The organism is Intrasporangium mesophilum, assembly GCF_054783095.1.
In genome coordinates this window covers 115,344-158,821 of the sequence record NZ_BAAGRF010000014.1, presented here as the reverse complement: position 1 = coordinate 158,821, position 43,478 = coordinate 115,344, and the positions used below count along the sequence as shown (strand labels likewise).

Genomic DNA, 43,478 nt, shown 5'->3' with positions numbered 1-43,478 from the left:
GCGGCAGCGGCGGCAGCGGCGGCAGCGGCGGCAGCGGCGGCAGCGGCGGCACGGAGGTGTTCATGCTCCGACGGGTCGCCGGCATGGCGTTCGCGCCCAGCACCATGGTGTTCCCGGGCGGAGGCGTCGACGCTCGCGACGGCGACGTCGACCTGCCGTGGGCGGGCCCGTCGCCGTCGGAGTGGGCCGAGCGCCTGGGCTGCAGCGCGGCCGAGGCGCAGATGTACGTCGCCGCCGCCGTCAGAGAGGTCTTCGAGGAGTGCGGCGTGCTCCTGGCCGGTCCGTCGGCGAACGGGCCGCTGGCGGCGGTCGACGACGAGCGCTGGCGCCAGGTTCGCGCCGACCTCGTCTCACGGGCCGCGTCGCTCGGGCAGGTGCTCGCCGACAACGGGCTCGTCCTGCGCTCGGATCTCATCGCCGCCAAGGCGCACTGGCTGACGCCCGTCTTCGAGCCCCGGCGGTTCGACACGTGGTTCTTCGCAGCGCTCATGCCGTCGCACCAGCTCGCCGACGGGGACACCTCGGAGGCGGACGAGGCGGGCTGGGTCGTCCCCGACGAGCTGCTCCGCGGGTATGCCGCCGGGTCGGCTCTCATGCTCCCGCCGACGGTCGTGTGCGTGGAGCAGATCGCAGCCGCGGGCAGCGCCGCGGACTTCGTCCTGCACACCGAGCACCTGCCGCTCATCATGCCGGAGGTCGTCGAGCGCTCTGCCGGCCCGGCGATGGTGGTCGAGCAGCTCGTCGAGCCCACTGAGCGACAGCCGTGAAGGGCGCTGCGGCGGACCCGGCCTGGGCCGGCGGGCTGGTCAGCGAGCGAGCCACCTGCGTGCTCTGCCACAACCCGTCGCCGATGACCCTCGACGGGACGAACACCTGGGTCCTGGCCGAGCCAGGCTCGTCGGAGGTGGTAGTCGTCGACCCGGGCCCGCTCGACGAGCGGCACCTCCAGACGGTGCTTCACCACGTCGCCGAGACCGGGGGGCGCGTCGCGCTCACGCTGCTGACCCACGGTCACGACGACCACGCCGAGAGCGCCGACCGCTTCCACCAGCTCACGGGAGCGCCGGTGCGAGCCTTCGGACGCGGCCACGACGACATCCGCGCCGGAGAGACGATCACCGTGGGCGGGCTCGAGATCCTCGCGGTCGAGACTCCCGGCCACACCAGCGACTCGTTCTGCTTCGTGCTGCCTGCCGACAACACCCTGCTCACCGGCGACACCATCCTCGGTCGCGGCACCACGGTCGTGGCGTGGCCCGACGGCAACCTCGAGGCCTACCTCGGTTCGCTCGACCGGATCGAGGACCTCACCCGCGCCGGAACGGTCGCCAGCCTGCTGCCCGGGCACGGGCCGTTCGTCGAGGACGCGGCAGCGACGGTCACGTTCTACCTCAAGCACCGTGCCGAACGGCTCGACCACGTGCGTCAGGCGGTCGCCGAGGGTGCGCAGACGGCATACGAGGTCGTCGAGCGCGTCTACTTCGACGTGCCGCGAAGCGTGTGGCCGGCTGCCGAGCTCTCGGTGCAGGCCCAGCTCGAGTACCTCCGGGAGGTCAGCGGGCGCGGCGCTTGAGCCGCTCGACGTCGAGCAGCAGCACCGCCCGCGCCTCGAGTCGCAGCCAGCCGCGCGTCGCGAAGTCGGCCAGCGCCTTGTTGACCGTCTCGCGGGAGGCGCCGACGAGCTGCGCGAGCTCCTCCTGGGTGAGGTCGTGGGAGACCATGATGCCGCCCTCGACCGGCCGGCCGAACCGCTCGGACAGGTCGAGCAGCGCCTTGGCGACGCGGCCCGGCACGTCAGTGAACACGAGGTCGGCGAGGTGGGCGTTGGTGCGGCGCAGGCGCTGCGCGAGCGCGGCGAGCAGTGCCTTGGACACCTCCGGGCGCCCGGTGAGCAGCCCGGTGAGCGAGTCGTTGCCGAGCCCGAGCAGCTGTGTCTCGGCGACTGCGGTCGCGGTCATCGTGCGCGGGCCGGGGTCGAACAGGCTCAGCTCGCCGAACATCTCGCCCGGCCCGAGGATCGCCACGAGGTTCTCCCGGCCGTCGGCGCTCGTGCGGCCGAGCTTGATCTTGCCCTCGGCGATGACATAGAGCGTGTCGCCGCGGTCGCCCTCGTGGAAGAGCACGTCGCCGCGCTCCATGCGGCTCGGGGACATCTCCGACTGCAGCGCAGCGGCCGCTTCGTCGTCGAGAGCCTTGAACAGGGGCGCGCGCCTCACCACGTCGAGATCCACGGGGTCAGTGTGCCACGTGCGGTATGCCGCCGCCCGCGCTCCGCGACGACGTCCCGGGTGCTTGTCCGTCGGGCGCCGGCGCGTGACGGCCAGGGACCGAGACCGCGCCGGAGCGGGCGTGGCCGGTGTCGTTGCCACCCAGCCCGGCGGCATACAGTGTCGTCTGTGTCTGCCCGTGCCCTCGTGACCGCCGACGAGACGCCGGTCGCGCGCGTCCGTCGAGCTCGGAAGATGTACCGCGCGCTGCACGACCGCTACCCGTACGCCCACTGCGAGCTCGACTTCACCACTCCGCTGGAGCTGCTCGTCGCGACGATCCTGTCGGCGCAGACGACCGACGTCGGGGTCAACAAGGTGACCCCGATCGTCTTCGCGAAGTACCGCACGGCGGCCGACTACGCAGGCGCCGACCGCGTCGAGCTCGAGACGATCATCCAGCCGACCGGCTTCTACCGGAACAAGGCCGACGCGCTGATCAAGCTCGGCGCCGCGCTGGTGGAGAACTTCGACGGCGAGGTGCCGGGGCGGCTCAAGGACCTGGTGACCCTGCCCGGCGTCGGCCGCAAGACGGCCAACGTCGTGCTCGGCAACGCCTTCAACGTTCCCGGCATCACCGTCGACACACACTTCGGGCGGCTCGCCGGCCGGTTCGGCTGGACCGAGGAGACCGACGCGGTCAAGGTCGAGCACGCGGTCGGGGCGCTGTTCATGCGCCGCGACTGGACGATGCTCAGCCACGTCGTGATCTTCCACGGCCGCCGCACCTGCCACGCCAAGCGGCCCGCCTGCGGCGCCTGCCCGGTCGCGCGGTGGTGTCCCTCCTACGGGATCGGTGAGACCGACCCGGACAAGGCGGCCAAGCTGCTCAAGTTCGAGCTGGCCCCGAAGTGACATGTTCGGCTGTCGCCGAGGTGACCTGTTCACCTCCTCGCCGAGGTGACCTGTTCGGCTGTCGCCGAGGTGACCTGTTCTGCTGCCGTCAAGGTGAGCAGGGTGGACCGGTGAGCTGGGTGGGACAGTGACGTCGACGCTCAGCGCGATCACGTATGCCGGCAGGTCGGGCACCATCGAGCCGTCCCCGATGCTCGGGGGCGGCGAGGCCGGCGTGGCTGGCGGGGCCGGCGTGGCCGCGCCGCGGCCCGAATGGGTCGATGACCTCGCGGTGAAGCTGGAAGATGCTGCGCCAGAATGGTTCTCGCACTTCGTGCCGCCCGAGGAAGGGGGGCGCGAGTCGGCCGTCCTCATCCTCTTCGGCCCGCCGCCGGCCGGTGCATCCTCCGCCGACGAGCACCTCGTTCTCATCGAGCGGTCACACACGATGCGCACCCAGCCGGCCCAGATCGCGTTCCCGGGCGGCTCGCGCGACCCGGGCGACGCCGACCTCGTCGAGACCGCGCTGCGCGAGGCCGCGGAGGAGACCGGGCTCGACCCGAGCGGTGTCGAGGTCGTCACGCAGCTGCCGACCCTCTACCTCGCGCCCGCTCAGTTCGTCGTCGCCCCGGTGCTCGGCTGGTGGGCGCACCCGTCGCCGCTGTCGGTGCGGGACCCGGCCGAGGTGCACGACGTGCTCGCTGTCCCGGTGTCGCACCTGGTCGACCCGGCCACGCGCTTCTCGGTGACGCATCCGTCGGGCTTCGTCGGCCCCGGCTTCGACCTCGACGAGCTGCTGCTCTGGGGGTTCACGGCAGGGCTGGTCAGCGCGGTGCTCGAGATCGCGGGGCTGAGCCGGCCGTGGGACGCCGGCGTGCACCGCCCGCTGCCGGAGCGCTACCTCGGAGGGCCGCGACGATGACCGGGAGCGTGGTGCTCGACATCGCCCTGATCGTGCTGCTCGTCGCGTACGGCTACTCCGGCTACCGGCAGGGCCTCATCCAGAGCGTCTTCTCGCTCGTGGGCTTCTTCGGGTTCGCGCTCATCGCGATCTGGCTGCTCCCGTCGGGGCTGTCGCACTGGGATGCCGTCGCCCAGGACTCGCGGAGCCGGGTGCTTGCGCTCATCATCGGCGTCGTGGCGTTCGGCTGGCTGGGACAGTGGCTCGGCAGCATGGTCGGCGCCTCGATCCGCAAGCGGATCGGGAGCAGCTCGTTCCGCCGGGTCGACCAGGTGCTCGGCGCAATCGTCGTCACGCTTGCCGCGAGTCTCATCGTCTGGTTCATCGGCGGCACGCTCCGCAGCGCCGGCAACCCGTCGCTGGCCAAGGCGATGTCCGAGTCTCGGGTCCTGCGCGTCGTCAACGCCGTCGTGCCCGAGGAGACGGGCCAGCTCTTCGCGAGCTTCCGCGGCTTCCTGTCCAGCCAAGGGTTCCCGCAGGTCTTCGGCGGCCTGTCTCCCGAGCCGATCACCCCGGTGCAGGACCCCGACCCCGGCGTCGCCCGGCTGCCCGCGGTCCGTGCGGCAGGCCGCTCGGTCGTCAAGGTGACCACCCAGGCCGCGCAGTGCCAGCGTGGCCAGGAGGGCACGGGCTGGGTGGTCTCACCGGGCAAGATCGTCACCAACGCGCATGTCGTCGCCGGGGCGGACGAGGTGCAGGTCGAGGGTGGCGACCAGGCGCTGCGGGGGCGCGTGGTCATCTTCGACCCGCAGCGCGACCTGGCCGTGGTCAGCGTGCCGGGCCTCGCTCTTCCGCCGCTGCAGCTCGGTGGCGAGCTGAAGCGCGGCGACTCGGCGGCGGTGCCCGGCTTCCCGCTGGACGGTCCCTACCGTGTGTCATCCGCACGGGTCCGGGCCATGCTCGACGCTCGTGGTCTGGACATCTACGGCCAGAACCGCGTCGTGCGCGAGATCTACTCGCTCGCCACGATGGTGCAGCCCGGCAACTCCGGAGGCCCGCTGCTCGACACCAACGGTCGCGTCTCGGGGGTCGTGTTCGCGAAGTCGCTGGAGGACGACTCGACCGGATATGCCCTGACCCTGAACGAGGCGAAACCCGTTCTGGACAAGGCCGCCTCGGCCACCAACGAGGTGAGTACCGGAGCCTGCGTCGCCGGCTGACCCTGGGGGCTGCTCACCGTTCGAGGTATTCCGGTCGAGGTGATAGGTCGCCCAATAGCCCGACTCTGCACCTCGACCCGATTACCTCGAATCGCGGGCGCTGGTCGGGCATCGCGAGGAGCGCGCCAATCCGGTTCGAGGCAGCGGGCATGGTGACAGAGTTGGACCATGCAGGTGTCGTTCGTCAGCGCCGACGGGATCACCGACCATCAGCCGTCCGAGCTCGAGGGGCTGCTCGGTCGGTCCGACGGGTTCGTCTGGGTCGACATCCCCGACTACGACGACCAGGCGGACGGGCTGCTCGCGGGCCCGCTCAAGGCGCACGCCCTGGTCCGACAGGCCTGCGCCGAACGCAACTTCGTGCCGACGATCCACGCCTACGAGCAGCACCTGTTCGTCATCCTCCACGCACCGCTCACCGGGGAGGGCGGTCACGTGCACGTCCTCGAGCTCGACGAGCTGATCGGGGACACGTACCTCGTCACCGTTCACGGCCCCCGCAACCCGGTGCTCACCCAGGAGGCTGCGACCGAGGAGACCAGAGCGATCCGCGCGCGCCTCGAGGCCGGTCGGCTCCGGCCCGAGAGTGCACACGAGCTCGCCTATGCCATCGGCTCGGCCATCGCGCGCCGCCAGAGCGCAGCGGTGCGCCAGGTCGCGGGCCAGCTGCCCGAGCTCGAGAATGCCGTCATGGCCGCCGACTTCCGGCGCCCGGAGGAGCTTCTCGAGCGTCTCTTCCTGCTGCGGCACGAGCTGAGCACCGCACGCACCATGGCCTCACAGGCGTACGACATCCAGGCGCGGATCCACTCGCTGGAGCGCTTCGTCCCCGCCGAGGCGCGACGTCACGCGCGGGACCTAGCGGAGCAGTTCGAGCGGGTGCGCAGCCTCGGCGACGGTGAGATGGGGTTCCTCGTCGGCGTCATCGACCTCTATCAGACCCGGGTCACGACGAAGATGACCGTGGCGATGGAGCGTCTGGCCGTGATCGCGGCGATCACCCTTCCGATCACCGCCATCGCGTCCATCTACGGCATGAACCTCATCGGCAATGACGGCACCGACATCGAGCACCTCGTCATCGTGCTCGCCGTCATGCTCGGCATCAGCTTGTGGCTCTTGCGATGGGCCCGCCGCCAGGGCTGGTGGTGACCGTGCACATCGACTCTCCCGGGCTGCGCACCGATCTCGACCTCCTGCTGCTCCAGGGGTCATCGGTCGTCGACGCGGGCGACCATCTCGTCGTGCGCACCGAGTCCAACCCGACCTTCTGGTGGGGGAACTTCCTACTCGTCTCGGGTGAGGCTCGTGCATCCGAGATCGACCACTGGACAAGCCGGTTCGAGCACGAGTTTCCGACCAGCGCGCATCGCGCGATCGGCTTCACCAGAGCCGGCGGCGACCTGGGCGCCTGGCGAGCGGCCGGCTGGGACGCCGAGGTCGACGTCGACCTCGCCACGCAGGCACTGCCCGTGTCCGGGGACGCCCGCGACGGCATACTGCTGGAGGGCACTGGCTCTGACAGCGGCCTCACGCTGCGGGCCCTGGAGACGCCCGAGGACTGGGAGCAGTCGGCGGTCGTCGGGGGCGGCGACACGCCCGCCGACCGGCGGGACGACCAGCTCGTGTTCGAGCGGCGGCGCGCTGCGGCGCAGCGCGCCCTCGTCGAGTCGGGACGGGCGCGGTGGTTCGGCGCGTTCGACGGCGAGCGGCTCGTCGGCAACCTCGGGATCGTCCGGCTCGCTGACCTCGCGCGCTACCAGGACGTCGTGACGCTCGCCGAGTACCGCCGGCGCGGCATCGCCGGTGCCCTCGTGCGCGCGGCGGGCGAGTGGGCATATGAAGACCCGCACGTGCGGCGGCTGGTCATCGTCGCGGAGGACGGTGGGCCGGCGATCGGCCTCTACGAGCGGGCTGGCTTCAGCGAGGTCGCTCGCCACACAGCGGTGTCCCGCACACCCCTGCCCGCCGGGTGACGCCGAGGTCAGGCCGGGGCGGCGACCCAGTAGGTGCGCTGGTTCGTGAAGGCGAGCAGGCCCGAGTCGGCGAGCTCGCGCCCGTAGCCACTGCGCCGCGTGCCGCCGAACGGCAGCCGCGGGTCCGACGCGACGACCGCGTTGACGAACGCCGCGCCGGTGGTGACCTGCCGCGCCACCCTGACCGCGCCCTCCGTCGAACGGCTCCAGACGGACAGGCCCAGGCCGTATGCCGTGTGGCCGGCCAGTGCGACCGCGTGCGCTTCGTCGCGGGCGACGGCCACGGCCGCGACGGGGCCGAAGGTCTCCTCGTCGAAGACCGGCATTCCGGGCCGCGTGTCGACGAGAACGGTCGGCTCGTAGAACCAGCCGTCCGCGTCGATCCTGCGGCCGCCCAGCGCGACCGTGGCACCGAGAGCGACCGATGCGTCCACCTGTCGCTGGAGGACGTCGCGCAGGTCGGCGCGCGCCATCGGCCCGATATCGGAGGTCGGGTCGGTCGGGTCGCCGACGCGCAGGTCACGGACGCCGGCGACGAATCGCTCGACGAACGCCTCGGCGACGGGCTCCTCGACGACGAACCGCTTGGCGCAGACGCAGCTCTGGCCGGCGTTGGTGAACCGGGCCCGGACCGCGGCGGCGGCGGCGGCCTCGACGTCGGCATCTGCGAGGACCACGAAAGCATCCGAGCCGCCGAGCTCGAGCACCGACGGCTTGGCCGCGCGGCCGGCGGCGGCACCGACGTGCTCGCCCGCCCTGTTGCTGCCGGTGAGGGTGACGCCCGCGACGCGGTCGTCGTCGACGAGACTCCCGACGACGTGGGGGACATCGGGCTCGGCGATGACGAGCGCGGTGACGAGATGCGCAGGCAGGCCTGCCTCCTCGAACAGCCCCGCGACGGCGAGCGCGGAACCGGTCACGTTGGGAGAGTGTTTGAGCAGCACGCCGTTTCCGGCCGCGACCGCGGGGATGGCGAAACGCATGACCTGCCAGATCGGGAAGTTCCACGGCATGACGGCGAGCACCAGCCCGATCGGCTCGTGCGCGACCCAGGCGGTGACGTCGGGGGAGTCGAGGTCGACCGGCCGGTCGGCCAGGACGCGGGCGCCGTGAGCGGCATAGTGGTCGGCGGTGAGTGCCGACTTGGAAACCTCGCCGCGAGCCTCGGCGAGGGGCTTGCCCATCTCGCTGGTGACGAGCGCGGCGAGGGTGTCCGTCCGGTCTCTCAGCACCGCTGCCAGCCGCGCGACGCCGGTGAGCCGCTCGGCCAGTGGCGTCGAGCCCCACGCACGGGACGCAGCTGCGCCTGCCGCGACGGCGGCCTCGATGTCTTCGGTTCCCATCGACGGAAACCGTTGCAGCACAGTGCCGTTCGCCGGGTTGACGGTCTGGATGTTCGCTGGCCCGGCTGAGATGCTGGTGACAGTCATGGGGTGCTCAGTCCTCCGCGGTCGTGCTCGGAAAGGTGCTCGAACGTCTCGCCTGTCGCCGTGATCGTCCGGGTGACGTCGCGGCCGCCGTAGACCCAGTAGATCCGCATCGTGCCGGCGCCGCGGTTGTAGAAACGGTGCGGCACCCCCGCGGGCACCCAAGTTGCTTCTCCCGCAACGAGATCGAACGACGCATCCCCGATCTCCGCGACGGCCTCGCCTTCGAGGACGAGCACCGACTCCTCGACGTTGTGGCTGTGCAGCGGCAGGCCCGTGCCTTCGGCGAACTGGGTCTGCCCGGTCGTCACCCTGTTGGTCTCGCAGTTCCACTTGCCGACATAGGGGATCGTGACGACGCCATTGCCGCGGTCGAAGGGCCTGACGGTCGACGGGCGAATGACCAGGATGCGTGCGCTCGGCTGGTCAGGCATGGTGGTCCTCTCGGGACAGGGCGGTTGTGGGCGCGCGAGTCGGCAGGGCGGCGACGACCGCGTCGGCGACCTGCGCGGTCGTGAGGGTGCCGCCGAGATCGGGGGTGCGAGTCGAGGGCTCTGCGATCACCGCACTCACCGCGTCGTCAACGGCCTGCGCCGCGGCGACGAGCTCCGCGCGTCCGGCTCGCCTGCCATGCCAGTCGAGCAGCATCGCGGCTGACCGGATGAGCGACACAGGGTTGGCGATGCCGCGGCCGGCGATATCGGGCGCAGAGCCGTGCTGGGCCTGGGCGACGCACACGCCCTCGCCGACGTTGATCGCTCCGCCGAGCCCCAGGCTGCCCGACAGCTCGGACGCCTCGTCGCTGAGGATGTCGCCGAACATGTTCGTCGTCACGATGACGTCGAAACCACTGGGGTCTCGGATGAGCCGGGCGGCCGCGGCGTCGACGATGAGCTCTCGCAGCTCCACGTCGGCATAGCCCTCGGCGACGCGGCGCACCTCCCGCAGGAAGAGCCCGTCCGACAGCTTGAGGACGTTGGCCTTGTGCACCGCGGTGACCACACCGCGACGCGTCCGGGCGAGCTCGAACGCGGCGCGTGCCACTGTGGCCGAGGCATGCGCGGTGATCTTGCGGATGGAGAACGCGGAGTCGGCGTCCGGCATGAACTCGCCGGGGCCGGCATACATGTTGCGGTCGGAGTAGAAGCCCTCGGTGTTCTCGCGGACGATGACGAGGTCCATCGGCGCTCGCAGCACGCTCAGATCCGGGACCGACCTGCACGGACGGATGTTGGCGTGAAGGGCGAACCGGGTCCGCAGCTCGGCCGACGGATTGAGGCCGCCCTCGGCGCGTGGTGGGTAGTCGTAGTGCGAGACCGGGCCGAGGATCGTCCCGTCGACCTCGGTGACGCGCTCGACGACCGCGTCGGGGAGGGTCGTGCCCTCTGCGGCCAGCGACGCGAGCCCGATCGGCGCCGACTCGACCATGAGCCCGAGCTCATGCAGCTCGTCGGCCGCTTCCAGGACACGCAGCGTGGCCGCCGTGATCTCCGAGCCGATGCCGTCGCCCGGCAGTACGAGGATCCTCATGCCGCTCCTACCTCCTTGTGCCGGACCCGCACAGCGGCAAGGGTGTTCAGCTGCGTTCCGGGCACGACGCAGCGGTCGGCGGCGCGTCGCCAGTCGGCGAAGTGCTGAGCCGCTCGGTGTGCTGCCACCGCGTCCTCGTCGACGTACCGCTCGTAGAAGACGAAGTGATGCGGGTCGGCCAGGTCTTGGGTCACCTCGAACCCGAGGCAGCCCGGCTCGTCGTTGAACGAGCGCTCGGCGTTCGTGCCGATGGCGTCGACGAACTCGTCGAGGCGCTCGGGGATGACGTCGAGCGAGACGATGAGGGCGATCACGGTGCGGTCTCCTTCGGGTCGTGGGTCGGTGAGTCGGTCTGTGGAAGGGGTATGCCGTGGGGCTGGGCCAGCTCGCGCAACGCCGCCCACGTGGCCGGCGCGAGCCGTATGCCGTCGCGTTCGTTCGCGACCCGGGCGCGGTCCTCGAGCTCGCCGGGGACGAGGATGTGGTCGGCCCACGCCGCGAGCTCGCCGGAGTGGGTCTGGTCGACGAGCTGCTCCATGCGACAGGCGAACTCGTCGGCATCGCCTGCTGCTGCGATGTCGATCACGATCAGCAGGTGCCCGGCACCGCTGCGTCGGGTCGGGTCGTAGGGGCCCGCGACCGAGTCCCCGAATGCACTGCCGGTGAGCACCCCTGCGAGGACGTCCATCATGAACGAGATGACGTAGCCCTTGGCGCCGGCCATGGGCAGGATCAGCCCGTCGATGGCCGCGGCAGGGTCGGTCGTCGGGGTGCCGTCGGCGGCGGCTGCCCATCCTTCGGGGATCTGCTCACCCCGCTCGGCGGCGAGGTAGACCTTGCCCCGGGCGACGGCAGTGTTGGCAAGGTCCATGACGACGACCCCGTGCCGGCCGGCGGGTGCTGCGATCGACCACGGGTTGGTGCCGACCGACTTGCGGCGCCCGCCCCAGGGAGCCATGGCCGGGCTGGCATTGGTCACGAGGAGGGCCACGCATCCGGCCTCGGCGACGGCGCGGGTGTAGTAGGCGGCGGTGCCGAAGTGGCCCGAGTTGCGGACCGCTATGCCGGCGATGCCGTGGGCTCGCGCGCGCTGGACACCGAGGTCGGCGGCGCGCCGGGCAACGACCTGGCCGATTCCGTCGTGCCCGTCGAGGACGACGACCGCGCCACGGTCGACGACCGGCTCCACGTCGGTGACCGCGGCCATGGCACCGGAAGCCAGCCGAGCGGCATACCACGGCAGCCGCAGCACACCGTGAGACGCATGGCCCCACAGCTCGGCGGTCACGAGCGAGTCGGCCACCAGGGCAGCGTCGGCCTCGGGCACGCCGCGGACGGTGAGCAGGTCGGTCACGAAGGCGGTGAGCGCCGAGGGCATGACCACGACCGGCTCGGCTGCCGGCGCGCCACCCGGGCCTCGGGCAGAGCTGGCAGTCCCTGCGATGGCGGAAGCGTGCGCGACGTGGGTCACCGTTGCTCCTTTGCGAATCGGGTTCGTGCAAGAATTGAGGCATGCAAGCATACTTGTATACATGTGCGCAACGAAGGGCCACGACGTGGACCGGATGAAGCGCGCCTCGGGGGGCCAGCTCGTCTACGCCGAGCTCCGGCGCCGCATCCTCGACCTCGAGCTCGCCCCCGGCCAGCGGCTCTACGAGCCCGAGCTGGCGACGGCGCTGCAGGTCAGCCGAACTCCGCTGCGTGAGGCGCTGCGCCTGCTCCTCGCCGAGGACCTCATCGACCAGCTGCCGACCGGGGGCATGGTGGTGCGGCCGCTCAGCGCTGCCGACATCGAGGAGCTCTACGGTGTTCGAGCCGTCCTCGAGGGGCTCATGTCGGCCGAGGCCGCCCGGCGGCTCACTGACGACGACGCGGCGAGCCTGACGAACCTGGTCGAGCGCAACGCCCGCCTCGTGGGGCACGCTGACGACGCGATGCGCGCCGGTCACGACTTTCACCTCGGCATCGCACAGGTCGCCGGACACGGATGGGCTCGCCGGCTCCACGAGCAGGTCGACGGCCACATGTCCCGTTACCGGCCCTTCACCAACGAGAGCCAGGAGCGGCGGACCGCTGCGCTCGAGGAGCACCGCGGCATACTCGAGGCCATCGTCGGGCGCGACCCGAAGGAGGCGCGGCGCAGGGCCGAGGCGCACGTCCTCACCGCGCGTGGCGTCGCCCTCGACGCCATCGCCGACCGTCTCGCCGCCCATCCCTGAGCGCGGGACCGCCCCCCTTTTGTCGAGTGGGCGCCCCGTCACAGGGGCCCCACCCGTCACGTGACCGGTGGGACGGGGCGCCCACTCGACTGAGGCCGATGAGGCCGATGAGGCCGATGAGGCCGATGAGGCCGATGAGGCCAGTGGGGCTGGTGGGGTTCGGTGCCCACTCGACGTGGGGTTGGGGCTGGGTGGGGGTCGTGGGACGCAGCGGCCACTCGACGCGGTGGGGCGGGGTGGGATCACCTCGAGTGGCCGCTCGGTCACAGGCATCCCGCATTCCGGGTGGAGGTCGTGGGACGCAGCGGCCACTCGACGCGGTGGGGCGGGTGGGATCACCTCGAGTGGCCGCTCGGTCTCATCCATCCCCGCATACCGGGTGGAGGTCGTGGGACGCAGCGGCCACTCGACGGGGGAGGGGCGGGGGTGTCAGTGGGAGCGGCTGCGGTACCGGCGCTCGGGGCGACCTGCCGTGCCGTACCGGGGCCGCATCTCCGCGCTCCCGGTGGCGACGAGGTGGTCGAGGTATCGCCGCGTGCTGCTGCGGGACAGGCCCGTGGCCTCGGCGCACTCCATCGCCGACAGCCCGTCGTCGCCGGCATCGTCGAGCGCTCGCGCCACGAGGCCGATCGTGTCGGGGCTGATGCTCTTGGGCAGGCGCTGGGTGCGGCGGGCCGCCTGCGTGCGGAAGGCGCGGTCGACGTCGTCCTGGCCCACCACGTCGCGGTCGTCCAGCTCGGTGAGGTCGGCGCGGTGATCGGCGTAGTCGGCCAGCCGCTGTCGGAGCGACTCGATCTCGAAGGGCTTGACGAGGTAGCTGAAGACGCCGCCGTGCAACGCGCGACGGACCGAGTCCACGTCGCGAGCGGCGCTGATGACGATGACGTCGACCGCGCCGGATGACTGCTCGCGCAGGTGGCGCAGCACGTCGAGCCCGCTCAGGTCAGGCAGGTAGATGTCGAGCAGGACGAGGTCGGGGTGGGTCGTCCGCACGGCCTCGAGCGCTGCGGCGGCCGAGTGGACCACGCCAACGACCTGGAAGCCGGCCTGGCGGGACACCACGCTCGAGTGCACGCGCGCCACCATGAAGTCGTCGTCGACGACGAGCACCCGGATCATCGAGCCGCGCTCCCGGGCAGCGTCACGGGCTCGAAGGGGAGAGTTGCGACGAACACCGCGCCGCCGTCGTGGCTGACCTGGACGTCGCCGCCCCGCTTGCGGCAGATCACGCGCACCAGGGCCAGGCCCATGCCGCGACGCCCGCCGGGCTCGACCTCCTTGGTGCTGACCCCGTGCCGGAAGACGCGCTCGCCGAGGTCGGAGTCGATGCCCGGACCGGTGTCGCGCACGGTGATCCTCACCTCACGGTCGTCCTGGACGAGCTCGACGGTGACCACCGGGTCTGCCGCGTCGGACGAGGCGTCGAAGGCGTTGTCGATGAGGTTGCCGAGGACCGTGTTGACGTCGGTCGCGAGCCGCTCGTCGAGCGTGTCGAGCTTGCTGAGGGCGGTCGACTCGTCGAGCTCGAGCTCGACACCACGCTCGTCGGCCTGGCTCGACTTGGCGATGAGCAGGGCCGCGACGGCCGGGTCCGCGACGTGCGCCGTGATGCTCCGGGTGAGCCGGGTCTGGCTGTCGGTGATGTGCCGGACGTAGGTGCGCGCCTCGTCGTACTCGCCGAGCTCGATCAGCCCGGTGACGACGTGCATCCGGTTGCTGAACTCGTGGGCCTGGGCCCGCAGCGCGTCGGTCGTGTCTCGCGTGACGTCGAGCTCACGCTGCAGCTCGAGCAGCTCGGTGCGGTCACGCAGCGTCACGACCCACCCGATGTGACGCCCACGGCTGAGCACCGGCATACGGTTGAGGGTGAGCACCCTTCCGCGGTAAGGGATTACGCGGTCCGGGGTGGCGTCCGACTCGGCGAACATGTCGGCGAGCCGGCCCGTCGGGTCGAGGTCGTCCAGGTGGCGCCCGACGGAGGTCTGCGGGATGCCGAGCAGGTGCGCGGCCTCGTCGTTGACCATCGTGACCCGGCGGTCGAGCCCGACCGCGAGCATGCCCTCCTTGATGCCGTGGAGGATGGCCTCGCGCTGTTCGACCAGACCGGTGATCTCGCGGGGCTCGAGGCCGAGCGTCTGCTTCTTGACGCGACGAGCGAGCAGGAGGGAGCCTGCCACCCCGAGGGCGGTGGCGATGCCGAGGTAGGTCAGCAGGTTGGGCAGTGCCGCCGCCAGGCTCTCCATGGCGGACGGGTGCATCCGGGTCACTACGACGACGCCGTCGGTCTGGAACGTCTTGGGGTTGATCACCGGCGCGGTCGCCATCGCGGCCCCCGACTCGGTCTCCGAGCCGACCCACGCGCGCCCGAGATAGGTCGGGTCAGGCTGCAGCCGGACCACGTTCCTCACCGGAAGGGGGTCGGTCGACACGAGCACGGTGCGGTCGGAGAGGGCCAGCATGATCTTCGTGGATCCGGAGTCCACTCGCGCGCTCTCCGCGACGTAGTGGGCACCCCTCATGACGTCCGGGTTGTGCGTGGAGGCCGCCTCTCGCATGGCGCTCGTCCCGGCGAGCCGCTCGGCCACCTGGAGTGCCTGCCGCCCGAACGTCTCGTGAGCACGTGCGTCGGACTGGGCGAGAGAGACCAGGACGACCCCGATGATCACCACGCACATGATCGCGAGCTGCATGGCTAGCATGCGACCGGCGAGGGTCCACCTCCGCGGCCGCAACCGTGATCGCCACGTCGCGCTCATGCGGACATTGTGGCGATCCGCGTCGGCAAGGCAAATGTGCGCCTGAGCAAAATGAACAAAATGGAGTTTGCGCTCCTAACCGTGACAGCCGTATGCCGCCTCGGCACGCTTGCGGACCAACCGGGCCTTTCGTGCCCGCCCTGTCAGACAAAGGAGTCTCCAGTGCGTTTTCGGACCACGACCACAGTCGGCGTCGCGATCCTTGCCGCCAGCCTCGCCCTGTCCGCCTGCGGCGTCAGCAAGGAGGAGTCGACCGACGCCAGCTCCGCCCAGGCCGCAGCCGGCCCCGTCAAGGGCCTGCGCCTGCTCGTGCCCAACTCTCCGGGCAGCGGCTACGACACCACGGCGCGCGCCGCGGCCAAGTCCATGCAGGACGCCGGGCTCGCCAGCACGATCGAGGTCTTCAACACGGCGGGCGCGGGCGGCACCGTCGGTCTGCAGCGCCTCGTCAACGAGCAGGGCAAGGACGACATCCTCATGCAGATGGGGCTCGGGGTCGTCGGCGCCGTCTACACGAACAAGTCGAAGGCAACGCTCAACGACACCGTGCCGATCGCCAAGCTCATCGAGGAGTCGGAGGCCATCGTCGTCCCGGCCGGCTCGCCCTACACCTCGCTCGACCAGCTCGTCGCGGCCTGGAAGGCCAACCCGGGCTCGGTCCCCGTGGGTGGCGCCTCCAACGCCGGCGGTCCCGACCACCTGACGCCGATGCTGCTCGCGAAGGCCGTCGGTGTCACGCCCAAGGACGTCAACTACGTCGCGTACGACGGTGGCGGCGAGCTGCTCACCGCGGTGCTCGGCAAGAAGGTCGCGTTCGCGGCGACCGGCATCAGCGAGGTCGCCGAGCAGGCCAAGAACGGCGATGTGAAGATCCTCGCCGTCACCAGCGCCAAGCCCGTCGAGGGTGTCGACGCACCGACCCTCAAGAGCATCGGCGTCGACATGGTCTTCACGAACTGGCGCGGCATCGTCGGCCCGCCCGGACTCTCGCCGGAGAAGACCAAGCAGTACGTCGACCTCCTGACGAAGATGCACGACTCGGCGCAGTGGAAGAAGACCCTGACTGACCAGGGCTGGACCGACGCGTTCCAGTCGGGCGAGGAGTTCAAGTCCTTCCTGACCGCGCAGAACGAGAGCGTGGCCGGCGTCCTGCAGGAACTCGGCCTGACGTCATGACGTCCCCACAGCAACACCCGGTGCGACCGGGGCCCGTGACCAGCGGCGCCCCGGTCCCGCCGGACCGGCTCCCGCCGGACCGGCTCCCCCCGGACCGGCTCCCGCCGGACCGGCTCCCGCCGGACGACGCGGTCGAGAAGCAGAAGCACGGGTATGCCGAGTACGGCGTCGTCGTGGTCCTGCTGGCTCTCGGGGCCTGGGCGATCGTCGATGCCCTGAGCCTCGCGGACATCGCGATGAACCGGGGCCCGGTCAGCTCGAAGACCGTCCCGATCGTCGTCGGCATCCTGCTCCTGGTGACCGGCGTCCTCCTCGCGCTCGACATCGCGCGCGGCGGCCGCGGCGAGCAGGAGGGTGGTGAGGACGTCGACCTGTCTCAGGGCAGCGACTGGCGCACCATCGGCCTGCTCACGGCGTCGTTCGCCGCCAACGCCGTGCTCATCGAGCGGGTCGGCTGGCCGATCTCAGGAGCAGTCCTGTTCTTCGGCACGTCCTACGCGCTCGGCAGCCGGCACTACCTCCGCAACGCCGTCATCTCGCTCGTCATGTCCGTGAGCACCTGGTACCTGTTCTACGCGGTGCTCGACCTCAAGCTCCCGGCCGGGCTGCTGAAGGGAATCCTGTGATGGACGGAATCAGCTCCCTCATCTCGGGCTTCGGCGATGCGCTGACCCCGATCAACCTGCTCTACGCGTTCCTCGGCGTCCTGCTCGGCACCGCGATCGGGGTGCTGCCCGGCATCGGCCCGGCGATGACCATCGCGCTGTTGCTGCCGCTCACGCTCACACTCGAGCCCACCCAGGCGTTCATCATGTTCGCCGGCATCTACTACGGCGGCATGTACGGCGGGTCGACGACCTCGATCCTGCTCAACACCCCAGGTGAGAGCGCGTCGGTGATCACCGCCATCGAGGGCAACCTCATGGCGAAGAAGGGCCGGGGGGCCGCGGCTCTCGCGACCGCCGCCATCGGCTCGTTCGTCGCCGGCACCATCGGCACCCTGGGCCTGGCCCTGCTCGCTCCGGTCATCGTCAAGATCGCCGTGCAGCTCGGCGCACCCGACTACTTCGCGGTCATGGTCCTGGCCTTCATCGCCGTGACCACCGTGCTCGGGTCCTCGAAGGTCCGCGGGTTCGCCTCGCTCGGCATCGGCCTGCTCATCGGGACGATCGGCATCGACGCGACCCTCGGTGGTCAGCAGCGGCTGACGTTCGGCATCCCAGAGCTCGCCGACGGCATCGATGTCGTCGTGGTTGCGGTGGGACTGTTCGCCGTGGGCGAGGCCCTGTGGGTCGCAGCGCACCTGCGCCGGGCACCGCTCGACATCGTCCACGTCGATGGCGCGCGGATGAACCGCGAGGACTGGCGCCGCTCGTGGAAGCCGTGGCTGCGCGGGACGGTGATCGGCTTCCCGTTCGGGGCCGTCCCTGCCGGCGGTGCCGAGATCCCGACGTTCCTGTCCTATGCGACGGAGAAGAAGCTGGCCAAGCACCCGGAGGAGTTCGGAAAGGGTGCGATCGAGGGCGTGGCCGGGCCCGAGGCGACGAACAACGCCTCGGCCGCGGGGGGCCTCGTGCCCCTGCTGACGCTGGGCATCCCGACCACGGCCACTGCGGCGGTGATGCTGGGCGCCTTCCAGAGCTACGGCATACAGCCCGGGCCTCGGCTGCTCGACGAGCAGGCGCCCCTGGTATGGGCGCTCATCGCGAGCCTCTTCATCGGCAACGCGATCCTGCTGGGGCTCAACCTCCCGCTCGCGACCGTGTGGGCACGGCTGCTGCGCATCCCGAGGCCGTACCTCTATGCCGGCATCCTCTTCTTCGCCAGCATCGGGGCCTATGCCGCGAACAGCTCCACGTTCGACCTGTGGCTGCTGCTCATCATCGGGTTCCTCGGCTTCTTCATGCGCCGCTTCGGGCTTCCCGTGGTCCCGGCGATCATCGGCATCATCCTCGGCCCGGTCGCCGAGGAGCAGCTGCGGCGGGCGCTGCAGATCAGCAACGGCGACCTGTCGGGGCTCTACGACACGTGGTTCTCGAAGGCGGTCTATCTCGTCATCGTGCTGCTGCTGGTCCTGCCCCCGGTGCTGCGGGCCGCTCGCGGTCGCCGCGGTCGGCGCGGCGGCGACTCCGCCGGCCCGGACGTTCCCCGCGACGAGCCGCTCGCCGCTCACGCTCACGCCAACGTGGAAGGACTCTGAGATGCCCATCGTCGTCGGGTACGTCCCCTCGCCAACCGGCCGGGCGGCGCTCTCGTCCGCCATCGGCGAGGCACGGCGGCGCAGCGCCCGGCTCGTCGTGCTCAACGCGAGCCGTGGCGACGCGCTCGTCGACCGGCGCCACTCGTCAGCCGACGACTGGGACGCCGTCCGAGGCGAGCTCGAGGGCTCCGGGGTCGAGTTCGAGGTGACCCAGCAGGTCGAGGCGAAGGACCCGGCCGAGCAGCTGCTCGAGGTGGCCCGGAACACCAACGCCGAGCTGATCGTCATCGGACTGCGCCGTCGCACCCCTGTCGGCAAGCTCATCATGGGCAGCCAGGCCCAGACGATCCTGCTCGAGGCCGACTGCCCGGTCCTCGCCGTCAAGGCCGAGACCGGCTGACCCGGCAACCCCCACGTCGAGTGGCCATTTCGACACACGCTGCGTGCTCGACGAGCGCCGGCGCGTGTGTATCGGAGTGGCCACTCGACCTGTGAGGAGTGTCGGAGTGGCCACTCGACGGGGTGGTTGACTCGAGTGGCCTCGTGGTCACAGCCAAACGTGGGTGAATACGGGGCCACTCGACGGGGTGGTCGACTCGAGTGGCCTCGTGGTCACAGCCAAACCCGCGTGAATATGGGGCCACTCGACGGGGTGGTTGACTCGAGTGGCCGCGTGGTCACAGCCAAACGTGGGTGAATGTGGGGCCACTCGACGGGGTGGTGGTGGCGGGCTCAGAGGTGGGCGGCGTCGATCGCAGCCTGGAGGCTCTGCTGGTACCCCTCGCTCGTGAACGTCGCCCCGCTCACCATGTCGATCTGTGCCGACTGCGCGGCGAGCGCCTCCTGCCGGAGGATCGGGGCGGCATAGGCGCTGATGGAGACCGAGTGGCGGGAGCTGTCGGTGAGCTGGACCGCGCGGACATCTGTGATGCGCGGGCCGACGTGCGTGAGGCGCACCTGGACGTTGCCGTAGGGCGTCCCGACGAGCGCGCCGTCGACCGTCGCGGGCACAGCCGACGGGGACGCCGTGTGGGAGGGCTTGGCGCCCTTGGCCGCCGAGTGTGCAGGTGAGCCGGGCGCCGGGCTCGGGGCAGCAGCCGAGGAGGTATGCCGCTGCGGCGGCCCGGCGACCACGGTGACGTTCCCGAGTGGGCCGGGTCCGGACGCGAGGCCCGCGTGCCAGGACGCCCAGATGGCACCGACGCTCGCAGCTCCGACGATGGCGGTCGTCGTCCTTCTCACCAGGCGAACCTCTCGTCGTGGATGTGCGCTGCAGGCACGCCCGCATCTCGAATCGCCTTGTGTACCAGCGTCATCCAGGGCAACGGCCCGCACAGGTAGACCTCGTGGTCAGCAAGGTCCGGCACGATCCTCGTCAGGCGCTCGCCGTCGGAGCCCCGCCCGCCGGCGCGGCTGGGCAGGGCCGAGCCGCTCGCCGGTGGGCCCACGAGGGACAGGACCTGGTGGCCCGCGAGCGAGGCGAGCCGTTCGAGCTCGGAGTGCAGCGGCAGCTGGTTGACATCGTTGGCGCGGTAGACCACCGTGACGTCGCCAGGTGCGGCATGGCCCTCGAGGACGAGCTCCTCGAGCAGCGCGCGGACCGGAGTCACCCCGATCCCGGCCGCGATGAGGAGAACCTTCGGGCGGGTCCGGGCCTGGGTCGTGAAGGCGCCGTAGGGGCCTTCGACGAGCACGAACGTGCCCGGTCGAAGGTCGGCGATGCGTGCGGAGTGGTCGCCGAGGGCTCGGACGGTGATGCGTAGCGTCCGCCCGTCGGGCGCCGCGGACAGCGACCAGGGATGGGCGGCGAAGAAGAGGCTGGGCGTGACGAAGCGCCAGTTGAAGAACTGCCCGGCGCGCACGTCGAGGCGGTCGAGGTGGCGCCCTCGCACGACGACCGACCAGACGCCGGGGCCTTCCGGCCTGACCTCCGTGACGCGCAGCCCGTGGCGGGCGCTCCGGGCCACCGGGAGCAGCACTCGCCACCAGGCGACGCTCGCCGCGACGACGACCCAGAGGGTCCACCAGTAGGCACGCGACAACAGGGAGGCGTTGAAGTCGGTCCCGAGCGAGATCTGGTGGGGGACCGCGAGGATGACGGCGGCATACGCCATGAGATGCACAGCGTGCCACCACTCGTACGACAGGCGGCGGCGAGCGATCCGCACGGACGTGACCGCGATCGCGACGAGCGCAGCGGTCGCCAGCAGGGCGAGGAGCAGGTCGTCACCGCCCGTGACGAGGATGAGCAGCTCGCGGAGCCAGCCGAACGGCCCGGTCAGCCCGTCCGCGGAGGCGTACCCGAGCACGATCGCCCCGACGTGGATGAGGACGAGGGGCACGGTGATGCGTCCGAGGATGCGGTGAGCCGCGAGCGCGCGGTCCATCCCGTAGACCCGGTCGACCCAGGGCACGCGGGCGGCCAGGAGCACCTGGAGCAGCAGCAGGTCCATCGCGACGAGGCCGGTCAGCCGGCCGACGGCGGTGAGCCGGGCACCGACGTCGCCGCTGAGCAGGGCGTGGCTGCCGCCGCTGGCAAGGAACTGGGCCACGACGAGCACGACGCTGCCGATCGCCAGAGCCTCGAGCAGGTCGGCCACGCGGGCACGCCAGCGCCGGAACTCCGCTCCGCGCCGGAGCGCGCGGGCCGCGCGGGTAGGGACGCGGGCCCGGTCGGGAGATGCCAGAGTGTTGCTCACGAGGTCGATCGTCCTGAGCAGATCTCAGAAAGTTATGAGACGGAGGGGAGATCGTGGGCCGCATGGACGACCTGACGCTCGGCGCGCGACTGCTGCTCGTCGAGGACGACCCCCAGCTGTCCGTGATGCTCGAGCAGCTGCTCACCGAGGAGGGGTATGCCGTCTCGGTCGTCCGCGACGGACAGTCGGGCCTGCATCGTGGCCTGGTCGAGCCGTGGGACGTTCTCGTCGTCGACCGCGGCCTGCCCGGCATCGAGGGGGTCGACCTCGTGGCGCGGCTCCGGTCGAAGGGTGTCGCAGCGCCGGTCCTGTTCCTCACCGCTCGGGGCACCGTCGCGGACCGGGTCGAGGGACTGGACGCGGGGGCTCAGGACTATGTCGTCAAGCCGTTCGACGTCGACGAGCTGCTCGCCCGGCTGCGCGCGCTGCGCCGGCCGCTCGGGGCAGGGTCGGCGGAGCTCGCCGTCGGGACGCGCCGGCTCGTCGTCGCGGAGCAGCGCGTCACCGGGAACGGGCAGGACGTGGTCCTGTCGCGCCGGGAGTCCGCGCTTCTCGAGGTGCTGGCGCGCCGGCCGAGGCGGGTGTTCACCCGTGAGGAGCTGCTCGACCGGGCGTTCGACCGCGCTGACACCCTCGGCGCCGTCGACACGTACGTGCACTACCTGCGCCGCAAGCTGGGCAAGGGCGTGGTCGAGACGGTCCACGGAGTTGGGTACCGGTTAGGGGCGCAGTGACGAGATCGACTGACACCAAAGCTGATCCGGTCGCCAGAGCCGCCCGGTCGATCGCGACGCGCATCGGGATCACGACCGCGGTCGTGGTGCTGCTGGCCATCCTGGGCGCGGGCATCCTGTTCGACCGGCAGCAGGCCACGGAGATCCGGCGGCAGGTGATCGCAGCGGCGCAGACGGTCGACGACGTCGGCGACGCGCCGCCCGGCATCTGGCTGGTCGAGGTGACGCCGTCCGGTGCGAACGCGACCCCTGGCACTCCGCCATCGATCGTGGCCGCGGTCCAGACGGCGGTCGAGCGTGAGGGCGGTCAGGATGGCTCGACCGGGACGACCGCGGCGTCCGGTAGCTCCGGTGGCTCCGGTGGCTCCGGTGGCTCCGGTGGCTCCGGTGGGACGACCGGCGCGGCGGGAGGTGGCGGCAGCGCATCCGGGGGAGCCTCGGCATCAGGCTCGTCCGAGCCGCACATGATCTCCGTCGTCTCCGACGGCCGGGACTGGCCGACCGCCGGCGTCGAGCGGCACGGCACGACCTTCGCCGCGGTCTACGACATCAGGCTGCACCAGCAGCAGGAGCGGAACCTCCTGCTGTCCATGGCGGTGGCGGGACTCATCGGCGTGGCGCTGTCGGCGGTGGTCGGCCTGCTTGCCGCCAGGCGTGCGGTGCGACCGCTTGCCGAGGCGCTGGAGCTGCAGCGCCAGTTCGTCGCGGATGCCAGCCACGAGCTGCGGACTCCGCTGTCGGTCATCAGCATTCGCGCGCAGATGCTGCGGCGCCGGCTACGCGCCAACGGCCGCGACGAGGAGGCGCAGGAGGTCGAGCAGCTCGTCGCTGACACGAAGGTGATGAGCGATGTCGTCTCCGACCTGTTGCTGTCGGCTCAGCTCGACGCGACCGAGGCGACCAAGGACGCGGTGAACCTCGTCCACGTGGCGGAGCAGGTCGGCCAGTCGCTCGAGCCGTATGCCGCAGAGTCGGGCGTGACACTCGCGTGGCCGAACGCCGCGCACCGTCGGCCGGTCGTCGTCGACGGCGTCGCTTCGAGCCTGCGTCGAGCGGTGCTGGCCTTGGCGGACAACGCGATTGCGCACTCGCCGGACGGGTCGAGGGTGGAGCTGCGGGTCGAGGCCCGTGGACGTGAGGCGGTGGTGGACGTCGCGGACCAAGGGTCGGGTGTGGACGCGGCAGACCTCAGCCACCTGACGCGCCGGTTTGCTCGGGCGAAGGACGACGGGGCGGGGCGGCGGTTCGGGCTCGGCCTGGCGCTCGTCACCCAGATCGTCCGGTCGCACGGCGGGACGTTGGCGGTGGACCAGACGCCCGGAGGCGGAGCGACGTTTTCCCTTCACCTGCCGCTGGCTGACGACGGCGAGGTCGAGTAGCGGGCGTCGACTGGCACTGCCGCCTTGCGTGTCGCCCGGATCTGTCTCGTCGTCTCGCGGCTCTTTCTCGGTCGGGGTTGCGCGGCGATGCTAGTTGCCGGGTCCCTGGCCGAGGGCCCCCCGCTGAGCCTGCATGACGCAGTCGGTCAGCGTCGTGGCCTTCGAGAGCATCTGCGACATCTGCACACCGCGGCCCGTGGCGTGGGCGTTGGCGCCCATGACCCAGCAGACCTCGGGGTCCATCGGAGTCGAAACCACCTCCTGGCTCGAGCCGACTTCGGACCTGAGGTTCTCGAGCTCCTCGCTCTGCTGGTTGCGCATCCAGGCCAGCATGATCGTCATCACGACGACGGCGGCTACAGCCACCCAGACAACGAAGGCCTCGCTGGCCGGCTCGCTCCGCGGCTTCGGAGGCGGCACCGCCGGACCGGCCGCCCCGCTCGGCTCCGTCATGGTCGATGTTCCTTCCACGGGAAGAGTCCGCCGGGTGGCCGGGTGCGCACCTGGCGGGTGTTCGAGGCGCCCGGCGCGCTTCCTTCTCGATCCAGCCGGCTAACTGCGTCGGCCACGCCGTGGCGCACCGCGAGACGGATCACCCAGTACCCGATCAGGATCGGGATGGACCAGACCAACGCCAGGAACAAGATCCCCGTCACCGAAATGTCGCCTGTCATGAGCTGCATGCTAGGCACCCTTCGTCCAAGACCTGATCCACTTGGGCTCCGTCCGCGTGGGGCCGGGCGAGCCTCGCGACACCAGATGTCGTACGTGCCGGTGGTGGACATGCTGAACCCAGTTGGCAACGGTTGTGGTGCGCGCGGTGTCTGGAGTGTCGTACCCGCGTCGTGTGTCTGACGATTTGGTTGGACTAGCGTTCAAGTGAGGAGCTCCTCTCCGTGTGTTCGGCAGAACGAAGTGGATAGGGGCGAATCGTGCGTTTGGGCATGAGTGTTGTATCTGGAACCTCGGCCGCGCTGCTGGTCGGCTTTACCGCGACGCCCGCGTCCGCGACGACGTCGTGTGACAGCGCATCATCACCCGCGTAGCCCTCGCCAACCGGTCCGCCGGGGTGAGGGCGGCCCATGCGGACTGACCACTCGACGCAGCTGCTCTGCGGTCGAGTGGCCAGCTCCACGGGGCGAGACGCGTCAGGTGACCTTGACGGCCCGGTTGGCGCTGTAGCCGGCGAGATGGTCGGTGTCCGCCGGCTTGTAGACCCGGTAGGTCGCCGTGCCGCGGGCGGTCGGCTTGACCGAGAACGAGTAGGTGCTCGTCGAGCTGAGCGCCCTGCTCGTCACGGTCGTCCACGTGCCGCTACCGGCATACCGCTGGAGGTAGACCGTCTTGCCCGCGTGAGTGGGCGACACGGACCCGGTCAGCGTGAACGTGCCGCCCAGGCCGACCGACGTCCGGCTCGCCGTGGCGGTCACCGCCGTCTTGACCCCGACCCGTCGCAGGGCGCTGCTGGAGCCGACGTAGGCGGTCGACCCGCGGTACACCCACATGTAGTCGACGGAGGCGGTCGGCTTGTGCGCGAAGGACACGGCACCGGTCGAGCTCGACGTGCGCGTCGCGGTAAGGGTCCACGTGGTCGTCCCGACCCGGCGCCAGTAGAGCTCCGCCGGGGCGCCGGCGATCGCGGCACCCGTGTCACGCCGGGTGACCTTGCCGCTCACCGTGACCGAACCGCCCGAGGTCAGGGAGGTGACGTTCGAGGTCATCGACACCGCTGTGCCCACGAGCTTGGCCGACGCGGCAGGACTCAGCTTGCCCGCGCGGTCCTTGACCCAGATACGGAAGGAGTAGGCGGTGCCGGTGAGGTTGCTCGCGGTCATCGCCGTGCTGGTGCCCGAATAGAGCGCTGTGCCGGAGCTGACGTCCGCGGGCGGGGTGGCGCCAGTGGCCATCCGCACGATGTAGCCGTCGAGATCCGTGATCGCCGGCGCCTTCCACGCCAGCGTCGCGGCCCGGAGTGCGCCGGTCGCCGTGAAGCTGCCGACTGCGGGCGGCGTCACGTCTGTCGTCCGGAAGGTGGAGGTGAACAGCGTCGTCATCTGGTTGCCGTCGGTGTCCTTCACCCCCGAGACGAGCAGCCGGTATGCCGCCGCGTCGTAGAGCGGAGACGCCGGGGTGATCGTCGCGACCTTGGTCGACGGGTCGTAGCTGACCGAGGCGGCGACCCGGGCCCCGGTGCGGCCGTTGAGCAGGCCGACCGTGGTGCTCGTCACCGATGTCGGGTCAACGTCCCGCTGGAACGTGACGGTCGGTGTGTAGGTGAGCGTCATGCCCGAGCCGAAGTCGGACGGCGTCGTGCTGCGAACCCACAGCTGGTCGTGACCAGGTGCGATCCCGGTTGCGTTGACCATGAGATCGACGCCGTAGTCCCCGGGCATGGTCACGTCGACCTTCCCGTCGCCGGTGACGTCGCCTGCAGACACCTCGCCCACGCCGTGCTCGACGAGGCCCGGGACAGACGTCTCGACCGGCACGCCAAGGCCAGTGCCGACGCGCGGGACGACACTCAGGCCGGGCCGAGATCCATGGACGAGCACAAGGTCGGCTGTGCCGTCCCCGTCGATGTCCCCGGCGCCGAGGTCGTTCGGGTTGCTGCTCACCGGGACCGAGTTCGGCGCTCCCAGGGTGCCGTCGGCGCCCTGGGTCATGACATCGAGGTGCGGGGTGTCGTGGGTCGAGCTGGTCACGATGTCGAGGCGGCCGTCACCGTTCGCATCGAAGAGCTCGAGGCCCTGGCCTGACCCGAGGTTGTCCAGCGTGGTGGTCGCCTCGGTCCAGCCGTCGGCTGTGTTGTGGCGCACCACGACGGACGATCCGTGCAGCGTGACGATGTCGGGCCGAGAGTCTCCGTCGATGTCGCCCACCGCGAGGTCGTACGTCGTGGACCACGGAGCTGCAGCCCCGATGTCGACTGGTGCGTACGTCGAATCTTGCTGACGCAGCAGCGCGACGATGCGCATCGTGTCGGTGCCGCTGTCGGTACCGCGTCGGCCCGTGACGATGTCAAGCAAGCCATCGCCGTTGAGGTCGGCCACCGCGATGCGTTCCGTGCCCGCCGTGTCCGGAAGGACTTCGGCCGCGGACAGGCCGGCGTACTCCTGGCGCAGCACCTGGACGCCCAGCGCCGTCCCTACCACCACGTCTTGCTTGCCGTCGCCGTCGACGTCGCCGACAGCGAGGCTGTTCGGGGTCGAGCGCTCCTTGGTGACGTAGGGCACGGGTGACCCGATCATCGCGTTGCCTGCCGACGGGACCACGTAGATGTCGCCGGCGTGCGCGTAGCCGGTGTAGCCGAGGATGGCGACGATGTCCTTGCGGCCCTCTCCCGTGACGTCGGCGACGGTGGTGCCCTTCACCGCCTGCCACTCAGCGATCGGCACGTGCCAGGGCAGCTGGAAGAGGCCCATGCCGGTGTTGGCGATGGTGAGGGAGTAGGGGAGCGGGTCACGCGCGCCGTTGAAGTTGCGGACGGATACGTAGTAGGTGCCGCGACCGATCATGAACTTCAACGACTCGGCATCGCCGGCGTACTCGCCATCCACCTCTCCGACGAGCCTGAGGTTCGAGTCGTAGACGGCGAGGACGGCGTCGAAGGCCATGCTGATGTCTACGGAGCCCTGCCCGGGGGTCACCGTCACCGCGACGGGCCCCTCGCTCGTCGACTCGTAGCGGTACCAGTCGACGTCACCTTCGGCGCCCATGGTGCCGGACGTCGCGCCCGTCATCACCGTGGCGCGAGCCGGGACGTCGTTGGGCTCGTTCGACCCGAGCGCAGGCTGTGCAAAGTCGGCCGCCCACGTGCCCCCGACGGCATACGTCGCGTCGACGATGCCTGCGCCGTAATAGGGGTCGATCCCTCTCGGGCCCGCGTCGCGGGCAGTCGTCTTGAGTCGGGCAGCGACCTGCGCGGGTGTGTACGTGGGGTACTGCGCACGGACGAGCGCCGCGATGCCCGAGACGATCGGTGCGGAGAAGGACGTTCCCCCGCCGATGTAGTAGTCGTAGGTGCGCCACGTCGACACGATGTCGAAGCCCGGCGCCGCGACGTCGACCCAGTCGCCGTGCGTCGAGAAGTCGGTCAGGCGGCCGTCCTTGTCGGTGGCGGCGACAGCGACCACCTCGGGGTATGCCGCCGGGTACTCAGGCTGGTCCGCTCCGGTGTTGCCCGCGGCAGCCACGACCACGGCGCCCTTCGCGACGGCATACGTCACGGCGTCGTGCAGGAACGGGCTGTCGTCGGCGCCGCCGAGCGAGAGGTTGATGACCTTCGCGCCGTGGTCGGCGGCCCAGCGGATGCCCTGGATGACGTCGGAGTCGGTGCCGTCGCCCTGCGCGTCGAGCACCTTCACCGGCATGATGCGGGCGTTCCAGGCGACGCCGGCGATGCCCTCGGTGTTGTTGGTGTTGGCGCCCGCGATGCCGGCGACCATCGAGCCATGGCCGTTGTCGTCGCTCGCGGCACCGGCCGCGATGGCCGTGTCGGTGATGGCGTTGAACCCGGCGAGCACCCGGCCCGCGAGGTCCGGGTGCCCGCCATACACACCGGTGTCGACGACGGCAATGACCTGGGAGGTCGAGCCCTTCTGGCGGTCCCAGGCAGACGGCATACGCACGGTGTTGAGGTACGGCTGGTCGCCGTAGGCATAGGCGAGGTCGTTGGGCGCGACGGACGCCGTACGGATGTAGTCGAGGCTGACCTTGGCGACATGGCTGTCGGCGCGCAGGCGGCTCGCGAGGTCTTCAGCGGAGCCGCTCGTCTGCAGCTCGACGACGCCAGTGCCCGCCAGCCTGCCGACGGCCTTGGCCCCACGGCCCCTGACCGCCTTGTCGCGGGACGCCTGCGAGGCGGACTTCTTGAACTCGACGAGCACCGTGCCCTTGGCGTGCTTCCTGGGTTCGGTCTTCCCGCGATGGGGACGCGGCAGCGGCTTGGCGTGCAGGCGGTTGCCCGGCGGCGTGCCGGCGGCCGGCGCGCCGGCTGTAGTGGCGGTGCCGGCGGCGGTGCCGGCGGCGGTGCCGGCGGCGGTGCTGGTGGCGGTGCTGGTGGCGGTGCTGGTGGCGGTCGGCGACGAAGACGCGACGGCTGCTGAGGTGGAGACGGCCAGGACGGGCGCGGCGAGCGCGGCCGTCAGGGCAGCCGCAAGTGAGCGGCGACTGAGCATGAAGGGGCCCCTGTTTCGGTGAGTTGGCGAGCGAAGTCTGCCAGAAGAAGGTGACCTCAGCGCGTCGAGCGTGGGCAGGTTCGCTCGGACATACCATCCACTGGCTTTGCCGCCGAGCCGTGCTCGGCTGCGGCGCGGCGACGGACCTTGTATGTCTGACGGTCCCCGCATGATGGGTGACTGCGGAAAGGTCGACGGCGGGCGCTCAGAGAGTGGAGAGCACCTTCTCGCCGATGTGGCGCATGCCGCGGAGCACGGCCCAGACGGTGAGCGGCTCGAGTCTCGTGCCGGTCGCGGGCTCCCAGTTGGCTATGGCGGCCCACGTCACCGTGCGGTCGCCGACCGTGACTCCGCCGACATCGGCCCGGACGCCCGAGTCCGTCCCTGTCTTGTTCCACAGCAGTGGAGTGCCTCCGAGCGAGACATGGTGTGCGATCGGGTCCATGCCACCTTGCTCCACCAGCGCGGACCCGACCATCGACTGGTCGACGTTTGCCGAGAGCCACTGGCGCACAAGGCGATCCGCCTCGGGGCTCGCCGCAGCGCCGGCGGCCACCCGGCTCATCAGCGCACTCAGCTCGATGGCGGTGCCGGTGGAGAGCGTCGCCGGGTGCTCGGCCGACCGCACGTCGCGCACCCGGTCGTGCAAGGCGGTCGCGCGCAGCCCGAGGGCCGTCGCGCGCGCTGCGACCTCGGCGAGCCCGACCCGGCGCAGCAGGACGTTCGTCGCGAGGTTGTCGGACACGGCGCCGATGAGCGCCGCGACGTCGATGAGCGGGAGGGTCTCGACCGAGAGGGTGTGCCACAGCCCCGAGTCACCGACCCACAGGTCGACCGTCCGGGTGAGCGGCTCGTCGGGCGACAGCTCGCCCGCCGCGATGGCGCGTGCAGTCTCGATGAGCAGCAGCACCTTGCCCACGGACGCGGTGCGCAAGGGCACGTCGCCGCCCACGAGGCCGAGCGGCATTCCGGAGTCCAGTGGGCTCGTCGAGCGAGCTCTCCGAGTCCCCTGTCCCGGCTCCACCTCGACGCGCCGGACGCACACCGACCAGGTGACGCCGCCGGCGTCTGGAAGGTCGAAATCCAAGTCAGGCAAGGGAGTCCAGCCATGAGACCAGGGCAGCGCTGACCTTCTCGGGAGCCTCCTCGGAGAGGAAGTGCCCGGCGCCGTCGATCGTGATGCTGCGATAGTCGCCCGGCACGAACGCGCCGGACCCGTGCGTCGCCGCGGCCAGGACGCACCCGTCGTCGGACCCCTGCAGCTGCAGCACCGGCACGCGGACGGCGTGCCGGATGCGACGCATGAAGATCGGTCCGTCGGGTCGGACGGACGAGCGGCCCAGCCACCGGTAGTGCTCGGCGGCGGAGTGTGCGACGAAGGGGATCATCATGCCGTCGCCGTAGCGCGCGATGTCCTCATCGGTCGGGTACGTCCCGAGGGGGGAGGCCCAGGAACGCATCAGGCGCTCGACGTAGTCGTGCGAGCGGGTCATCTCGCGCTCCGGAGCGAACGGCTTCTGCATCGCGGCGATCCACCCCGATGCGCGCCGCTGCTTGCGGTCGCTCCACGTGGCTCTGCGCATGATCCGCGGGTGCGGCATCGACAGGGAGGCGACGGCGCGCGTGACGTCGGGGCGGAAGGTCGGCATGCACCACGTGACCCAGCCGCCGAGCCCCTGGCCGACGATCACGGCGTCCTTCTCGCCGAGGGCCCGCACGACACTCGCGGTGTCGAGCGTCGACATGTACGTGTCGTATCCGCGGGGAGGCTTGTCGGAGCCGCCGTAGCCGCGCAGGTCCATCGCCGCGGCGCGGTAGCCGGCACTGGCGAGCGCCACCAGCTGGTGGCGCCACGTGTACCAGAACTGCGGGAAGCCGTGCAGCAGGAGCACGAGCGGCCCGTCGCCCAGCTCCGCGACGTGGAAGCGCGCGCCGTTGGCCGACACGTAGCGGTGCTCCCACGGGCCCTCGATGTTGACGAAGGCGGCGTCGACCGGCATCGGCTGGTGGTTTCGGAGATCGGTCAAGCGTCGCGGGATGGGTCAGGTGCGGGCGGCGTCGCGGGCGCGGCGGCCGTCGCTTGCGGGAGGTTGGGCTGGTCCCACGGCGGGCGGGGCGCCGGGACAACGGTGCCCGGGTGCTCGGTCGCAGCCTTGATGCCCTCGATCGTCTGCTGGGTGCTGGCGATCGTCTTCTCAGGCGTGGGGTTGACCGTCTTCAGCTTGCGCACGCCGAGCCAGGCGAGCAGCGCGGCGACGAGCAGCATGAAGACCGTGACGATGAGGTATGCCGCCCAGGCCGGGAGGCCGAGCGCCTTCAGCCCTTCGGCGATCGTGGTGAAGATGAAGTAGACGGAGTAGAAGACGATGACGGCGGCCGCGGCGAGCAGCCCACCACCGGTGCCGGCCTTCTTGAGCTGGACCGAGATCTCCGCCTTGGCCAGGGCGATCTCGCTGCGCACGAGCAGGGAGATGTCCTGGGTCGCGGACGCGACCAGCTGGCCGAGGGTCCGCTCCTGCCGGGGATCGGTGCTCATCGCTCACTTCCTCGGTGCTCGGGTCGCGAGGCGCGAAGTACGCCCGCCGAAAGCCACCCTACTGTGCTCGCCATACCCAGACATGGCAGGCGGCGCCAGCGGGGGCCGACCAGGAACAACAATGGTCCTCACGCGGACTCCTCCGTCTCGTACACGTCGGGGATGCCGTCGTGGTCGCGGTCGGCGGTCTCGCGGACCTCGACGCGGCGATAGTGCGCGTTGCGGATGCGCAGGACGACCGCAGCGAGGAGGGAGGCCAGCAGGCTCCCGGCCAGCACCGCCAGCTTGACGTGCTCGTCCCGCGCGGTGCCGCTGCCGAACGCAAGCTCGCTGATCAGCAGGCTGACGGTGAAGCCGACGCCGGCAAGCAGCGACAGGCCGAGGACGTCGGTCCAGGAGAGGTCCTCGTCGAGCTCGGCGCGGGTGAACCGCGCGACCGTCCAGGTGCCACCGAAGACTCCGACCGCCTTGCCGGCGACCAGCCCGACGATGACGGCGATGGCTGCCGGGTCGTGGAACGCGGCGGCCAGACCGCCGCCGACGACGGTCACCCCGGCCGCGAAGAACGCGAACACCGGGACCGCGATCCCAGCCGAGAACGGCCTGATCCGGTGCTCCATCCGCTCTGCCAGCGAGTGACGGTCCGGGTCGTCCTCATGCTCGCGGTTGACCGGGACCAGCAGGCCGAGCAGCACGCCTGCGACGGTCGAGTGGACACCGCTGGAGTGCACGCACACCCAGGCGAGGACCGCTGGGACGGCGAGCAGGAACGGGTTGGTCAGCTTGCGCTTCAGCAGGATCCGCCATGCGGCAAGCGGGAGGACCGCGGCCAGGAGCCAGAGCACCTTGACCGACTCCGTGTAGAACAGCGCGATGATCGTGATCGCGATGAGGTCGTCGACGACAGCCAGGGTGAGCAGGAACGACCGCAAGGCGCTCGGCAGGTGCGTCCCGATGACGGCGAGGACCGCGAGCGCGAACGCGATGTCGGTCGCCGTGGGCGTCGCCCAGCCGCGCAGTATGCCGCCGACGTCGGTCGCGCTGTCGCCTCGGGTCAGCGTCAGCACCGTGATGACGTACAGGATCGCGGGGAGCGCGACACCGCACGCCGCCGCGGCGATGGGTAGGGCTGCCTTTCTCCGGTCGGCGAGGTCACCGGCGACGAACTCGCGCTTCAGCTCGATCCCGGCGACGAGGAAGAAGACCGCGAGCAGGCCGTCGGCGGCCCAGGCGCTGAGGCTGAGGTCGAGGTGGAGCCCAGGGGGGCCGACGACGATGTCGCCGAGAGCGGCATACGACTCCCGCCAGGGGGAGTTGGCCCAGACGATGGCAAGCAGTGCGGCCCCGAGCAACAGCGCGCCGCCCACGGTCTCGGCGCGAAGGAGGTCGGCGACGTAGCGGGCCTCGTGCCACGTCCCGCGGCGCAGCAGGCGTTCCGGCGACGTATGCCGCTCTGGCGGCGTATGCCGCTCGGGCGACGCGTGCGGGTCGCTTGCCATGGAAGCCTCCGAGCGGATGGGTGCGTGATCGCCGACCAGACTTCCCGGCACACCATGGCTCGCGCGTCGCCGCAGGGAGCGCGAGGAGCCGCGTCGAGTCTATCGACGGGCTCGCGTGGCTCGGCCGGTACATCTGAAAGCGACTATTGCGACAGTGCTGGTTCGACGGGGCTGCGGGCTCTACATTGGGCGACTGGGGGGTGAGTCCTGTCCGTCAACGTGCGCTCGGGGGAGAGGCATGACCGAGAAACCTGCAGGCTGGTACTACGTCGGCGATGGCAAGCTGCGCTATCGCGACGACTACGGCTGGACCGAGTTCTACATGGACACCACGGACCCGCGAGCGGAGAAGTGGCCACCGCCTACGCCGAAAACGATGCTCCAGCAGGTCCGTGAGGACGAGGCGAAGCGCTCGGCGCAGGCCAAGGCCCACTCGGGGGGCTGGTTCAGCCGGTCCCGCAAGTCCCCGAAGTCGGACGGCCGCACGGCATAGCGGAAGCCGCACACCCTGTTCTGTGTCGAACCTGCCCGAACCGGTCACGGGACCTGCGCCGACTGCATAGGGTCGCCCCGATGACCACGCCGACTCACCGCAGATCACTACGTCAGGCCATCCTGGCGATCGCGCGCGACCGGGCCACCCTTGTGCCGCTCGGGATCTTCGCGACCTTCGGTTCCGTCTCTGCGATCCTCCTGTCCATCGGCGGCGCCCACCAGATCGCGGTCGGTCAGAATGGGGCCGACTCCGGTTCGAGCCTCCCCATGGCGGCGGCGCCGGGATACTTCGGCGTCATCGCGAACTGGGACGGGCAGTGGTTCCACTCGATCGCCACCAACGGCTATCCGGTGCCCATTCCCATGGTGGACGGAAAGGTCACTCAGAACGCATGGGCGTTCCTGCCCCTTTATCCGATGCTCGTGCGCGGACTCATGTACGTCACCTCGCTGCCGTTCACGGTCTGCGCGTGGATGTTGAGCATCGGTCTCGGGGCAGTGGCGATGGTGATGCTCTATCGTCTGGTGCTTCCACGAGCGGGGGCGTTCAACGCCGGAGCGCTTCTGGCCTGCCTGTGTGCATATCCGACCGCGGTGCTGTTTCAGACTGCCTACGCCGAGAGCTTGGCCCTCCTGCTGGTCGTCGCTGCGTTGTTCGCCCTCAGCCGGCGGAGGTACTCGCTCGTCGTCTTGGCCGCGTTCGGCCTGTCGCTCACCCGACCGATCGTGCTTCCGCTGGCGGTCGTCATTCTGGTCCACGGTCTGGTGCGCCTCCGCTCCGAGGGTCGTGGGTTCACGACGCGTGATCGGGTGGTGGTTGTCGCCACGGCCGCCGTGACCGGACTGCTCCTGGGTCTGTGGCCTCTCATCGCCGGCATTGCCTCGGGGCATCCGAATGCCTATCTGGACACGCTTTCCGCGTGGCCGGTGAACCAGGTCGGAAGCGGTCCCCTTGGCGGAGGATGGTTTGCCGATGCTCTCTCGTTGGCGCCGGCGACCATAGGCGCAGTAGCGATCAGCCTGGCTGTCGTCATGATTGCGCTACGGCCTGGTGCCCGGAGCTGGGAAGTCGAGCTGAGGGGCTGGGGGCTGGCCTATCCTCTCTACCTGCTTGCCGCATCACGACCCAGTCCCAGCATTGTGCGGTACCTCATGTTGAGCATCGCGCCGCTGTGGCCGTTCGTCGAGATGCCCAGTGCTGTGGTGCCAGCTCGGTACCACCGGCTGATGCGATGGCTGCCGCTGGTCTTGGTCATTCTCCTTTTCCTGGTCGCACAGTACGTGTGGATCACGCGGGTGTTCATCTACACGACGACCGGTCCGTCGACCTACCCCTAGGTCGCACCGCTCGCCATGGACGGTGTCGTGGCGTGCACGGTGTCGAATGCCGCGAACGGCACCATGCCGGCACGCGACCACAGACGCTGGACACGAATGTTCTGGACCTGGGTGGAGATCAACAGCCTGCGGGATCCGCGGGATGCTGCCTGGCGAGCGCACTCGCCAAGAAGCCGACCGTAGAGCCCCTTTCCCTGGGCCGACCGAGCAAGACCGGCGAGCTCGATCTCCAGGTCGTCCGCATCCCGGTCGAAGATCAGGGTCGCGACGCCCAGGGGCCGTCCGTCGACGCGCATGAGCATCACATCATCGGGGCGGTCCTCGAGCGTCCGCTCAGCCCACTCGACGTATCCCGCGAGCGCGGCCTCGGCAGAGAGGTCGGGGTTCGCGAGGTAGTGGTTGCCATATGCCTGGAACGAGTCCTCCACGATCATTCGGACCGCCTCGACGGCCGTTTCCGGATCGGACGACGCGGGACCGACGTGGATGGTCGGGTCCGGCGTGGCCTCCGTTGCGTTCAGCACGACCGCTGGAGGCGCCTCCCAGTAGACGAGCGCATCGGCATGGAGGACCGCACGACCCGACTGTGCGGCCACCGCACCGAGCGTGAGCATCCGGCTTGGCCATCGCCCGATGACCAGCTCTTCCTGGGCTGAGCTCAAGACCGTCGCGACGAACTCGGCTGCCTTCTGCTCCTCACCGTCCCACCCGACGCTCAGCCGACCGACGGTGACTCCGAAGCGAGAGGACTCCAGGGGACTGGCTCGGAAGCCGAGCTCGTCACCACTCAAGGACGCCCATGTCATCGGCGTCGGGTTCGGTAGGCGCACATGACCTCAGTCACCCGTCGCGCGTCGTCGACAGACATCCCAGCATGAAGGGGGAGCCGGACAAGTCTGGCGGCGACGTTCTGAGTCACCCGGCAGGGCTCGGGCGCGCGACCGAGGGCGAGTCCGGCAGGGGACGAGTCCAGCGGCTGGTAGTGGAAGGTGGCAACGATGTCGTGTGAAGCGAGGTGGTCGATGAGCCCTTGCTGATCCTCGGCCTCGGGCATCACGACATAGAACAGGTGTGCGCTGTGGCGGCATCCCTCCGGTACCGCCATGAGACGCGCTCCGACCGCGCCCGCCCAGTCGGGAAGAGCGGATGCATAGTGGTCCCAGACAGCATGGCGTCGGGCCTGGATCAGCTCGAAGCTCTCGAACTGTGCGAGGAGCACGGCGGCGAGCAGCTCGCTGGGCAGATACGACGACCCGTGATCGACCCAGGTGTACTTGTCGACGGCTCCACGGAGGAACGCCGTACGATTCGTGCCCTTCTCACGAATGACGTTGGCTCGCTCGAGATACGAGGCATCGTTGATGAGCAGGGCCCCGCCCTCGCCGGACGTGATGTTCTTCGTGTCGTGCCAGCTCTGAATGCCGAAGGTTCCGAACGTGCCCAGGTGCCGCTGGCCGCTGAATGCGCCGAGACCATGCGCGTTGTCCTCGACGACGTCCAGTGCGTGGTCGCCCGCCAGCGACATGATCCTTGTCATGTCGGCCGAGACCCCGCCGTAGTGCAACGCGAAGACTGCCTTGGTCCGGGGTGTGATGGCGTCCCCGGCCTTGTCGGGGTCGATGTTGAGCGTGTCAGGTGATATGTCCACGAATACCGGAGTGGCGCCGCGGAGGGCCACTGCGCTGGCAGTCGACGAGAACGTGAATGCCGGAACAAGCACCTCGTCGTGCGGCCCCAGGTCCAGGAGCAACGCAGCCATCTCGAGAGCGTGGGTCCCGGATGTCGTCAGGGTGGCTGCCGAGGCCGCCGTATATGTGACCAGCCACTCTGTTGCTCGCTGGGTGAAACTGCCGTCGCCATGCCAGTGCGTCGATGCCAGCACCTCGGCGAGGTATTCCTGCTCCAGGCCGGTTCGGTACGGCGCCGAGAACATGATTCGCTCCACGGCGCCAGTCTTGCATCGTGCCAGGGCCTAGTCTCGCAGGGTGCTGACACCCTCTCAGGGCGGCCGAAGTGGCGCCTTGCCCATCCGGTACGTCGTGGTCGCGGGAGCGACCACGCTTGGATACCTCGGGGTGCTCAAGCTGTTCCTGACGACCGACCTGCCCTACATGGTGTCGATCGCGTGCGCGCAAGCGGTGGTCATCCCGGTGGCCTTTGTCGCCTACCGGTCCCTCGTCTTCGGCCCAGGAAGTACCGTATTTGTCGACTTCACACGGTTTGTCGGCGTATGGGCGGGAGGCGCGATCCTGGGTGCCGTCGCCACACCGATTCTCGTGGAGCTGGTCCGGATGGACCCATGGATCGCCCAGCTCCTTGCCATCCTGGTCGTCGCCGGGGTCTCGTTCCTGAGCCATCTGCGGCTCAGTTTCCGCCGGAGTCACCGTTGACCGGCGGGCGAGCGGGTTCGCGTCGATACTGATCCGATGAAGGTGTCGGTCGTCGTTCCGTGCTATCGCTCCAGGGAGACACTCCCGGACCTTGTTGAAAGGCTCCACTGTGCCCTGCCCGCGTGGACGGACGACTTCGAGGTGATCCTCGTCGTCGACGGTTCGCCGGATGATACGTATGCCGTGGCCCGACGTCTCGAGCGTCAGCATCCGCGCACCGTCCGGAGTCTGCTCCTGCGCCGGAACTACGGCCAGCACAACGCGATACTCGCGGGCCTCTCGCGGTCGAGGTTCGAGGTCACCGTCACGATGGACGACGATCTGCAGCATCTGCCGGAGGAGCTCGGAAAGCTTCTCGAGCCCCTGCAGAACCCCTTGGTGGACCTGGTGTACGGCGTTGGCGACGTCGAAGAGCACGGTTTTGCCCGCTCCCTGGCCTCTCGGCTGGTCAAGGGCGGCCTGGCGGTTGCCGGAGTGCCGAACGCTCGCGACGTCAGTGCCTTGCGAGCCTTCCGGACCGACCTTCGGGACGGCTTTGCCCATGTCGCCGACCCGTTCGCCTCGGTGGACGTGCTGCTCAGCTGGACGACGACCTCGGTCCGGCGGGTGCCCGTTCGGATGGCACACCGGGCGGTCGGGCAGTCGGCCTACACCTTCATGGGCCTGGCCCGACACGCCATGAACATGGTCACGGGCTATGGGACGGCACCGCTGAAGCTCGTCGCGTGGATGGGCTTTCTCTGCTCGGTCCTGGGTTTCGCGCTGTTGGTGACGGTACTCGTCAGGTACTGGATGGGCTCCATCGAGGTGGCCGGCTTCACCACGCTGGCCTCACTCCTGGCCATCGTGTGCGGCGCAGTCATGCTCTCCATCGCCATTCTCGGGGAGTACGTCGGCAGGCTGCACTTCCGGTCGATGCAGCGTCCGATGTACCTGATCAAGGAAGACAGCCGCATCGACGGCCCGCGTGCCGGCGTCCCCGGGATCGAGCTGCCGACCATCGTCGAGCAGGCTGATGACGACGCCATAGCGGACGCACTGGCAGAGCGATACGTAGGGTCCGAGCTGGAGTCCGAGCCCGAGAGTCGCGACGAGGTCGTGGGCTGAACGTGGCCAGCACGTTTATCTCGGGAACGCAGCGCGCGGCATACAAACGTCAGGCAGACTGACCCCTCGTGCGACCGGGGAGCGTAGGGACAGTGGTGGGATCGAGGGTGAGCCCGTCGGGCTCGCGCATGCGCGCAGCCGCCGGTCCGGTGGCAGTCGTGGTGCTGAGCTCGATCGCGGCGGCGCAGGCTCTGCAGGTCTGGAGATGGCGACCCGGCACGCCACTCGGTCTGTCCGGCGATGCCCCCTACACGGCAGCCTTGATCCAGGGTTACATCGACTACGGGCCGTACGCGAAGAACCTGACGTTCGGCGCCCCGTTCGGGATGAGCACCGGCTGGGCATCGACCGGCGACGACCTGCATGTCTGGATCCTGACGCTCCTGGGGTGGCTGACCCACAGCGCCATGACGACCATGGCCCTGTACTTCTTCCTGTGCTTCCCGGCATCGGCGCTGGCCATGTACTGGCTGGCGCGGCAGTACTCGATCACCCGGCCGGCGGCCGTCATGGCCGGCGTCCTCTTCGCTGTCCTCCCGGGGCAGCAGGAACGGTTCCAGCACCTGTTCCTCACGGCATACTGGGCGATCCCGTTCGCCGCCTACCTCATCATCGAGACCTGTCGCGGCCGGAGCTTCTGGACATCGCCGAGCGCTCGGTGGCTCGTGCCGGTGTTCGGTCGGCGTCTGCCGGTCAGTCGTCTGCTGATGCTGGTCTGCATCGCGCTGGGAGACATCTACTACGTCGCGTTCACCCTCGTGATCATCGCCCCGATCCTGGCACTTCGCTACCTGGCCAACCGGGACCTGGGGCGTGCCCTTCGTCTCGCCCTGCCTTCGGCGCTCGTGGCTCTCATGGCGTTGGGCAGCATCATGTTCGCGCGCACGCGCATCTCGGGCGAGACCGTGACCGGGCCGATGGCCTGGGGCCGAACGTTCGTCGACTCCCAGCTCTGGGCGGGTCAGCTGATCGACCTGTTCCTGCCATGGTCGGGCCACCGGGTCGCGAGTCTTGCGACGCTGACGAACGTGTACCTGGCACGGACGGAGAACTACCACGAGTCGGATGCGATCGGCGTCGTCGCCCTCATCGGCGTGGTCGGAGTCCTGGCGGTTGCGCTGTCCCGCCTGCTGTCCGGCAAGGTCCGTGAGGCCTCGGTCGTGTCCGCGATCGCCGTGAGCGCGCTGATCACCATCGGCTACTTCTGGCAGGGTGGCCTGGACGCCTTGGTCGCGGTCTTCGTGACGCCCCAGATTCGGACGTGGTCACGCCTCTTTGCCTTCATCGCCATGTTCGGGCTGCTCGCAGTCGGCCTCTGGATCTCGTGGCTGGCCAGGCGTGGCTGGAAGGTGGCAGCGCGATGCGCAGCGCTGGGCCTGCTCCTGCTCGGGGTCCTCGACCAGACCAATCCGGGCCGCGCCCCGGCATACGAGGCGCAGCAGGCTCGATTTGCCTCCCTCTCCGAGTTCGGCCAGCAGGTCTCGGCGAAGCTGGGCCCTCGGTGCGCGATGTTCGAGCTGCCGGTGGTGCAGTTCCCTGAGGTGGCGGACGACGCCGTTGCCGACCTGCTCTCCCTTGGGGTCGCGGCACCGCAGCTCTCCTGGAGCTTCGGCGCGATCAAGGGCACGGCAGCGTCCGACTGGCAGCTCGGTCTGCCGCTCGACGACCCGGCCGCGCTCAAGGACCAGCTCGCAGCGACAGGCTTCTGCGGTGTGGTGGTCCACAAGGCGGCGGACACCAGGATGCCGGAGACCGTCCGTGGTCTCACGGCCGCTCTCGGGTCGCCCATCGCCCAGACCGGAGACGGGCTGTTTCGCGCCTACGACCTCAGGCCCACGGCTGAGTCCCTGGACGGTCGCCTGACACCCGACCAGCTGACGACCCTGCGGCAGCGCGTCTTCCACCCGGTGGTCGCCGGGTTCGGCGGCGTCCTCGCAGTCCCCGAGTCGACCGGCCTGGTCCAGCGACTCGGCCCCACCCCGAGCATCGGGTTCAGCAACATGAGTGATCGGACCCAGAACGTTCGGGTGGCGATCGAGATTCGTGGAGCCTTCTCGACCAACCGGTTCAGGCTCCACGGGCTCCGTGACACCGACTGGGTGACGGTCGGCGAAGGCGAGTCGAAGACGCTGAGCCTGGAGCTCCCGCTACCACCAGGACAGTCGACGCTGTCGATCGAGGCACGGGGGGCCGTCGAGGACCTGACACTGCTGAGAGAGCCCGCACGACTTCCGATCCTGTCGTCGGCGACGGTTGAGGCAGTGTCGCCCGATGACGTGAACGTGGGGCTGAGTCTCCCGACGCCCTGAGGCGCTTGTCGACTCGCGCCACCTATCGGGTCGTATGCCGCTTCATCACGACGTAGCCGTCTGCCTTGGCCACGGCGTCGAAGCCATGCTCCATCGCCAGCCGCGCGCCTTCGGAGCCGGTCCGGGCCACGACGACGTCGACGTGCTCGAGGACCCGGCTCGCCGTCTCGACCCCGTGCCAGTAGTCGAGATAGTCCGCCTGGTCGGACCGGTCGAACGCGTCGATCGGGTTCGACATCCAGACCCGGACGCCGCCGGCCGCGAGGTCCTCCGCGAGGGACCCTGGCGCCAGAACCGTCATGCCCGTCGACTGCGACGCCACGGAGTCGACGAGCGTCGCCGGGACGAACGACCCACCGCGCACGGCGAGCATCGCCACGGAGGCGAGCGCGGCCAGGCCCACCAGGACACCATCCACGGGTCTCAATCGCACTGCGTGGCGACCGGGTTCACCGGCACGGCCCCGAGCTGCCAGGCGGGTGAATGCCAGTGCCGCCGGGACGAACAGAATGACGAGAAGCCAGAAGCCGTTTCGGGCCGACAACAGCGTGCCGGCTCCCAGACCCACGATGGCGACCCACTCCCAGGCGGACGCCGCCCGCGACAGGGCGACAGCGAGAATGAGGACGCAAGCGACACCGATCAGCGTCACGTCGAACGGGCGGTCCAGACTCGGCGGCGCCCACAGCTCCTGCCTTCGTGTGGCCGCCTCGTTGGTGAGGACGGACGTGTAGTAGCGCCAGGTGTTCACGTGGGCGGGGTTGACCGCGAGGGCCAGAACCCCCACCAGCCCAACGGCCACAGCGGTGAACGCCTGGCCAGGCACACGGATCCGGGAGGCGACCAGGTAGGCGCCGAGGAGCGCCACTCCGACGAGTGCCGACCCATGGAGGTTGCCCCAGACGACGAGAAGCGGAACGGCCAACCAGATGGCCCGCGTCGGCCGCTCGTGCTGACGCCTGAGCAGGACGACCAGGAGCGCGGCGGGCACGAACGCCAGGAGCTGAGCGCGCACGATGCCGAGCGTCGGTAGTGCGCCGCAGGTGACAGCGATGACGGTTGCGGCCGTCGGCAGGCTGCCCGCGCCGGACGACCGTGCCTCGAGCGCAAGCAGTGCAAGGAGCGTTCCGGCGGCGAGGACCAGGGCTGCCGGAAGGGCCCAGTCGCCCACAGCGTCGATGCCGTAGAAAACCAGTTCGCCGAGGACGGGCACGTTCGCCCACGAGCTCGAGTCGGCAGCAGCGAAGGGCACCCCGACCGGGATGCGCCCGGTCGTGGCGATGTGCTTTCCGAGTGCAGCGAGCCACCTGGCGTCGGCGCCGAAGGTCACCGATCGGGCCAGCACCACCATGGCGATCGCCACCGCTGCCGCAGGCGCCGCGGCCGTGAGCGCAGCCCGCCGGCGTGACGCTTCGTCAGTCGTGGCTGGTCCCCGAAGAGCTTGGTCCGCCATCCCGGTCATCGATCCCCCAAGCACGTGCATTCCCGCACGATGATGCACCATCTACCCCAGTTCGGGGGGCGAATCCTGCCCGTCCTGCGGGTTACATGTCAAATTTCGGGATTCTGGTGACACCTGTCTGGCAGTCGCCTACGGTGCTCCCCGGGGGACCACATCGGGTGGCCCGTTTCCAGGGAGGATCTCTTCATGACCAAGCTTGCTGCCAAGCTGCAGACCCGCATCCACGCTGCCAAGGACAAGGGCGCGACCGCCGTCGAGTACGGCCTGCTCGTTGCCCTCATCGCCGCCGTCATCGTGGCGATCGTGGCCGCGGTCGGGAACAAGGTCAGCACCGCCTTCAGCACGGTGAACAACGCGCTCTGACGCGAGGCGGCCCGGGCATGCCATCGCGTGCCCGGGCGCCAATCAGATCCACCACGCCGGAGCGGATAGGCTCCGGCCAGGGTTCACCGGGCACAGCCAGGTCAACCTGGGAGATCTTGGGAGGGATTACCGTGTATGGGCTGTTTAGGAACCTCGTGACACGCCTGCGGGGCGTGCGCGAGAATGGGGCGACTGCGGTTGAGTACGCCCTGCTTGTCGCACTCATTGCTGCCGTCATCATCGCCATCGTCTTCGCCCTCGGCCAGACGGTGAGCGGTGCGTTCAACACCGTCAACGACGCGCTCTGAGCGGAACCTTTGTGCCCACCCAACTGCAGTCCCACGATGCCCTGCCGTGGCAGCCGCGAGGCGCGGCCAGGCGTCGCTCGTCGAAGCGTGAGTCGGGCACTTCCGCGGTCGAGTTCGCGATTCTCATGCCGGTCCTCTTCATGGTCATTGCAGGAATCGTCGACTTCGGCCGCGCTTTCTTCGTGGAGATTCAGCTCGCGAACGCGGCGCGCGAAGGGGCGCGCGCCGCGGTCGTCCTCGCCGGCGACTCCACCTATACAGCCAAGGTCACGGCTCGTGCGACCGCGGCCGCTCCGGCCGTCGGATCCTTGACCATCTCGACGACTTCGCCGGACAGGCTCTGTCCGACTCCGGCAGACTCGAATGCCAGCGCGCAAGTGACGGCGTCGGCACCTTTCCAATGGATCATCATGCGCCCCGCCATTGCGTTGGTGGGCAGCAGCTGGGGACTCAACGGCACTCTCACTTCGACGGCGGTGATGCAATGCGGTGGCTGAATCTGCGTTTCCCGAAGCCCGGAGGGGAGAAGGGTGCCGTCGCGACGCTCGTGGCGATACTTGCGGCAACCGGGGTCATCATGGGCATGCTGGCGCTCAGCGTCGACGTCGGCAACATCATGTTCGAGCGCCGCCAGCTCCAGAACGCGGCCGACGCGACATCGATGGCTCTGGCCCAGGCATGCGCCAAGGGCGAGACACAGGCTGGACAAGCGTGCGGGTCGGCGGGGGACGCGTCCACGCTGCTCAAGCCGCTTGCCAACGCCAACTCCAAAGACGCTCTGACCCGGGTCCCGGACACCGGGATCTGCGGCAGCGGCGTCCCGACGTTGCCGGCCTGCGCGAGCCTCGGCTCGGCCAGCCAGCTGAGCGAGTGCAACCCGCTCAACGACTCGCTGGCCCCGGGCCTTCCGTACGTCGAGACTCGGACATACACCGAGTCGAACAGTACGACGCCGACCGTCCTGCCGAAGTTCTTCTCGCAGGCGATCACCGGCGGGGGGAGCGGGAGCACCGTGACCTCCTGCGCTCGCGCCGCCTGGGGGCCGGGAGCCCCGGCCTCGGCCTCGGTCGTGTCCCTCACGATGTCCGAGTGCGACTGGGCCCGGCAGGTTGGCTTTCCGGCTTCCACGAACTACCCGGCTGGACCTGACGGCGCCTGGCCGGGCTACTCGAACAC

At 69.9% G+C, this 43,478-nt stretch carries 43 protein-coding genes (1 of these 43 only partly in view); 23 read left to right on the top strand and 20 right to left on the bottom strand.

Annotation, left to right across the window (positions count from 1 at the left end; genetic code table 11):
* A partial coding sequence (locus ACYVLP_RS13770; protein WP_460627913.1) for an NUDIX hydrolase occupies nt 1–767 on the top strand: 767 nt, incomplete at its 5' end.
* Nucleotides 764–1,573: an MBL fold metallo-hydrolase gene (locus ACYVLP_RS13765; protein WP_460627912.1), complete on the top strand. Its 810-nt coding sequence runs from the start codon at nt 764–766 to the stop codon at nt 1,571–1,573. The genes ACYVLP_RS13770 and ACYVLP_RS13765, both read left to right, overlap by 4 nt.
* Here the strand turns inward: ACYVLP_RS13765 and ACYVLP_RS13760 are convergent.
* Nucleotides 1,554–2,231 carry a Crp/Fnr family transcriptional regulator gene (locus ACYVLP_RS13760; protein WP_452270053.1) on the bottom strand — a complete coding sequence of 226 codons (678 nt, stop codon included), beginning with the start codon at nt 2,229–2,231 and terminating at the stop codon, nt 1,554–1,556. The two genes, ACYVLP_RS13765 and ACYVLP_RS13760, sit on opposite strands and share 20 nt — an antisense overlap.
* 231 nt (nt 2,232–2,462) lie before the next feature.
* Between ACYVLP_RS13760 and nth the strand changes: the two genes are divergently transcribed.
* The 5 genes from nth (at nt 2,463) to ACYVLP_RS13735 (ending at nt 7,198) form a co-directional block, all read left to right on the top strand.
* Complete coding sequence (gene nth, locus ACYVLP_RS13755) at nt 2,463–3,122, top strand: endonuclease III (protein WP_460627916.1); 660 nt, start codon at nt 2,463–2,465, stop codon at nt 3,120–3,122.
* Between the two features lie 127 nt (nt 3,123–3,249).
* On the top strand, nt 3,250–4,023 hold the full coding sequence (locus ACYVLP_RS13750; protein WP_460627911.1) for an NUDIX hydrolase: 774 nt from the start codon (nt 3,250–3,252) through the stop codon (nt 4,021–4,023).
* On the top strand, nt 4,020–5,222 hold the full coding sequence (locus tag ACYVLP_RS13745; protein ID WP_460627910.1) for a MarP family serine protease: 1,203 nt from the start codon (nt 4,020–4,022) through the stop codon (nt 5,220–5,222). The genes ACYVLP_RS13750 and ACYVLP_RS13745 overlap by 4 nt, the downstream gene beginning before the upstream one ends.
* A 168-nt stretch (nt 5,223–5,390) precedes the next feature.
* The gene (locus tag ACYVLP_RS13740; RefSeq protein WP_460627909.1) at nt 5,391–6,374 is read left to right on the top strand and encodes a CorA family divalent cation transporter; all 984 of its coding nucleotides are present in this window, start codon (nt 5,391–5,393) and stop codon (nt 6,372–6,374) included.
* Between the two features lie 2 nt (nt 6,375–6,376).
* Complete coding sequence (locus tag ACYVLP_RS13735) at nt 6,377–7,198, top strand: GNAT family N-acetyltransferase (protein WP_460627908.1); 822 nt, start codon at nt 6,377–6,379, stop codon at nt 7,196–7,198.
* A gap of 8 nt (nt 7,199–7,206) precedes the next feature.
* Here ACYVLP_RS13735 and ACYVLP_RS13730 read toward each other — a convergent pair whose 3' ends face one another.
* The 5 genes from ACYVLP_RS13730 to ACYVLP_RS13710 are packed head-to-tail and all read right to left on the bottom strand — an operon-like array spanning nt 7,207 to nt 11,626.
* On the bottom strand, nt 7,207–8,628 hold the full coding sequence (locus ACYVLP_RS13730; RefSeq protein WP_460627907.1) for an aldehyde dehydrogenase family protein: 1,422 nt from the start codon (nt 8,626–8,628) through the stop codon (nt 7,207–7,209).
* Nucleotides 8,625–9,059 (bottom strand): cupin domain-containing protein, encoded by a 435-nt coding sequence (locus ACYVLP_RS13725; protein WP_460627906.1) that lies wholly within the window; start codon nt 9,057–9,059, stop codon nt 8,625–8,627. The genes ACYVLP_RS13730 and ACYVLP_RS13725 overlap by 4 nt, the downstream gene beginning before the upstream one ends.
* Nucleotides 9,052–10,155 (bottom strand): isocitrate/isopropylmalate dehydrogenase family protein, encoded by a 1,104-nt coding sequence (locus ACYVLP_RS13720; RefSeq protein ID WP_460627905.1) that lies wholly within the window; start codon nt 10,153–10,155, stop codon nt 9,052–9,054. Before ACYVLP_RS13720 ends, ACYVLP_RS13725 begins: the two co-directional genes overlap by 8 nt.
* Nucleotides 10,152–10,469 (bottom strand): putative quinol monooxygenase, encoded by a 318-nt coding sequence (locus ACYVLP_RS13715; protein ID WP_452270045.1) that lies wholly within the window; start codon nt 10,467–10,469, stop codon nt 10,152–10,154. The genes ACYVLP_RS13720 and ACYVLP_RS13715 overlap by 4 nt, the downstream gene beginning before the upstream one ends.
* Complete coding sequence (locus tag ACYVLP_RS13710; protein ID WP_460627904.1) at nt 10,466–11,626, bottom strand: Ldh family oxidoreductase; 1,161 nt, start codon at nt 11,624–11,626, stop codon at nt 10,466–10,468. The genes ACYVLP_RS13715 and ACYVLP_RS13710 overlap by 4 nt, the downstream gene beginning before the upstream one ends.
* Before the next feature lie 61 nt (nt 11,627–11,687).
* Between ACYVLP_RS13710 and ACYVLP_RS13705 the strand changes: the two genes are divergently transcribed.
* Complete coding sequence (locus tag ACYVLP_RS13705; protein WP_460627903.1) at nt 11,688–12,374, top strand: GntR family transcriptional regulator; 687 nt, start codon at nt 11,688–11,690, stop codon at nt 12,372–12,374.
* Between the two features lie 429 nt (nt 12,375–12,803).
* Here ACYVLP_RS13705 and ACYVLP_RS13700 read toward each other — a convergent pair whose 3' ends face one another.
* Nucleotides 12,804–13,493 (bottom strand): response regulator, encoded by a 690-nt coding sequence (locus ACYVLP_RS13700; protein WP_460627902.1) that lies wholly within the window; start codon nt 13,491–13,493, stop codon nt 12,804–12,806.
* Nucleotides 13,490–15,064 carry a sensor histidine kinase gene (locus ACYVLP_RS13695; protein ID WP_460627901.1) on the bottom strand — a complete coding sequence of 525 codons (1,575 nt, stop codon included), beginning with the start codon at nt 15,062–15,064 and terminating at the stop codon, nt 13,490–13,492. The genes ACYVLP_RS13700 and ACYVLP_RS13695 overlap by 4 nt, the downstream gene beginning before the upstream one ends.
* Before the next feature lie 228 nt (nt 15,065–15,292).
* Between ACYVLP_RS13695 and ACYVLP_RS13690 the strand changes: the two genes are divergently transcribed.
* Genes ACYVLP_RS13690 through ACYVLP_RS13675 form a run of 4 tightly spaced genes read left to right on the top strand, consistent with a single transcriptional unit; the run spans nt 15,293 to nt 18,906 of the window.
* Nucleotides 15,293–16,306: a Bug family tripartite tricarboxylate transporter substrate binding protein gene (locus ACYVLP_RS13690; protein ID WP_460627900.1), complete on the top strand. Its 1,014-nt coding sequence runs from the start codon at nt 15,293–15,295 to the stop codon at nt 16,304–16,306.
* Nucleotides 16,303–16,932, top strand: coding sequence for a tripartite tricarboxylate transporter TctB family protein (locus ACYVLP_RS13685; RefSeq protein WP_460627899.1), 630 nt, complete (start codon nt 16,303–16,305; stop codon nt 16,930–16,932). Before ACYVLP_RS13690 ends, ACYVLP_RS13685 begins: the two co-directional genes overlap by 4 nt.
* On the top strand, nt 16,932–18,506 hold the full coding sequence (locus ACYVLP_RS13680) for a tripartite tricarboxylate transporter permease (protein ID WP_460627898.1): 1,575 nt from the start codon (nt 16,932–16,934) through the stop codon (nt 18,504–18,506). The genes ACYVLP_RS13685 and ACYVLP_RS13680 overlap by 1 nt, the downstream gene beginning before the upstream one ends.
* 1 nt (nt 18,507) lies before the next feature.
* Nucleotides 18,508–18,906: a universal stress protein gene (locus tag ACYVLP_RS13675; protein WP_460627897.1), complete on the top strand. Its 399-nt coding sequence runs from the start codon at nt 18,508–18,510 to the stop codon at nt 18,904–18,906.
* A 332-nt stretch (nt 18,907–19,238) separates the two neighbouring features.
* Here the strand turns inward: ACYVLP_RS13675 and ACYVLP_RS13670 are convergent, their stop codons facing one another.
* On the bottom strand, nt 19,239–19,748 hold the full coding sequence (locus tag ACYVLP_RS13670; protein WP_460627896.1) for an FMN-binding protein: 510 nt from the start codon (nt 19,746–19,748) through the stop codon (nt 19,239–19,241).
* A complete protein-coding gene (locus tag ACYVLP_RS13665; RefSeq protein WP_460627895.1) occupies nt 19,745–21,205 on the bottom strand; it encodes a ferredoxin reductase family protein in 1,461 nt (486 codons plus the stop codon). Before ACYVLP_RS13665 ends, ACYVLP_RS13670 begins: the two co-directional genes overlap by 4 nt.
* Before the next feature lie 62 nt (nt 21,206–21,267).
* Here ACYVLP_RS13665 and ACYVLP_RS13660 point away from each other — a divergent pair, with 62 nt between their 5' ends.
* Nucleotides 21,268–21,939 carry a response regulator transcription factor gene (locus ACYVLP_RS13660; protein ID WP_460627894.1) on the top strand — a complete coding sequence of 224 codons (672 nt, stop codon included), beginning with the start codon at nt 21,268–21,270 and terminating at the stop codon, nt 21,937–21,939.
* Complete coding sequence (locus tag ACYVLP_RS13655) at nt 21,936–23,318, top strand: sensor histidine kinase (RefSeq protein WP_460627893.1); 1,383 nt, start codon at nt 21,936–21,938, stop codon at nt 23,316–23,318. The genes ACYVLP_RS13660 and ACYVLP_RS13655 overlap by 4 nt, the downstream gene beginning before the upstream one ends.
* A gap of 90 nt (nt 23,319–23,408) precedes the next feature.
* On the opposite strand, the gene ACYVLP_RS13650 is transcribed toward ACYVLP_RS13655, so the two are convergent.
* From ACYVLP_RS13650 to nhaA, 7 genes are all read right to left on the bottom strand, one after another.
* A complete protein-coding gene (locus ACYVLP_RS13650; RefSeq protein WP_460627892.1) occupies nt 23,409–23,771 on the bottom strand; it encodes a hypothetical protein in 363 nt (120 codons plus the stop codon).
* Complete coding sequence (locus tag ACYVLP_RS13645; protein ID WP_460627891.1) at nt 23,768–23,992, bottom strand: hypothetical protein; 225 nt, start codon at nt 23,990–23,992, stop codon at nt 23,768–23,770. Before ACYVLP_RS13645 ends, ACYVLP_RS13650 begins: the two co-directional genes overlap by 4 nt.
* A gap of 474 nt (nt 23,993–24,466) precedes the next feature.
* Nucleotides 24,467–28,495, bottom strand: coding sequence for a S8 family serine peptidase (locus ACYVLP_RS13640; protein ID WP_460627890.1), 4,029 nt, complete (start codon nt 28,493–28,495; stop codon nt 24,467–24,469).
* A gap of 205 nt (nt 28,496–28,700) precedes the next feature.
* Nucleotides 28,701–29,591, bottom strand: a complete 891-nt coding sequence (locus tag ACYVLP_RS13635) for a serine hydrolase (protein ID WP_460627889.1) — start codon at nt 29,589–29,591, stop codon at nt 28,701–28,703.
* On the bottom strand, nt 29,584–30,522 hold the full coding sequence (locus ACYVLP_RS13630) for an alpha/beta fold hydrolase (RefSeq protein WP_460627888.1): 939 nt from the start codon (nt 30,520–30,522) through the stop codon (nt 29,584–29,586). The genes ACYVLP_RS13635 and ACYVLP_RS13630 overlap by 8 nt, the downstream gene beginning before the upstream one ends.
* Entirely contained in the window at nt 30,519–31,031 is a 513-nt protein-coding gene (locus ACYVLP_RS13625) for a phage holin family protein (protein ID WP_460627887.1), read from the bottom strand. Before ACYVLP_RS13625 ends, ACYVLP_RS13630 begins: the two co-directional genes overlap by 4 nt.
* A gap of 128 nt (nt 31,032–31,159) precedes the next feature.
* Complete coding sequence (gene nhaA, locus ACYVLP_RS13620; RefSeq protein ID WP_460627886.1) at nt 31,160–32,530, bottom strand: Na+/H+ antiporter NhaA; 1,371 nt, start codon at nt 32,528–32,530, stop codon at nt 31,160–31,162.
* Nucleotides 32,531–32,768: 238 nt separating this feature from the next.
* Here nhaA and ACYVLP_RS13615 point away from each other — a divergent pair, with 238 nt between their 5' ends.
* Both ACYVLP_RS13615 and ACYVLP_RS13610 read left to right on the top strand, forming a co-directional pair.
* Nucleotides 32,769–33,023, top strand: a complete 255-nt coding sequence (locus ACYVLP_RS13615) for a hypothetical protein (RefSeq protein WP_460627885.1) — start codon at nt 32,769–32,771, stop codon at nt 33,021–33,023.
* Between the two features lie 80 nt (nt 33,024–33,103).
* Entirely contained in the window at nt 33,104–34,363 is a 1,260-nt protein-coding gene (locus ACYVLP_RS13610; protein WP_460627884.1) for a hypothetical protein, read from the top strand.
* Here ACYVLP_RS13610 and ACYVLP_RS13605 read toward each other — a convergent pair.
* Entirely contained in the window at nt 34,360–35,154 is a 795-nt protein-coding gene (locus ACYVLP_RS13605; RefSeq protein ID WP_460627883.1) for a GNAT family N-acetyltransferase, read from the bottom strand. The genes ACYVLP_RS13610 and ACYVLP_RS13605 overlap by 4 nt on opposite strands.
* Before the next feature lie 11 nt (nt 35,155–35,165).
* Nucleotides 35,166–36,308 carry a dTDP-4-amino-4,6-dideoxygalactose transaminase gene (gene rffA, locus ACYVLP_RS13600; RefSeq protein WP_460627882.1) on the bottom strand — a complete coding sequence of 381 codons (1,143 nt, stop codon included), beginning with the start codon at nt 36,306–36,308 and terminating at the stop codon, nt 35,166–35,168.
* A 40-nt stretch (nt 36,309–36,348) separates the two neighbouring features.
* Between rffA and ACYVLP_RS13595 the strand changes: the two genes are divergently transcribed.
* The 3 genes from ACYVLP_RS13595 (at nt 36,349) to ACYVLP_RS13585 (ending at nt 40,169) form a co-directional block, all read left to right on the top strand.
* Entirely contained in the window at nt 36,349–36,753 is a 405-nt protein-coding gene (locus tag ACYVLP_RS13595) for a GtrA family protein (protein ID WP_460627881.1), read from the top strand.
* Nucleotides 36,754–36,789: 36 nt separating this feature from the next.
* On the top strand, nt 36,790–37,860 hold the full coding sequence (locus ACYVLP_RS13590) for a glycosyltransferase family 2 protein (protein ID WP_460627880.1): 1,071 nt from the start codon (nt 36,790–36,792) through the stop codon (nt 37,858–37,860).
* 107 nt (nt 37,861–37,967) lie between these two features.
* Nucleotides 37,968–40,169 (top strand): hypothetical protein, encoded by a 2,202-nt coding sequence (locus ACYVLP_RS13585; protein ID WP_460627879.1) that lies wholly within the window; start codon nt 37,968–37,970, stop codon nt 40,167–40,169.
* 22 nt (nt 40,170–40,191) lie between these two features.
* Here ACYVLP_RS13585 and ACYVLP_RS13580 read toward each other — a convergent pair whose 3' ends face one another.
* The gene (locus tag ACYVLP_RS13580) at nt 40,192–41,652 is read right to left on the bottom strand and encodes a hypothetical protein (protein WP_460627878.1); all 1,461 of its coding nucleotides are present in this window, start codon (nt 41,650–41,652) and stop codon (nt 40,192–40,194) included.
* Nucleotides 41,653–41,817: 165 nt separating this feature from the next.
* On the opposite strand from ACYVLP_RS13580, the gene ACYVLP_RS13575 reads away from it, so the two are divergent.
* The 4 genes from ACYVLP_RS13575 to ACYVLP_RS13560 all read left to right on the top strand — a co-directional run.
* The gene (locus ACYVLP_RS13575; protein ID WP_452270019.1) at nt 41,818–41,994 is read left to right on the top strand and encodes a Flp family type IVb pilin; all 177 of its coding nucleotides are present in this window, start codon (nt 41,818–41,820) and stop codon (nt 41,992–41,994) included.
* A 155-nt stretch (nt 41,995–42,149) separates the two neighbouring features.
* Nucleotides 42,150–42,302 carry a Flp family type IVb pilin gene (locus tag ACYVLP_RS13570; RefSeq protein ID WP_460627877.1) on the top strand — a complete coding sequence of 51 codons (153 nt, stop codon included), beginning with the start codon at nt 42,150–42,152 and terminating at the stop codon, nt 42,300–42,302.
* An 11-nt stretch (nt 42,303–42,313) separates the two neighbouring features.
* Nucleotides 42,314–42,799: a TadE/TadG family type IV pilus assembly protein gene (locus ACYVLP_RS13565; RefSeq protein ID WP_460627876.1), complete on the top strand. Its 486-nt coding sequence runs from the start codon at nt 42,314–42,316 to the stop codon at nt 42,797–42,799.
* On the top strand, nt 42,787–43,478 hold the 5' portion of the coding sequence (locus tag ACYVLP_RS13560) for a TadE/TadG family type IV pilus assembly protein (protein ID WP_460627875.1). 550 nt of this gene lie beyond the right edge of the window; the window shows 692 of its 1,242 coding nt (coding positions 1–692); the start codon lies at nt 42,787–42,789; its stop codon lies beyond the right edge, outside the window. Before ACYVLP_RS13565 ends, ACYVLP_RS13560 begins: the two co-directional genes overlap by 13 nt.

Excerpts from the sequence above, each read along its gene's own strand:
- nth (WP_460627916.1), top strand. The coding sequence starts at position 2,463 with ATGTACCGCGCGCTGCACGACCGCTACCCGTACGCCCACTGCGAGCTC.
- ACYVLP_RS13745 (WP_460627910.1), top strand. The coding sequence starts at position 4,020 with ATGACCGGGAGCGTGGTGCTCGACATCGCCCTGATCGTGCTGCTCGTC.
- ACYVLP_RS13740 (WP_460627909.1), top strand. The coding sequence starts at position 5,391 with ATGCAGGTGTCGTTCGTCAGCGCCGACGGGATCACCGACCATCAGCCG.
- ACYVLP_RS13730 (WP_460627907.1), bottom strand. The coding sequence starts at position 8,628 with ATGACTGTCACCAGCATCTCAGCCGGGCCAGCGAACATCCAGACCGTC.
- ACYVLP_RS13725 (WP_460627906.1), bottom strand. The coding sequence starts at position 9,059 with ATGCCTGACCAGCCGAGCGCACGCATCCTGGTCATTCGCCCGTCGACC.
- ACYVLP_RS13720 (WP_460627905.1), bottom strand. The coding sequence starts at position 10,155 with ATGAGGATCCTCGTACTGCCGGGCGACGGCATCGGCTCGGAGATCACG.
- ACYVLP_RS13705 (WP_460627903.1), top strand. The coding sequence starts at position 11,688 with ATGTGCGCAACGAAGGGCCACGACGTGGACCGGATGAAGCGCGCCTCG.
- ACYVLP_RS13700 (WP_460627902.1), bottom strand. The coding sequence starts at position 13,493 with ATGATCCGGGTGCTCGTCGTCGACGACGACTTCATGGTGGCGCGCGTG.
- ACYVLP_RS13695 (WP_460627901.1), bottom strand. The coding sequence starts at position 15,064 with ATGCAGCTCGCGATCATGTGCGTGGTGATCATCGGGGTCGTCCTGGTC.
- ACYVLP_RS13685 (WP_460627899.1), top strand. The coding sequence starts at position 16,303 with ATGACGTCCCCACAGCAACACCCGGTGCGACCGGGGCCCGTGACCAGC.
- ACYVLP_RS13680 (WP_460627898.1), top strand. The coding sequence starts at position 16,932 with ATGGACGGAATCAGCTCCCTCATCTCGGGCTTCGGCGATGCGCTGACC.
- ACYVLP_RS13675 (WP_460627897.1), top strand. The coding sequence starts at position 18,508 with ATGCCCATCGTCGTCGGGTACGTCCCCTCGCCAACCGGCCGGGCGGCG.
- ACYVLP_RS13660 (WP_460627894.1), top strand. The coding sequence starts at position 21,268 with ATGGACGACCTGACGCTCGGCGCGCGACTGCTGCTCGTCGAGGACGAC.
- ACYVLP_RS13650 (WP_460627892.1), bottom strand. The coding sequence starts at position 23,771 with ATGACGGAGCCGAGCGGGGCGGCCGGTCCGGCGGTGCCGCCTCCGAAG.
- ACYVLP_RS13645 (WP_460627891.1), bottom strand. The coding sequence starts at position 23,992 with ATGACAGGCGACATTTCGGTGACGGGGATCTTGTTCCTGGCGTTGGTC.
- ACYVLP_RS13640 (WP_460627890.1), bottom strand. The coding sequence starts at position 28,495 with ATGCTCAGTCGCCGCTCACTTGCGGCTGCCCTGACGGCCGCGCTCGCC.
- ACYVLP_RS13625 (WP_460627887.1), bottom strand. The coding sequence starts at position 31,031 with ATGAGCACCGATCCCCGGCAGGAGCGGACCCTCGGCCAGCTGGTCGCG.
- nhaA (WP_460627886.1), bottom strand. The coding sequence starts at position 32,530 with ATGGCAAGCGACCCGCACGCGTCGCCCGAGCGGCATACGCCGCCAGAG.
- ACYVLP_RS13615 (WP_460627885.1), top strand. The coding sequence starts at position 32,769 with ATGACCGAGAAACCTGCAGGCTGGTACTACGTCGGCGATGGCAAGCTG.
- ACYVLP_RS13610 (WP_460627884.1), top strand. The coding sequence starts at position 33,104 with ATGACCACGCCGACTCACCGCAGATCACTACGTCAGGCCATCCTGGCG.
- ACYVLP_RS13590 (WP_460627880.1), top strand. The coding sequence starts at position 36,790 with ATGAAGGTGTCGGTCGTCGTTCCGTGCTATCGCTCCAGGGAGACACTC.
- ACYVLP_RS13580 (WP_460627878.1), bottom strand. The coding sequence starts at position 41,652 with ATGCACGTGCTTGGGGGATCGATGACCGGGATGGCGGACCAAGCTCTT.
- ACYVLP_RS13575 (WP_452270019.1), top strand. The coding sequence starts at position 41,818 with ATGACCAAGCTTGCTGCCAAGCTGCAGACCCGCATCCACGCTGCCAAG.